General features: G+C 37.6%; 53 protein-coding genes, 1 tRNA gene and 3 pseudogenes (2 of these 57 cut by a window edge). 28 read left to right on the plus strand and 29 right to left on the minus strand.

Annotated features, from left to right (window positions below; genetic code table 11):
- On the minus strand, nt 1–733 hold the start of the coding sequence (locus QEN48_RS07600) for an ATP-dependent DNA helicase (RefSeq protein WP_280108301.1). Its footprint begins 1,430 nt before the window's first position; the window shows 733 of its 2,163 coding nt (coding positions 1–733); the start codon lies at nt 731–733; its stop codon lies off the left edge, out of view.
- A 192-nt stretch (nt 734–925) separates the two neighbouring features.
- On the opposite strand from QEN48_RS07600, the gene QEN48_RS07605 reads away from it, so the two are divergent.
- The 5 genes from QEN48_RS07605 to QEN48_RS07625 all read left to right on the plus strand — a co-directional run bounded on the left by QEN48_RS07605 (nt 926) and on the right by QEN48_RS07625 (nt 5,072).
- A tRNA-Leu gene (locus QEN48_RS07605) sits at nt 926–1,010 on the plus strand.
- A 414-nt stretch (nt 1,011–1,424) separates the two neighbouring features.
- Entirely contained in the window at nt 1,425–2,207 is a 783-nt protein-coding gene (locus tag QEN48_RS07610) for an ABC transporter permease subunit (protein ID WP_280108302.1), read from the plus strand.
- Between the two features lie 758 nt (nt 2,208–2,965).
- Nucleotides 2,966–3,865, plus strand: coding sequence for an ABC transporter ATP-binding protein (locus QEN48_RS07615; protein WP_280108303.1), 900 nt, complete (start codon nt 2,966–2,968; stop codon nt 3,863–3,865).
- 14 nt (nt 3,866–3,879) lie between these two features.
- Nucleotides 3,880–4,662: an ABC transporter permease subunit gene (locus QEN48_RS07620; RefSeq protein ID WP_280108304.1), complete on the plus strand. Its 783-nt coding sequence runs from the start codon at nt 3,880–3,882 to the stop codon at nt 4,660–4,662.
- Nucleotides 4,663–4,709: 47 nt separating this feature from the next.
- The gene (locus QEN48_RS07625; RefSeq protein ID WP_280108305.1) at nt 4,710–5,072 is read left to right on the plus strand and encodes a dihydroneopterin aldolase family protein; all 363 of its coding nucleotides are present in this window, start codon (nt 4,710–4,712) and stop codon (nt 5,070–5,072) included.
- A 75-nt stretch (nt 5,073–5,147) separates the two neighbouring features.
- On the opposite strand, the gene QEN48_RS07630 is transcribed toward QEN48_RS07625, so the two are convergent.
- Together QEN48_RS07630 and QEN48_RS07635 are read right to left on the minus strand one after the other, a co-directional pair.
- Nucleotides 5,148–5,318 (minus strand): preprotein translocase subunit Sec61beta, encoded by a 171-nt coding sequence (locus QEN48_RS07630; protein WP_280108306.1) that lies wholly within the window; start codon nt 5,316–5,318, stop codon nt 5,148–5,150.
- 173 nt (nt 5,319–5,491) lie between these two features.
- Nucleotides 5,492–5,968, minus strand: coding sequence for a transcriptional repressor (locus QEN48_RS07635; RefSeq protein ID WP_280108307.1), 477 nt, complete (start codon nt 5,966–5,968; stop codon nt 5,492–5,494).
- A 574-nt stretch (nt 5,969–6,542) separates the two neighbouring features.
- Here QEN48_RS07635 and QEN48_RS07640 point away from each other — a divergent pair.
- The gene (locus QEN48_RS07640; protein ID WP_280108308.1) at nt 6,543–7,094 is read left to right on the plus strand and encodes a hypothetical protein; all 552 of its coding nucleotides are present in this window, start codon (nt 6,543–6,545) and stop codon (nt 7,092–7,094) included.
- Between the two features lie 104 nt (nt 7,095–7,198).
- On the opposite strand, the gene QEN48_RS07645 is transcribed toward QEN48_RS07640, so the two are convergent.
- The 6 genes from QEN48_RS07645 to QEN48_RS07670 form a co-directional block, all read right to left on the minus strand.
- On the minus strand, nt 7,199–7,591 hold the full coding sequence (locus QEN48_RS07645) for a translation initiation factor IF-5A (RefSeq protein WP_280108309.1): 393 nt from the start codon (nt 7,589–7,591) through the stop codon (nt 7,199–7,201).
- A 214-nt stretch (nt 7,592–7,805) separates the two neighbouring features.
- Nucleotides 7,806–8,558 (minus strand): nickel pincer cofactor biosynthesis protein LarB, encoded by a 753-nt coding sequence (larB, locus tag QEN48_RS07650; protein WP_280108310.1) that lies wholly within the window; start codon nt 8,556–8,558, stop codon nt 7,806–7,808.
- Nucleotides 8,559–8,624: 66 nt separating this feature from the next.
- Nucleotides 8,625–9,395: an inositol monophosphatase family protein gene (locus QEN48_RS07655; RefSeq protein ID WP_280108311.1), complete on the minus strand. Its 771-nt coding sequence runs from the start codon at nt 9,393–9,395 to the stop codon at nt 8,625–8,627.
- A gap of 46 nt (nt 9,396–9,441) precedes the next feature.
- The gene (locus QEN48_RS07660) at nt 9,442–9,927 is read right to left on the minus strand and encodes an arginine decarboxylase, pyruvoyl-dependent (RefSeq protein WP_280108312.1); all 486 of its coding nucleotides are present in this window, start codon (nt 9,925–9,927) and stop codon (nt 9,442–9,444) included.
- Nucleotides 9,928–9,945: 18 nt separating this feature from the next.
- Complete coding sequence (locus tag QEN48_RS07665) at nt 9,946–10,857, minus strand: manganese-dependent inorganic pyrophosphatase (RefSeq protein ID WP_280108313.1); 912 nt, start codon at nt 10,855–10,857, stop codon at nt 9,946–9,948.
- A 93-nt stretch (nt 10,858–10,950) separates the two neighbouring features.
- On the minus strand, nt 10,951–11,787 hold the full coding sequence (locus QEN48_RS07670) for an NAD(+)/NADH kinase (protein ID WP_280108314.1): 837 nt from the start codon (nt 11,785–11,787) through the stop codon (nt 10,951–10,953).
- A 314-nt stretch (nt 11,788–12,101) separates the two neighbouring features.
- Between QEN48_RS07670 and QEN48_RS07675 the strand changes: the two genes are divergently transcribed.
- The 3 genes from QEN48_RS07675 (at nt 12,102) to QEN48_RS07685 (ending at nt 14,930) form a co-directional block, all read left to right on the plus strand.
- Nucleotides 12,102–12,827, plus strand: coding sequence for an RNA ligase partner protein (locus tag QEN48_RS07675; protein ID WP_280108315.1), 726 nt, complete (start codon nt 12,102–12,104; stop codon nt 12,825–12,827).
- Nucleotides 12,828–12,898: 71 nt separating this feature from the next.
- Entirely contained in the window at nt 12,899–14,191 is a 1,293-nt protein-coding gene (gene hisS, locus QEN48_RS07680; RefSeq protein ID WP_280109106.1) for a histidine--tRNA ligase, read from the plus strand.
- Between the two features lie 364 nt (nt 14,192–14,555).
- Nucleotides 14,556–14,930, plus strand: coding sequence for a hypothetical protein (locus QEN48_RS07685; protein WP_280108316.1), 375 nt, complete (start codon nt 14,556–14,558; stop codon nt 14,928–14,930).
- A gap of 64 nt (nt 14,931–14,994) precedes the next feature.
- Here the strand turns inward: QEN48_RS07685 and QEN48_RS07980 are convergent.
- A pseudogene (locus QEN48_RS07980) lies at nt 14,995–15,186 on the minus strand (RNA-guided endonuclease TnpB family protein); the annotation flags it as partial.
- 496 nt (nt 15,187–15,682) lie between these two features.
- Between QEN48_RS07980 and QEN48_RS07690 the strand changes: the two are divergent.
- From QEN48_RS07690 to QEN48_RS07730, 9 genes are all read left to right on the plus strand, one after another.
- Entirely contained in the window at nt 15,683–16,723 is a 1,041-nt protein-coding gene (locus QEN48_RS07690; protein WP_347985109.1) for an ABC transporter substrate-binding protein, read from the plus strand.
- A 105-nt stretch (nt 16,724–16,828) separates the two neighbouring features.
- Nucleotides 16,829–17,884, plus strand: a complete 1,056-nt coding sequence (locus QEN48_RS07695) for an iron ABC transporter permease (RefSeq protein WP_280108318.1) — start codon at nt 16,829–16,831, stop codon at nt 17,882–17,884.
- Nucleotides 17,881–18,645: an ABC transporter ATP-binding protein gene (locus QEN48_RS07700; protein ID WP_280108319.1), complete on the plus strand. Its 765-nt coding sequence runs from the start codon at nt 17,881–17,883 to the stop codon at nt 18,643–18,645. The genes QEN48_RS07695 and QEN48_RS07700 overlap by 4 nt, the downstream gene beginning before the upstream one ends.
- Nucleotides 18,646–18,681: 36 nt before the next feature.
- Nucleotides 18,682–19,668 carry an FmdE family protein gene (locus QEN48_RS07705; RefSeq protein ID WP_280108320.1) on the plus strand — a complete coding sequence of 329 codons (987 nt, stop codon included), beginning with the start codon at nt 18,682–18,684 and terminating at the stop codon, nt 19,666–19,668.
- Nucleotides 19,669–19,862: 194 nt separating this feature from the next.
- The gene (locus QEN48_RS07710; RefSeq protein WP_347985110.1) at nt 19,863–20,231 is read left to right on the plus strand and encodes a Mov34/MPN/PAD-1 family protein; all 369 of its coding nucleotides are present in this window, start codon (nt 19,863–19,865) and stop codon (nt 20,229–20,231) included.
- A 42-nt stretch (nt 20,232–20,273) separates the two neighbouring features.
- Nucleotides 20,274–20,684, plus strand: a complete 411-nt coding sequence (locus QEN48_RS07715) for an FAD synthase (protein WP_280108321.1) — start codon at nt 20,274–20,276, stop codon at nt 20,682–20,684.
- A gap of 29 nt (nt 20,685–20,713) precedes the next feature.
- Nucleotides 20,714–22,816 (plus strand): cation:proton antiporter, encoded by a 2,103-nt coding sequence (locus tag QEN48_RS07720; RefSeq protein ID WP_280108322.1) that lies wholly within the window; start codon nt 20,714–20,716, stop codon nt 22,814–22,816.
- A gap of 106 nt (nt 22,817–22,922) precedes the next feature.
- Nucleotides 22,923–24,569 carry an MBL fold metallo-hydrolase gene (locus QEN48_RS07725; protein WP_280108323.1) on the plus strand — a complete coding sequence of 549 codons (1,647 nt, stop codon included), beginning with the start codon at nt 22,923–22,925 and terminating at the stop codon, nt 24,567–24,569.
- 316 nt (nt 24,570–24,885) lie between these two features.
- Nucleotides 24,886–25,197 (plus strand): DUF131 domain-containing protein, encoded by a 312-nt coding sequence (locus tag QEN48_RS07730; RefSeq protein ID WP_280108324.1) that lies wholly within the window; start codon nt 24,886–24,888, stop codon nt 25,195–25,197.
- 25 nt (nt 25,198–25,222) lie between these two features.
- Here the strand turns inward: QEN48_RS07730 and QEN48_RS07735 are convergent, their stop codons facing one another.
- A complete protein-coding gene (locus tag QEN48_RS07735; RefSeq protein WP_280108325.1) occupies nt 25,223–26,386 on the minus strand; it encodes a coenzyme F420-0:L-glutamate ligase in 1,164 nt (387 codons plus the stop codon).
- Nucleotides 26,387–26,609: 223 nt separating this feature from the next.
- On the opposite strand from QEN48_RS07735, the gene tgtA reads away from it, so the two are divergent.
- A complete protein-coding gene (gene tgtA / locus QEN48_RS07740; protein WP_280108326.1) occupies nt 26,610–28,094 on the plus strand; it encodes a tRNA guanosine(15) transglycosylase TgtA in 1,485 nt (494 codons plus the stop codon).
- Nucleotides 28,095–28,183: 89 nt separating this feature from the next.
- Here tgtA and ahbD read toward each other — a convergent pair whose 3' ends face one another.
- The 9 genes and pseudogenes from ahbD to QEN48_RS07985 form a co-directional block, all read right to left on the minus strand.
- Nucleotides 28,184–29,209 carry a heme b synthase gene (gene ahbD / locus QEN48_RS07745; protein WP_280108327.1) on the minus strand — a complete coding sequence of 342 codons (1,026 nt, stop codon included), beginning with the start codon at nt 29,207–29,209 and terminating at the stop codon, nt 28,184–28,186.
- A 21-nt stretch (nt 29,210–29,230) separates the two neighbouring features.
- Entirely contained in the window at nt 29,231–30,265 is a 1,035-nt protein-coding gene (locus QEN48_RS07750) for an archaeosine biosynthesis radical SAM protein RaSEA (protein ID WP_280108328.1), read from the minus strand.
- Nucleotides 30,266–32,092 (minus strand): archaeosine synthase subunit alpha, encoded by a 1,827-nt coding sequence (gene arcS, locus QEN48_RS07755; RefSeq protein ID WP_280108329.1) that lies wholly within the window; start codon nt 32,090–32,092, stop codon nt 30,266–30,268.
- Nucleotides 32,093–32,362: 270 nt separating this feature from the next.
- Nucleotides 32,363–33,574 (minus strand): TIGR00300 family protein, encoded by a 1,212-nt coding sequence (locus QEN48_RS07760; RefSeq protein ID WP_280108330.1) that lies wholly within the window; start codon nt 33,572–33,574, stop codon nt 32,363–32,365.
- Between the two features lie 92 nt (nt 33,575–33,666).
- A complete protein-coding gene (gene argB, locus QEN48_RS07765; RefSeq protein WP_280108331.1) occupies nt 33,667–34,545 on the minus strand; it encodes an acetylglutamate kinase in 879 nt (292 codons plus the stop codon).
- A 738-nt stretch (nt 34,546–35,283) separates the two neighbouring features.
- Nucleotides 35,284–35,757 carry a ferritin family protein gene (locus tag QEN48_RS07770; protein ID WP_280108332.1) on the minus strand — a complete coding sequence of 158 codons (474 nt, stop codon included), beginning with the start codon at nt 35,755–35,757 and terminating at the stop codon, nt 35,284–35,286.
- Between the two features lie 96 nt (nt 35,758–35,853).
- The gene (locus QEN48_RS07775; protein WP_280108333.1) at nt 35,854–37,248 is read right to left on the minus strand and encodes a deoxyribodipyrimidine photo-lyase; all 1,395 of its coding nucleotides are present in this window, start codon (nt 37,246–37,248) and stop codon (nt 35,854–35,856) included.
- A gap of 231 nt (nt 37,249–37,479) precedes the next feature.
- Complete coding sequence (locus QEN48_RS07780) at nt 37,480–38,427, minus strand: hypothetical protein (RefSeq protein ID WP_280108334.1); 948 nt, start codon at nt 38,425–38,427, stop codon at nt 37,480–37,482.
- A gap of 96 nt (nt 38,428–38,523) precedes the next feature.
- Nucleotides 38,524–38,715: pseudogene (locus tag QEN48_RS07985) on the minus strand (RNA-guided endonuclease TnpB family protein); the annotation flags it as partial.
- A gap of 326 nt (nt 38,716–39,041) precedes the next feature.
- On the opposite strand from QEN48_RS07985, the gene QEN48_RS07785 reads away from it, so the two are divergent.
- Both QEN48_RS07785 and QEN48_RS07790 read left to right on the plus strand, forming a co-directional pair.
- Nucleotides 39,042–39,629, plus strand: a complete 588-nt coding sequence (locus QEN48_RS07785; RefSeq protein WP_280108335.1) for a 50S ribosomal protein L15e — start codon at nt 39,042–39,044, stop codon at nt 39,627–39,629.
- Nucleotides 39,626–40,075, plus strand: coding sequence for an RNA-binding protein (locus QEN48_RS07790; protein WP_280108336.1), 450 nt, complete (start codon nt 39,626–39,628; stop codon nt 40,073–40,075). The genes QEN48_RS07785 and QEN48_RS07790 overlap by 4 nt, the downstream gene beginning before the upstream one ends.
- A 334-nt stretch (nt 40,076–40,409) precedes the next feature.
- On the opposite strand, the pseudogene mtbB reads toward QEN48_RS07790, so the two are convergent.
- From mtbB to QEN48_RS07825, 7 genes and pseudogenes are all read right to left on the minus strand, one after another.
- Nucleotides 40,410–41,819 (minus strand): annotated as a pseudogene (gene mtbB / locus QEN48_RS07795) ([dimethylamine--corrinoid protein] Co-methyltransferase).
- Between the two features lie 48 nt (nt 41,820–41,867).
- Nucleotides 41,868–42,512 carry a corrinoid protein gene (locus tag QEN48_RS07800; RefSeq protein ID WP_280108337.1) on the minus strand — a complete coding sequence of 215 codons (645 nt, stop codon included), beginning with the start codon at nt 42,510–42,512 and terminating at the stop codon, nt 41,868–41,870.
- A gap of 205 nt (nt 42,513–42,717) precedes the next feature.
- Complete coding sequence (locus tag QEN48_RS07805) at nt 42,718–43,344, minus strand: MBL fold metallo-hydrolase (RefSeq protein WP_280108338.1); 627 nt, start codon at nt 43,342–43,344, stop codon at nt 42,718–42,720.
- Between the two features lie 25 nt (nt 43,345–43,369).
- The gene (locus tag QEN48_RS07810; protein ID WP_347985136.1) at nt 43,370–44,296 is read right to left on the minus strand and encodes a transcription initiation factor IIB; all 927 of its coding nucleotides are present in this window, start codon (nt 44,294–44,296) and stop codon (nt 43,370–43,372) included.
- Between the two features lie 262 nt (nt 44,297–44,558).
- Nucleotides 44,559–44,915, minus strand: a complete 357-nt coding sequence (locus QEN48_RS07815; protein WP_280108340.1) for an NUDIX domain-containing protein — start codon at nt 44,913–44,915, stop codon at nt 44,559–44,561.
- A 21-nt stretch (nt 44,916–44,936) separates the two neighbouring features.
- On the minus strand, nt 44,937–45,155 hold the full coding sequence (locus tag QEN48_RS07820) for a DUF1922 domain-containing protein (protein ID WP_280108341.1): 219 nt from the start codon (nt 45,153–45,155) through the stop codon (nt 44,937–44,939).
- A 1-nt stretch (nt 45,156) separates the two neighbouring features.
- Complete coding sequence (locus tag QEN48_RS07825; RefSeq protein ID WP_280109108.1) at nt 45,157–47,595, minus strand: DNA-directed DNA polymerase; 2,439 nt, start codon at nt 47,593–47,595, stop codon at nt 45,157–45,159.
- Between the two features lie 101 nt (nt 47,596–47,696).
- On the opposite strand from QEN48_RS07825, the gene QEN48_RS07830 reads away from it, so the two are divergent.
- Nucleotides 47,697–49,784 (plus strand): ATP-dependent DNA helicase, encoded by a 2,088-nt coding sequence (locus QEN48_RS07830; protein ID WP_280108342.1) that lies wholly within the window; start codon nt 47,697–47,699, stop codon nt 49,782–49,784.
- Nucleotides 49,785–49,964: 180 nt separating this feature from the next.
- Here the strand turns inward: QEN48_RS07830 and QEN48_RS07835 are convergent, their stop codons facing one another.
- On the minus strand, nt 49,965–50,306 hold the full coding sequence (locus QEN48_RS07835; RefSeq protein ID WP_280108343.1) for a twin-arginine translocase TatA/TatE family subunit: 342 nt from the start codon (nt 50,304–50,306) through the stop codon (nt 49,965–49,967).
- A 125-nt stretch (nt 50,307–50,431) separates the two neighbouring features.
- On the opposite strand from QEN48_RS07835, the gene pyrH reads away from it, so the two are divergent.
- Nucleotides 50,432–51,133, plus strand: coding sequence for a UMP kinase (gene pyrH / locus QEN48_RS07840; protein WP_280108344.1), 702 nt, complete (start codon nt 50,432–50,434; stop codon nt 51,131–51,133).
- Between the two features lie 11 nt (nt 51,134–51,144).
- Here the strand turns inward: pyrH and QEN48_RS07845 are convergent, their stop codons facing one another.
- Nucleotides 51,145–51,894, minus strand: coding sequence for a creatininase family protein (locus QEN48_RS07845; RefSeq protein ID WP_280108345.1), 750 nt, complete (start codon nt 51,892–51,894; stop codon nt 51,145–51,147).
- Nucleotides 51,895–52,159: 265 nt separating this feature from the next.
- On the opposite strand from QEN48_RS07845, the gene QEN48_RS07850 reads away from it, so the two are divergent.
- The 5 genes from QEN48_RS07850 to QEN48_RS07870 form a co-directional block, all read left to right on the plus strand.
- Complete coding sequence (locus QEN48_RS07850) at nt 52,160–52,927, plus strand: universal stress protein (protein ID WP_280108346.1); 768 nt, start codon at nt 52,160–52,162, stop codon at nt 52,925–52,927.
- A 3-nt stretch (nt 52,928–52,930) separates the two neighbouring features.
- A complete protein-coding gene (locus QEN48_RS07855) occupies nt 52,931–54,535 on the plus strand; it encodes a cation acetate symporter (RefSeq protein ID WP_280108347.1) in 1,605 nt (534 codons plus the stop codon).
- A gap of 107 nt (nt 54,536–54,642) precedes the next feature.
- Nucleotides 54,643–56,673 carry an acetate--CoA ligase gene (acs, locus tag QEN48_RS07860; RefSeq protein ID WP_280108348.1) on the plus strand — a complete coding sequence of 677 codons (2,031 nt, stop codon included), beginning with the start codon at nt 54,643–54,645 and terminating at the stop codon, nt 56,671–56,673.
- Nucleotides 56,674–56,773: 100 nt separating this feature from the next.
- Nucleotides 56,774–57,250 (plus strand): gamma carbonic anhydrase family protein, encoded by a 477-nt coding sequence (locus tag QEN48_RS07865; protein WP_280108349.1) that lies wholly within the window; start codon nt 56,774–56,776, stop codon nt 57,248–57,250.
- A gap of 52 nt (nt 57,251–57,302) precedes the next feature.
- Nucleotides 57,303–57,671 carry the 5' end (the start) of a cobyrinate a,c-diamide synthase gene (locus QEN48_RS07870; RefSeq protein ID WP_280108350.1) on the plus strand. Its footprint extends 999 nt past the window's final position, so only the first 369 of its 1,368 coding nucleotides appear in the window; the start codon lies at nt 57,303–57,305; the stop codon falls past the right edge of the window.

Here is a 57,671-nt window from a genome sequence, read left to right on the forward strand (position 1 = left end):
GAACAGCATCCCTCACAACAGAAGTTGCAACATCATCTTCATCTGACCCAACCTCCTTCTCACCATCAAAAGGAAAATCAATTACATCATCAAAAACAACCCCTTCCTTAAGTTCAATCGGCCTCCAATCACTCTTAACCAACCCCGCATCAAGCCAACTAGCAATCTCCCCAGCATTACTGATAGTTGCACTTAATGCAATAACCTGAGCCCCAGGATTCATCATCATTAGTTTAGCAAGAGTAACCTCAAGAGTAGGCCCCCTCCGATCGGAATCAACAAGATGAATCTCATCAGAAACAATAACATCAATCTCACTAATCCAATCTGTACCCAACCTTAACATCGAGTCAGCCTTCTCACTTGTAGTAACAACAACATCGCGATCCCTTAAATAATCAGCACTACGGTCATAATCACCAGTAGCAACCCCAACACTAAACCCAAACCTCTCATACTCCTTAAACAACTCATATTTCTCATAAGCAAGAGCTTTAAGAGGAACAATATAAAGAGCCCGCCCCCCAGAAAAAATCGAGTTTAAAATAGCCAACTCAGAAATCAAAGTCTTACCACTCGCAGTAGGAACAGCCAAAACCAAATTACAGCCATCCAAAACACCAGACCTAACACCATCAACCTGCGGAGGATACAACTCCTCAATACCTCTCTCCCTAATTATCTCCAAACCTTCCTCAGGTAAACCAAAATCCAATAAATCATCAACATTCATAACAACAAAACCCAACCACAAACTAAAAAACCAAAATTATAAACGAAGAAATACACCGCTAAAAACATATTATCAAATAGACTATTCAATCTTACCCAACAAAATGCCTCAACAAACAACAAACACAATAAATATTAAGTTAAACACAAACCATAACTAAAGAAGTCCTCTACCAAAAAATATCTAAAAAACGCGGGGGTTGCCGAGCATGGCCAAAGGCGCAGGACTTAGGATCCTGTCCCGTAGGGGTTCGCGAGTTCGAATCTCGCCCCCCGCACTAACTCATATTCAATCTAACAAACTTCTATTAACAATAGTTGTTCTAAACCTAAGTTTAAGTATAACCTTTTTTTAAGTGAATTTGAACAACGTTAAGTCGTTTTCCCTAACTCAATACTTTTTATACAACTCAAATAATGTATAATATCTACCTATTCAAAAAAAGAAAAAATTAATTACCAATCATGAAACGTTTTATATTTTTTGGATTATATTTAGGTTTTTTCAGTTAGGAAGGATTATATACTTATAGTTTCAAAACTCTCATTTAGGAGGATTGGTGTATCCCTTTGTTTCGATTTAGATGCACGTTACTTGCTTGACTTTAGTTTAAGGAGTCCATCTATATGGTTATGTGTTTGGTGTCTGGTATTTATGTTATGTTTAGTTTATTTATAGGGGCTATAAGTAGATGACTTCAATATTTATAAATCAGTCAAAGAAGCTTTTTCGAGGGTCGCTTGTTTTAGTTGCTGTCTTTGGTTTTCTTTCCGTATATTTATTTGCAGTTTTTCCAAGCCTTAAAGAGGCGACTGAAGCTCTTGAAGGCGCTTTACCAGAAGCTATGATGGCTTTATTTGGTATGGAAAACCTGCATACCATTGAGGGATTTACTGCGTCTTATGTCTATGCTTTTTTTTGGGTATTGTTTATTGGTATTTATTTTGCGTATATAGGTGGTGGATTGGTTGCTGGGGATATTAAGAGTAGGAAAATGGATTTGACTTTGGCTAACCCGGTTTCCAGGGAGTCTGTTGTTTTACAGAAATTTGGTGCTTTATGGGTTCCTTTGTTAGTGCTGAATGTTGGGTTTTTCGCAATAGTTTTGTTAGGCAGTTTCTTAATAGGAGAGAGTCTGGAGCTAATCCCACTTTTAATGACCCATCTACTATCGGTTCCTTATTTTTTGGTTTGTGCTGGAATTGGTTTAGTATTCTCTGTAATTATGAGAGATAATAGTTCAGCTCAGGCTGGGGCGGTAGGGTTGGTTTTTGTTTTGTGGTTGATTGACGGAGCAGCCGATATGGCTTCTGGTTTTGATTGGCTTGCTTATCTGAACCCAGGTTATTTCTATGATGTTAATGAAATATTGATTTATGAAAACTACAGTTTCTTAGATGCTGGATTGCTTGTTATCGTGTTTTTGGTTTTGTTGGCCGTGTCTATCGTTTGGTTCATACAGAGAGATATATAATGTGACTTCCTTACCTACTTAACTGAAGGTTCGGAAGGTATTTCCATCCCTTTATCCGTACCATCTGAGATTTCGGATTACCGATGGAAACTTACAGGAACGTCCAGCAAAGGGTGGAACATCCACCTGTTTCGTGGTCACCACATATCTTAACCAATTCGATGTACAGAGGCCGGGGTCAACGATAATGGCTTCAGGACGCGGCCACCATACCCACAATGCAAGAAGAGGATTTCTTCTTTCAGGAGATCATCCATCTCCCTGTCCTAAAGCCTCTATAACAGCCTTGAAAGATTCAGAGCCCTCCAACCTCCCGTTATGTGACCGTTATTTTAAACATATATAAACATAATCCAATTTAACACCCACCTAAACCAAAGATCCATGAAAGGTATACTTCTTAGGTAAAGAGTTAGAAATGTTTTTGTGTAGTCTCGATTCAGGTTTAATACTTTCTTCTCTTTAGCAAGAATGATTTAGTCTTAGATAGATATAAAAATCAATAGATATAATGTGTTTATTGTAATATACATCTGGATAGTTGAAACGTGTCTGAAAACAAAATATAATTTTGGACAAAAAATAGGTAAAACCGGTATGTTTGGGGGCTATAGGAGTGGGGAAGGTATTGGCGTTTTGTTAATGCCACTTGAAAATTATAGGGGTAGGTTGCCACCAAAAATTTCCTTAGAACCTCTTTTTTCTCTTTGTGGAGATGGAGGTTTTAAATTCTGTTAGTTGTATAATGTTGTTTTGATATGATTGAAATGGAGTCTAATGCTACTATCAGGCTTGATAACTTGACTAAGGAGTATGGGGAGGTTAAAGCTAATGATAATCTCTCTTTTAGTGTTTTTGAAGGGGAGATTTTTGGGTATCTCGGTCCGAATGGTGCAGGTAAAACAACTACTATCCGTCAGTTATTAGGTTTAATTAAGCCTAGTTCTGGTACAGCTTTCGTTTTAGATGCGGATATCCGGGATCGAAAAGCTTTGACCAAAGTTAAACGAGATATTGGGTATCTGCCTGATACTCTTGGTTTTGAAGAAAGGATGACTGGTCGTCAGGTACTTGATTATTTTGCTATGATGCGGGGGGATAGTCGTAGAGATGAGTTGCTTGATTTATTTAATCCTCCTTTAGACCAGAAGGTTGGGACTTATTCTTCTGGAAACAAACGTATGTTAGGCATCATACAGGCTTTTATGCATGACCCTGAACTTGTTATTATGGATGAACCAACTTCTGGGTTAGATCCTCTGAAACAGGATTTATTGCATAATTTTATTGAGAGTGAACGTGATTCTGGGAAGACTATATTTTTTTCTTCCCACTTTCTCAGTGAAGTTCAGCGTGTTTGCGATAGAGTCGGTATTATTCGTAGGGGCAAGCTAGTTGACCTTGAAAACATCGATAAATTGTTAACGAGAAGCGGGAAAAAAGTGTGGGTTCATTTTAAAGATAACTTCGATAAAGATAGGTTCATAACTGAAGATATGGTTGAATTAGAGGTTGTTGATAGTTCTATTCATTTTACTTACACTGGAGAGGCAATTGATTTGTTAAAACATCTCTCTAGTTTTGAAATTGAAGATATTAATATTAGTGAACCTCAATTGGATGAGATTTTCAAGCATTATTATGGGGATAGGGTTTAAATAAAAGGTGGATTATGACAGCGATTCTTAGAATTGAATCTCGTAAATTGGTTCGAAGTTCAGCAGTATTAATCGGTGTTTTTGCAGTTCTTTCAACAATGTACCTATCGATATATCCCGAATTTAAAGAAGAAGCTGAAGAATTAATGGAGGCTTTTCCTGACTTTATATTCGACATGTTTGGACTTGAAGCAATACATACAATTGAAGGGTTTTTAGCTGCAGAAGTTTATGCATTTTTTTGGATACTTTTAGTAGGACTTTATTTCGCTTATATTAGTGCTGGATTTGTTTCAAAAGATATTGAAGAAAGAAAGATGGATCTTACTCTCTCAAACCCAGTAACAAGAGAATCTGTAATATTACAAAAGGTGGGGGCTTTATGGGTTCCCCTATTATTATTAAACGGTGGAGTAATTCTATTTTTATACATAGGAACATACTTAATTGATGAAACTTTAGATATAACTTCATTGGTTATGGTTCACTTACTTTCAATTCCCTATTTATTGGTCTGTGCAGTAATTGGCTTAGTCACATCAATAGTGATTAAAAAAGTACGAACCTCTCAGGTTTGGGCTATAGGCATTGTTTTTATTTTATGGCTTATTGAATCAATCTCTAATATAACAGTAGATTATGATTGGATTGGTTATGTTTCTCCAAGTAACTATTACGATCCAACCCAAATACTTGTAAACCAAGAATACGCTTTCTTAGATGCCGGCATTCTATTAATTGTATTCGTTATTTTGTTGATACTATCAATAATACTATTCAAAGACCGTGACATCTAACCTTGATTTAAGAAAAAAATTAAACGGTTTAACAATAAATATGTTATATGAGTTTTCAAGACAAGACTTCGGTTTTTTTTGATGATGAAGTTAGTGATAGAGAACGAAGTTGTTTTGAGTTAGGAATTTCTTTAGGAGCAGTTTTCCATCAATTTGTAGGAACTCCTGTCGGATCAAACTCAGTCGAAGAAGTGAAACAAGCTATCCAGAGTTCCATTGAAGAACAACCATCTGTCAAAAAGGTTGAGGTAGAAATCAAACGAGAAAGTGAAGAAGGATATTCGGCTCTACGTCCAGAAGATTTAGAGATAAAGATAATCGCTAGTTATGGTGACTCAACTGTAACTGGAAAACTTGCATATCTAGAAAAAATAGACTATCCATTAATGTGGATAGTTAACATAGACTAGAGAAATAACTCTATTCCCAACTAATTTAAGTAGGTTTGATGTGTTTTAAAGGGTTTATTGGTTCTAAAAAAATTTTTATGGCCATAAACCGTAGTAGAGGTTTAGAGATAATATAAGCACTCCGAGTACTGCACTGAAAACCATTATCTGCTTTGGACCTATTATTGGTGTTTCTGTTGATTCTTCATCGAAATATCTCATTAGGCCTGCAGATGAAGTCAATCCATCTCCTTGTTGTTTAACCATTATTTTGCCTCAAATTCCTTTTGTTCTTCTAGATATTAAGTTTTTAGTTTTAGTTTTTAATCAATTTGTTTCATCAGGCTTAGATCAACGTCTGTTTTAGGTGTTTTGATTTTGTCAACCAGGAGGTTGCCTTCTTAATTAGCAAGTTAAAGTATGCTTGGTTGAATTTAACTTTACAGCCCCATGGCTTCTTTCATTTCTCTTATTCTCTGTATTTCTTTTTTGTTTTCTTTTGATAGTCTGTATTCTCTTTCAACTCGGTTTCCTCTTCTTTTTAGATAGCCTTCTTTTGCCATTCTTGATAGGTATGTTGATACTGTTGATAAACCGATTTCTTGGTATTCTTGGTCGTATTGTCTCTTGACTTCTCTTGAGGTGAACCATCTTTCTTGGAATCTAACTAATAGGAATAGCTTTAATCTTTTTTTGATTGTTAATTCATCAAAATTAGAGGTATCGATTTCCCTGGGTTTGTTCGGTGAGGAGTTGAGTGCGCTGGATGAAGATTTAGTTGAAGGGTTCGATGAAAGGTTTAGGGCCTCTATGAATTTGGATATTCTCTCGAGTATTACCTCTTTTTCAAGGTCTCCTTCGAACTCCATAGAGGTTTTAACACCATCCTCATCGACGGCCTCCAACTTCATCTTCATCCTGAGTCACCTTTTGGTATCCCATCCCCCCAGATGCGAATACACTTCAAACATACACTGTGAATAACCACTTTGTGAATATGTGTATGTATCCTTTGTGAACATATAGATATTACATAGATAACCTTATATAAAGCTTTAGGTTAACTGGCTTGTATTTAATTGTGTTAAACTTATTAAACAAAAAATTTGTGTTTTTTGGGTTATTTAGAGGTTTTTAGTTGGTTTGTTTCATATTTATTTAATTACTTGTTCAACGATATTGTGAATAATAAATATGCTATTAGTTGTTCTAAAGTACTTTATAGGGCAAATAATCTTTATAATTTGTATTGATCTATTAAAAAAGTTAGTTTGTTTTTAATTTTATTTTTAAAGTTATTTTTTGTTTTTTCAGAGAAGTTAGTTTGTTTTTTTGTGTTTACATTCACTTTTTTTTGTGTTCATATGAAAAGCTAGTTATAAGGCTGGTTGGTTTCTATTAATGTTATGGATTTGGTTGAAATTTTTATTAGGTTTTTGAGTTAATTTTTAATGGGATAGTTATTTAGTGGATTAGTTCATTGGATGTTTTATGATGGATGTTAAAAAACTGCCATTAGCTTCATTTGGATTATCGGTTATTTCGGGTTTGTTTTTGTTTTATGGACAGCTGGTTGTGGGTTTATTTTTTATAGCACTCTGGGCTTTGCTTGATGTTTTTTATTTAGTTAATTTGAGGAAAAGAAATTTTGTAACTCGTTTTGAGGATTTTTTGAGTACTACTGTTAATACTGGTTCAAGTTTAGTTTTATTGTTGGGTTTGATATTTGGGGGTTTTGTTACCGGTGAGTTGGGGTTATTAGCTGTTGTTGGTGTTTTCTTAGTTCATTATACTGAGATACAGTGTGCGGCGATTGGATTGAATCGCAGTGGAATTGAAAGGCCTTTTAAAATTGGTTTTTTAGTTTTTGTGTTGGTTATGGGTGTTTTAGAGGTTTCTGTTGGTTTAACCTTTTTTGGTTTTGGATTTGTTTGGTGGGGTGTTTTAGTTATTTCTATTGTTTCGATCTTGATTTCAGTGTTTCTTGCTTTCACTATGTATTTTAAACTTTCCGGAAGAAAAATCGAGGATAACTCTCTTTAACCCTAAAAACACCTAAATTAAGATTTATAGAAATCAGGTTAGGTTTTTGTGGGGTTTTAGTGGTTTTTGAGGCCCCACAATGTTTTTGTGGGGTTTTGGGTTTTTTATTTTTGGTTTAATATTTTGTTTTTACCCATTGCGGACATGTATTTTGTTTCTCCGCCTTCTTCTAAGTTGTTTAGAATGTCTTGGTCTTCTACGAGTATTTCAAATGTTTCGTATGTTTCCATATCCATTAGTTGAACTGTGTTTTCTGTTTTTGATATTACTTGTGCGTCTTTTCTTTCTACTATTGGAACGTCTACTTTTGTGTCTACTGGGTTTAGCATGTTCCTTTTTTTATCATCGAATATTCCTTTTGCGGATATGTTTGCTTTTGCGGACCCGTGTTTTCCTGGACTTGATACCTGTAGGTCGGTTATTTTGCTTGGTTCTCCGTCAAGTAATATGTAATCTCCTTCGTCTAGATTTCTTATTTCGGTTCTTCTTTTTGACATGACTTTTTTCCTCGGTTAATAGTTATACCTTTTTATTATCCTACGGTTTAATCAAAGTTTCACATTTCTTGTTTTTAATCGTCTTTTGAGTTACAGAAATTCTATTTGTTTTTAGGGGGGTATTAATGATAGTCAGGGTTGTTTTTTATTTTTTTATTTAAAATATTTGAAGGGAACTCAATCTATATTTTTTTGGTTAGGTGGGGTGGTTGGTTTAGGTTTTTGTTATTTTTGCTGCCATTGCGCCTGCTGTGAATCCTGCGTCGATGTTTACGACGGTTAGTATTGAGCATGATTGTAGCATTGAGAGTAATGCGGCTTCTCCGTTTCCTCCTGCTCCATATCCTGTTGATACGGGTAGGCCGATTACTGGTATGTCTGTTATTCCGGCTACTACTGGGGGGAGGGATCCGTCTCTTCCTGCGGCTACGATTAGTGCTTGTATGTTTTTTTCACTGTATTTTTTTAATACTGGAAGCAATCTATGTATTCCTGCTACTCCAACGTCATATGCTTTATGTGCTTCGCATCCAAGTAATTCAGCGGTTACTCTTGCTTCTTCTGCGACCTGGATGTCGGCTGTTCCTGCGCATATTACTCCAATTTTACCTTCTTTTGGTTTTTGGTGTTTTCTGGTTTTTAGTACTGCTATTCTTGCTTTTTCATACCATTCTAGTTCGTATTTTCCTTTTTTTTGTTTTAGTAGTTGTTTTTGTTTTTTGGTGACTCTTGTGCCGATGCTTCTGCCTTTTTTATCTGCCATTTTTTTCATAATTTCGATGAATACTTCAGGTTCTTTTCCATCTCCTAGTATTGCTTCAGGTAGACCGATGCGGTCTTCTCTCATTGTGTCTATTCTTGCTTGACCTTCAAGCTCTTCTAGCTGGAGCAGGGCTATTCTTTCTTTTACTTGTTTTTTGGAGATCTCTTTGTTTTTATATTGGTCTAATAATTTATCGATATCCATATGGATCACAAAATAATTATTTATTTTTTTCTAGAAACTGGGGGTTTTATGGTGGGGTGGTGTTTTTTATTGGTTTATGGTTTTTTGGATTTCTTGATTTATTTTTCCGTTGGTTGCTATTGTTTTTATTTGTTTTTTAACGTTTTTTGTTGGGAATTTTTTGGATATTGGGTGGAAGGAGCCTCCTGCTCCTTTGATTATTATTGAACCTGCTGCTATGTCTGTTGAGCCTGCTCCTCTTATGTCTATGAATGCATCTAGTTTTCCAGCTGCTACGTAGCACATTTCTAGGGAGATACAGCCTAATGTTCTTACTCTATGTACTTGTTCGTTGAGTCTTTCTTTTTCTAGTCTATGGGTTTTTTGGTATCCGTAGTAGCTTATGGATGAATTTTTTAGTTTTTCGGTATCGGATGTTGTTATTTTTTGGTTATTGTATTTTGTTGTATGGCCGTTTGAGGTGTATGTGTTTCCGTTTTCAAGGTTTTTTACGTATCCGTATTTTATTTTTTTGATTTTTTTGTCTGCTATTGCTATTGAGGTTGAGTAGAATGGGATTTTGTTTGTGGCGTTGTATGTTCCGTCTATTGGGTCTAGTATGACGGTGTATTCTGGTTTTCCGAAGTTGTGTACACCGGTTTCTTCTGTTATTAGTTGTATGTTTTTGTTTGATAGGTAGTTTATTGCTGTTTTTTCTGCTACTAAATCTATTTTTTTAGTTGGTTTTCCATCTGCACCGATTGAGACTGTTTTTGATGCTTTTTTTGTGCCTATTAGGTGTTTGACGTTTTTTTCAATTTCCTCTGCGACTTCTTTGCATATTTTTTGGTGTTTCATTTCAAGAATCCATTTTTTTTGTTTACGTCGGGTTTTGTTTTGGTTTTTATGGCCAGAATACTGCTGCTGCTATTGCTGCGCCACAGTTTTGGGGTATTGTTTGTTCGGATTTTATGTGGATTTTTTTGATTTTTTTGTTTCTGTCTTTTGCCATTTCTTTAACCATTTTTATTGTTTTGTTTACTGTGGCTTTCTCTATTGTTGGACTACTGTGTTCACATATTAATCCGATTCCTTCTTCACATTCGGCTACGGCTATTGCTGCGCTTATTACTTCAGTTTTTATTGATGTTTCTTTCGCTATTACGCTCGGTACAAATGCTCCTTGAGGTATTTCTGGTTTTTCTACAATTTCACAGTTTTCTGGTAGTATTGAACTTACAGTAATTAGGTTTAAGTCGCCTATACCGGCTTTTTGTAGAGCTCGGTCGTAGGCGTTTAACTGGCTGTCGCTTTCTCCTGTTCCTGAAACTATTGATATTTTGTTTGGTTTGAAATTCATTTCGATGCAGTTTATTAAAGAAATGTTCAAATGATTTTTATTCTTGTTTTAGGCCATTGTGTCTTCAAGAGGAGGTATTACTTGTTTTTTTCTTGATAATACTCCCTTTAGGGTTGCTGAATTATTTTTTATCTCCTTTTGGAAGGCTTTTTCGAAGTTCTGTGTTTCCCCTGTTATTAAGGCTTCTGTATCTTTTTCTAAAAGGTCTGTTACCAACAATATCAGTGTGTTGTAGTTCTCTTGGGTAGTGATTTTCTTCATTTCCTGCAATAATTGGTTTTTTTGTTCTAGTACTTCGTTAGGTACAACTGTTTCAACTTGACCTACACCTACAAGTTTTTCGCCAAATTCGTATTCTTTAAAGTCTCCTAATATGATATCTCTTGGTTCTTTTTCTCCTAGTTTGCTTTTCTCTTTAAGCATTTCTTTTCCATATTCTTCGATATCTACTCCACATATTTCTGATAGTTTTTTAGCTATCTCTGTGTCTTTTTCAGTATTTGTTGGAGATCTATGGACAACTGTATCGCTTAATATCGCGCTTAAAAGTATTCCAGCGGTTTTTTGTGGTATTTCTTTATTTTTGTTTAGGTAGATGTCGGCAACTATGGTTGCGGTTGATCCAACAGGTTCACAATGGAAGAATATAGGGTTGCTTGTAACTAAACCTCCAATTCGATGGTGATCTACAACTTCTTTTAATTCCGCTTTTTTTAACCCACCGGCAGCTTGGCTGTATTCGTTGTGGTCTACTAAAATAACCTTTTTATTAGATAGGTCTTCTATTTCCTGAGGTATATCTACGTTGAATTTATCCAACACAAACTCTGTTTCAGGATTTATTGGTCCACACCTAACTGGCTTTGCATTATCTCCCTCTATGTTTTTAAGTTCTGCATAAGCTATTGCAGAACATATTGAGTCGGTATCTGGTTTTTTATGTCCGATTACGTATTTCATGTTATCACTTCATTTTTTAATTTTCAGATAAAAGATATCGTGTTTTTGTGGTTTTAGGTCACAGGGTTTTCTGTGGGTTTTTTAGTGTATTGTTCACATTAATTTTTCTTTTATTTTTGAGTAGAAGTCCTGTCCTTCAACTTTAACAAATAGAGCTGGGTTTTTTGCCTCTCTGAACTTGATTATATCTCCTTCTTTAACTTTCTTTGTTTTCTGTCCGTCAACAATGATTTTTGCGTGTTTTCCCTTTCTTATCAACTCTATTTTAATGTTAGATTTCGAGGGAACTACTATTGATCTAGCTGAAAGTTTGTATGGGGCTATAGGGACAAGTAGGAAACCTTCCACTCGGGGGTCAACGATCGGGCCTCCAGCACTCATTGAGTAAGCAGTTGACCCAGTTGGGGTTGCTATTATTATTCCATCGGCTCCAAATCTCTCAACCTCTTGACCATCGACAAGAACTCTTAGCTTAAGCATCTTAGCAGGCTCTGAAGTTAAGAGTACAACTTCGTTTGTTGCTGGCGGGAGCGGGTCTTCATCATCAATATCTACTTCTAATCTTGTTCTCTTATCAACCTCAAACCCTTTAATGATTTTTTCTAGTTCGTTTTGATAGTTATCAACCTCTAAATCTGTTAAAAAACCTACTTCTCCTTTGTTTATTCCTACAATTGGGGTTTGATGGGGTAGTTCGTGGAATGTTCTAAGTATTGTTCCATCTCCTCCAATAGTTATCACTAGATCACAATCGGTCATCTCTTGTATACGGGTTCCTTCAATCCCTAGTTTCAAAGCAACCTTTTGATTTATAACAACATCTAAACCTAATTTTTTTAAAAAATCAAATAATCGATCCGCTTCTTCTATTATATCCTTAGAGTCATATCTCGCGATTATTCCAACTTTATTAACATCTTTTTTAAACAATCAAACACCCCAAACCCAGTAAAAACCCTTTATCAAATTATCTTCAATTAATTTTCATATCCTTACAACAAAATAGTTATGCAGCCACCTGAATTATGAATTCATGACACCCTCTTTTTAATGATTAGAGGTCTTAAGGCCTGAGTTAAGATAAAAGTGTATTAAATAGATTATTGTTTTTTAGTTTGGTTGGTGATCGGAAATAATAAAAAAATGATGTGGTTTGGTGTTGATTATTGCGTTTTTGGTTGTTTTTGGGGAGAATAATAATTATGGTTAAGTATCTTAATTAGAATTAGGTTGTTGGTGTTAATTTGAATAATCTTGAAAGACAGTATTTTGTTTTTGATACAACGGCTTTGACCGATGTGCAGATGAGGAAGAAGGAGGGGTACGGTTCTTTGTGCGAGGGTATGGATGGTGTGCTTGAACTTGTTTCTAAGGCTAGGTTGGAGTTGAATATTAGTTGTTATGTGCCTTATCCTACTGTGTATAGGGAGATGAGTGATTTTATTAAGCGGCATGATTGTGGTGATGGGGTTAAGGTTAAGCTTGATACTTGGCTTGTTAAAAAGACTCCTAATCGTTATGAGGTTGAGGTGCCTGCAAGTATTTTTTATGAGTATGTGGATTTTATGCGGAGCCGTATTAACAAGGGTATGAATGTTGCTGAAGATACTATTTGGGATATTTCTGTTAATTGTTTGAATACTGATATCGGTGATATGGATGCTGAGGAGGTTGAGAAGGATATTAAGCGGGAGATGATTGGCCAGACAATAAGTGATTTTAGGGATAAGTATAGGAGTGCTTTGCGGTATGGAATACTTGATAGTGCTCCAGATATAGATGTTTTGTTGCTTGCTAAGGAGTTGGATGCTGCGGTTGTTGGTGCTGATGAGGGTATTGAGAAGTGGGCTGAGAGGCTTGGGCTTCGTTTTGTTAAGGCAAGTTCTTTTCCACGTATGATTCAGGAGTATTTGCGTAGAAAAGATGAGATTCGTGCTCGAGAGGCTAAGGAGTTTGGTGATGAGATTTAGTATTGTGTTTTTGGTGTTTGTTGAGTTTTGTTGTTATTGGGTTTAGTTGAAAAGGAGGCGTTATTATTAATATTCAGAAGCCGAAAGGAACTCGTGATTTAGGTCCAGAGTCTATGGAGGTTAGGAAAAAGGTTGAAGAAGTTATGAGAGATAGATGTGAGGGTTGGGGGTTTAGGGAGGTTGATACTCCTACGTTTGAGCATCTTGAGCTTTTTACTTTGAAGTCTGGTGAGGAGATTATTGATGAGATATATGCTTTTCGGGATAAATCGGAGCGTGAACTGGCTTTAAGGCCTGAGGTTACTGCTTCTGTTATGCGTTTTTATTCTGATGAGTTAAGGGCTAGGCCAAAGCCTTTGAAGCTTTATTATTTCAGTAATTGTTTTAGGTATGAGCAGCCTCAAAAGGGTAGGTATCGTGAGTTTTGGCAGTTTGGAACTGAGACTATTGGTGGTGACTGTAGTAAGACTAGTGCGGAAACTATTGCGCTTGCTTGTGAAATCTTAGATTCTTTTGGACTTGAGTATGATCTTCATATTGGTTATTTAGGTGTGGCTAGGGGTGTTTTAGAGTCCGAAGGAGTTGTTGGTGAGGATCAAGATAGGTTAATGTCTTTGATTGATAAGGGTGATGTTGATGCCATTATTGATTTTTTAGATGGTTTATCTGTTTCGAGTGATTGTAGGGGTGTTTTAGTGGAGTTGATTGATTTGGTTGGTGAGGGACGAGATACTGTTTCTCAAGCTCTTGATGTTTTGGAGAGTTATGGTTTTGGTGAAGAGGGGGGTTTTGGTCTTGATAACCTTAGTGAAACCCTTAGCTACTTAGAGAGTTATGGAGATGTTGATTATACTTTAGATCTTGGTATCGCTCGTGGTTTGGAGTATTATACTGGAACTGTTTTTGAGATCTATGTTCCTGGTCTTGGAGCTCAGAACCAGGTTTGTGGTGGTGGGGAGTATAGCATTCCTCAATTGATGGGTGAGAACCAGTTTTCTACTGGATTTGCTTTTGGGTTTGATAGGGTTGTTGAGGCTATTAAGCACCAAGAGATTGATCTCGATATAGGTCCTAGGTTGATGGCTTATATTATTCCTGTTTCAGATGAGTTTAGGGATGAAGCGGTTCAGATTTTGGGTAGGATGCGTGGAAGTTTTCCTGCGGATATTGATTTAACTGGTAGAGGTATTGGTGATCAAATTTCTCATGCAGATTCGATTGGTGTTCGTTTTGCCGTCATTATTGGTGAACGAGAGGTTGAAAATGGTACTTTGAGTCTTAAAGATATGGAGTCGGGGGATCAGGTTGAATTAGGTATTGATGAGGCTGTTAATAAGATTATGGAGGAATATGAAAGTCTTTAATTTTTTCTAAAATCCGAAGGCAATAACCCCTCTTTCTTCAAGAAGCAATCTTGTCAGGGTGAGCGAGTAGGGTGGGTAGTTCACAGGTATATTTAGGTTTTTTATGTGTGGTGTGGCTGCGCTGGGGTTTGTTGTTGGGTTGGTTCATAAGGTTAATATATACTGATGGTTATAATATGTTCTTGAGATAAGAATTTGTATGTATCTGTTCCCGATTACTGGATTTCTGTATGGTGTTTGTTTGGTTCTGGTGGTTGGGTTGGGTTTTGTCTTTGGGTTTTATGTTGAAGCCGTATAATTTATGTAGGTATCTCGATGCTCTATTGTTTTTGTAAGGAACTAAATATTGATAAGGAGTTGTATTATGTCGAAACGTGAGAATGTTAATAAGTTGCTTAGTAAGATTCGGTATATGTATTATCAGACTGAGCTTGATGGTTCAGAGGTTAATTTTGTTGATTTTATTGAGGGTTTGAAGAGTGGTGGGAGTTTTAGAGGTATAGTTCATACTGAAAGAGAGTTGGATGTTAGTCGTGGGAAGGTTATGAAGGAGGACGGTTATCTTCTTATTGATGATGGTGAGATTAAGTTGGCTATTTTGATTAACAGTAATGTTTATCGAGGTGAGAAGGCTCTGAAGCGTATTCAGGATCCGGATAGAATTCGGTATACTCGTATTTCTGATAAAAAAGCTAGTGAAATTCTTGAAAAAGGAGCAGCTGCTGGGGTTACAATTTAAAAAAAACAAAAAAAATAAATTATTTTTATTTTAGTTCATAATTGGTTCTGACATCCTCCTACGGCTAAAGCTGTGGGGTTCCCCCACTGGGGGTTGAACTCACGGATACGGAGAGGTTCGCAGGTTCGTCGTCACGTTGGACGATGACTTGCGTTTTGGGCTGTGCCAGTACAGCCCCCGCCTTGGACAGCGGTTTCGAGAACTTGCCCAAGGCTCGTTTGCCAATATTCAGCGCACCGTTCTTGTCGGCGTTGTCAGTATATAGAGACTGCTCACCTAAAGATGTTACGCAAGCATCCAACCCCAACCGTGGCTATGAATGTGGAGAGATTCCCAGTTGTCGGCTTCATCCCACCCCTGAAGGGGTGGGCTTTCGCCTCGCTACCGCTGGTAATATTTTTATTTTGTTTTTTCTTGTTATTTTTTTGTTTTTTGGTTTTATTTTTTGATTCATGTAGGTTGTTGGGTTTATGACCTCCTTAATTCGTTAATTGGTTTTGTTGGTTGATTGCTACTTGAGTGAGGGGTCGTGCCTTTGGATTTTATGTGAAAAGTTTTTTTTGTTTTTATTTTTTGGTAAAAAGATTTAAGTATTATTTTTATTAATTTCTGTAGTAAATAGTATTACTAATATTGTATTAGTAATACGTTTTGGTTTTTGTATAAAAAATAGGGTAGAACTTACCTGAAATTAAATTTGTGATATCATGACTAGAATCTCGCGCAGAAAATTCCTTAAGCTCGCTGGTGGGGTGGCGGCTGTTGTTACAGTTGGTGGTTGTTTGAATCCAGGTTTTGGTAATAGAGATACAGTAACGATTACCGATCAGATTGGTAGAGAAGTTGAGGTTCCTGAAGATGTTGAAAAGGTTGTTGCTGTAGGTTCCGGTGCTCTAAGACTCATCTCTTATATGCTGGCAACTGATTTGGTTGTTGGGGTTGAAGAATTTGAGATATTGGATGATAAAAAACCGTATATCATGGCTAATCAAGAGCTACAAGACCTCCCCAACATCGGTCCACAACACGGAGGTGATGCAGAGAAAATAATTGGTGTTAATCCTGATTTGGTTTTTGCATCTGAGGAATATGATGGTGATACTGATACTCTTGCTAGTAAAACTGGAATTCCTGTTATTGAACTTAAATATGGTGAAATAGTTGAAAGGGATCGAGATACTTTCTATGAAGCTCTTGAGATTATAGGTACTGTTTTGGGTAAAGAAAAAAGAGCCTCTGAGTTTAAGAACTGCCTTGAAAGATATCTCTCTGACTTAAAAAACAGGGTTGGAGATATTGAGGAAGTTCCTCGACTCTATGTGGGTGGTATCGGTCAACGTGGTATACAGGGATTGACTTCAACTATAACTGGTTATCCTTCACTTGAGTTAATTGGCTTTGAAAATATGGGTGGTAAGTTAAAGGACTCCGTTACTGGTGAACATGTTTATATTGATAGGGAAGACCTGGTGGAGTATCAACCTGAACTTATCTACATTGATGCAGCTGGTTTGGAAGTAGCTAAAGAGGATTTGAGTAAAAAAGAGTTTAAGAATTTGCCTGCCGTTAAGAATGGTGAAGTTTACAGTTTGTTGCCTTATAATTATTATAACACTCAATTTGAAAACGTTTTAATTAATTCATATCTCCTTGGAAAGCACTTAGTACCTGATTCTTTCAAAGATATCGACCTCGAAGAAATTGCTGATGATATATACGTTGATTTCTTAGGTGAAGCTATTTTCAGAAATATGCAGGATGAGTTTAGGGGGTTTGAGAAAATTGAGATATAAAATAATTTTAATTGATATAAATAAGAGTTAGGTTCTCTAATTTAATTCTATTAGTATCGATATGTGTGTTTTCGAGAATGCAATATAAAAAAACGGAGCCAATAGATGGCGTTGGAAACAAAAAACCAGATAAAAGGATACAAAAAAGAGATAAAAAAGAAGATAACATTCGGCATAATAATCACAATTCTTTTAATACTCTCATTCATCGCAAGCGTAAGCCATGGATCAGTTCAAATACCAATAATAGAATTAATCCAAACACTAACAGGGTCCGGTACAAACGAAATGTACCACAATATAATATGGAACATAAGACTCCCACAAGCATCCACAGCATTTATAGCAGGTGCTGGACTCGGAATAGCTGGCGCTGTCATGCAAAACATACTCAAAAACCCCTTAGGAGCACCATACACACTTGGGATATCACAGGCAGCAGCATTCGGAGCAGCCCTAGCTATAATGATATTCGGAGTTGGGGGCCTCGATATACCGATCAACAGCAGATACTCAATGGCGCTCTCAGCCTTTATTATGTCAATATTAACAGCAGGAATAATCGTCGCAATAGCCAAATACAAGGGAGCAACCCCAGAGACAATGGTGCTCACAGGAATAGCGTTAGGCTCCCTCTTCTCAGCCGGAATATCGGTATTCCAATACATAGCAGATGACGAACAACTAGCATCAATAGTATACTGGACATTTGGAGACGTAGGCAGAACAGGTTGGAACGAAGTAACCATAATGTTAGTAGGAACGGCCTTACCAACAATATACTTTATATCAAAAGCGTGGGACTACAATATACTGTCAGCTGGTGACGAAACAGCAAAAAGCCTTGGAGTAAACGCAGGACGACTAAGAATGGAGGGCATGTTCCTAGCATCCCTAGTAACAGCAGTAGCAGTTGCATTCGTCGGGATAATCGGTTTTGTAGGGCTAGTAGTACCACACATAATAAGAAGAGTGATAGGAGGAGATGAAAGATTCCTACTGCCATATACAATAATAGGTGGGGGACTACTCGTATTAGTGGCAGACATAGTAGCAAGAAACGCTTTTGAAATAGTTACATTACCAGTAGGAATACTAACCGCCTTCATAGGCGCTCCATTATTCATATACCTAGTTTTAGTAGGGAGGGAACATTGGTGAAATTAAAAGTAAAAGGTATCGAATTTAGTTACAGCAGTAGAAGGATACTGAACAACGTAGACCTTAAACTCAAAGAAGGAGAGATACTAAGCCTTATAGGTCCAAATGGATCTGGAAAAACAACACTACTCAAATGTATAAACAGAATATTAAAACCCCAATACGGAGTAATGATGTTGAACGGCGAAGACATACAGAAAATGACAAGGAAAAACATAGCTAAAAACATTGGGTATGTACCACAAACGGAAAAAAATACATTCCCAACAACAGTATTCGACACAATACTCATGGGAAGAAAACCACACACAAACAATTGGGGGCCAAAAGAAAAAGACCTCGAAATCGTATCCGAAATCATCGAAACATTGAACATCGAAGACCTAAGCATGAAAAAAACCAACGAATTAAGTGGAGGGCAAAGACAAAAAGTAATGATCGGTCGTGCATTAGCACAAGAAGCAGAAGTACTGATACTAGACGAACCAACATCAAACCTCGACCTCAAACACCAACTAGAAGTGCTTCAACTAATAAATAAACAAAAAGAAAAAGGAACATCAGCAATAATGGCAATACACGACCTTAATCAAGCTAAAAGATTCAGTGATAAATTAATAATGCTAAAAAACGGTGAAATACATTCAGCAGGCGATCCAACAATCTTAAACCGCAGAAACATAAGAGAAGTCTACGGAGTGAAAGTAAACATAAATAAAAATAACGGACATGAATGGATATATCCAGTTGAATCAATATAAACCCAAAAAATAAATAGATTTCTAGAAGTTGAAAACATGAAGCAAAAAGAAATTGGAAAAATAGAGTACCAAAACACAACTAACCACAAAATCACTCTCAAAGAAGACTTTGAATTAAACCCCGAAATTGGAAACGAAATACTATTAAGCTATCAAGAAACAGAGAAAAAAACAAATGAATTAACAAAAGCTATGATAATAGACATAAAAGACAACGAGATAACAATAAAACTAGATGAAAAAATACCTAAAGCAGAAATACTAGACCTCAAAATCCCAGAAAACTCAGCCTCAATACATCATCCAAGACAAAAAATCAATAAATCAATCGAAGAAAAAAACCTACATAAACTGGTTCTCGAAGCCGCTAAAATACATGGACACATCTGCCCAATGATAGTCCTTGGAATAAAAGTAGGAGCAGACGGGATAAAGAAACTTAACCTACGCCACGAAGGTATGGAAGACACATTAGTTTTAACAGAAACAAATAGTTGTTTCAGTGATGGAATACAAACATCAACCGGATGTACATTCGGAAACAACGCATTAATATACAGAGATTATGGAAAAACAGCCGTCACAATAATAAAAAGAAATGAAAAAGCAATAAGATATCACTACAATCAATACAACTACATAGAAAAAAACTATCCCGACACCTACAACCTATTTGAAAAAGTAGTTAAGAACAGAGAAGGCACACCAGAAGAACAAAAACAACTACAGAAAAAATGGACAGAAATAGCTTTAGACCTCCTCGATACACCACTTAAAGAAATGTTCAAAATAAAAACAACCAATTCAACCAAACACCTAAACCTACCCAAAAAAGCCCCAATCTTCAAAGACAGATACTGCAGTGATTGTGGAGAAAAAATAATGGCACCAAAAGCAATCAAGGAAAACAAAGAACACAAATGCATACCCTGTTCAAACAAAAACTACCTACAACTAGATGGATCAGGACTTAAAGAAATCAACCAAAAAAACAATAATACAACCAAAAACAAACCACCATAACTACTACATCAGTGACATCCTCCTCTCCCTAAAGAGAAGAGGTCTTAGCCCTGAATCAAGATAAATGTCAACGAAGAAAGAGATTACCTAAATCCTTAAGTCTGTATAACAAAATACAATATAAATAGATGACCAGAGTATTCGCCATTGCCGAAAGCACCCTAAAAATGATTTTAGGTGTAGGGAAGTCCGCTATGCCCAACGAGATGATAGGGCTATTAAGAGCTGAAGATGGCGTTATAAATGACGTTGTCTTTGCACCAGGGACAGTCACATCTGAAGTCAGTGCGATGGTTAGGATAGATCAACTTCCAGTGGGACTTAAAACGGTGGGGTCAGTACACAGCCATCCTTCAGGTAACCCAACACCATCTGGGGCAGACCGAGAAATGTTTTCTAAAAAAGGAAAATGCCACATCATAACCACAAATCCCTTCGAAATGGATGATTGGGTTGCATACAACAAAAAATCCGAGCCAATAGAACTAGACGTCGTAGAACTAAGCTCTAAAAAAGACAAGTTATGGGAAGAAGAACTTGAAAGAATAAAGAGAGAACTCTAGTTTTTTCTCTAATTCGAATTAAGCATTTATTGAGGATAACCAATGAGAGTAATGGCTTCAGGCACATTTGACATAATACATCCGGGACACCTATTCTATCTAGAGGAATCAAAAAAACTAGGTGAAGAGTTAGTTGTAGTTGTAGCGAGAGAAACAAACTTAAGTAAAAAACCCGTAGTTCCTGGAAGCCAGAGACGTAGAGTTCTAGAAGGATTGAAACCAGTTGACCAAGCTGTTTTAGGCGATGAACTCGATATCTATAAAACCGTTGAAAAAATAAACCCAGATATACTATCTATAGGGCCAGACCAACATTGGGAAATACCTGAACTTGAGAAAGAATTAAAGAACCATGGATTCAACATTGACGTTGTAAAAATCGATAGTTACATGGAATGTGATTTATGCAGCAGTCGAGATATAATAAAGAAAATACAGACAAGAAATAAATAAACCCAGATATATTAGTTCTCTGTTTTTTATTGGAGGGACTCAAAATATACCAATCAACTATTGATGTCGGTTCGTTCTTCACTATGGTAACTCGGCCTTCACTCACCACTCCATTTGAAAATGCTGTTATTATATTCGGCATAGCTATGATCGTTTTTTTGGTCGCTCCGTTATTTGTAAAGAGATATAAACTACCAGGCATAATAGGCATAATTCTTGTTGGTGCGGCAATAGGTCCAAACGGCTTTGGATTATTAGAACGAGATTCTACGATAAAGTTGCTTGGAGAAGTTGGTTTAATCTATTTAATGTTCTTAGCAGGTCTTGAGATTAATCTAAACCAATTTATCGATAATAAGGATAGAAGCATATTTTTTGGACTAATTTCTTTCTTAATACCACAGACAATCGGTACTGTTTTTGGTGTATACATACTTGACTTATCTTTCCCTGCTGCCTTACTGTTTGGAGCAATCTTCTCTTCACATACATTACTAGCTTATCCAGTTGTACAGAGACTTGGTATTGCAAAAAATGAAGCTATGACCACTACTATTGGAGGAACAATACTTACAGATACACTAGCTTTATTAGTTTTAGCAGTTGTAATCGCATCGGTTGGAGAAGGGTTGACAACCGGTTTCTTTTTAGAGCTATCTATAGGGCTATCAATCTTTTTCGTTGGAACATGGCTAGTTGTACCTAAACTTGGTAGATGGTTCTTCCGTACACACGATGATGAAAGTTATTATGAGTTTCTATTCGTGATGGCGGTACTTTTCATATCAGCTTTTTTAGCTGAAATGGCTGGAGTTGAACACATAATTGGTGCATTTATAGCAGGTCTTGCTTTAAATAGGTTAATACTTGATACAGGCCCTTTAATGAATAGAATAGAGTTTGTTGGAAACGCTTTATTCATTCCATTCTTCCTGTTATCTGTAGGCATGCTTGTAGATGTCTGGGTTATAACTGAAGGTATAAATACATTGATTATTGCTGGTTCTCTAATTGGTTTGGTAATATTAACTAAACTTGTTTCTTCATGGATTACTGGCAAGGTCTATAGCTACAACAAAACCGAAGTACTTGGTATGTTTGGTTTATCCGTTGGCCAAGCAGCAGCGGCCCTCGCTATCGTTTTGATTGGTTTCGATGCAGGTGTCCCTGGATTTAACCAAGAAATGATAAATGCTGTCGTTTTGATGATACTTGTTGTCAGTGTATTGAGTCCCTCAATTGTAGAGCGAGCTGGACTTGATTTAGTTAAAAAGGCTGAAAAAAGAGATTATGATCCAAAAAAAGTCCCTCAAAGAATTCTAATCCCAATAGCCAAAGACTCCAAACATAAAGAATCACTACTCGACCTAGCATTCGCAATATCCAGCGATTCAGATGAACCTATAAACACCGTTTCAGTGATACGTCCCAATGGGGAAACCCAGACTATGTCGGAAGTCGCTAGAACGGAAGAGATACAGAAAGAGATGGAGAAATATGCCGCCAGTGCAGAAGAAAAAATAAAGAGCCATACACGGGTAAACCACAACATAGCTTCAGGAGTTGTTAGGTCAACAATCGAAAACCAAATATCAACAATCATAGTTGGGTGGGATGGAGCTGAAAACCGAAGTCAAATGATGTATGGTAAAATCATCGATCAAGTGTTAAATAGAGCCCCACAACTAACTCTCGTAACCCGTTTAAGCAAACCAATCGAAACATACAAAAGAATATTATTAACCTTACCACCAAATATCGAGTACAATGAAGGTTTCCCTGAAGCTGTAGAGACCGTTAAAAAAATTTCAGAAAAAACCGGTTGTCCAATAAAAATCTATGTTGTAAACGGTGACACCGAGAAAATAGAGAAGAGTTTTAGTGAAATAGAGCCAGAAACTCCAATTGAAACAATGGAAATCAAAGGTTGGAGAAAACTAATACCAACAATTAAAAAAGATTACGATAAAAACGATTTAGTTATAAACATGAGTTCTAGACGAGACAAACCAGGTTGGAACAACGAATTAAAGAAACTACCAAAAAAGACATTCACATTAACACAAGGAAACTCGATAACTATCTATCCAGGCGGAGAAAAAAGAGAAAAAAGACTAAAACTAGTAGATTAACTAACTATCCCTAAAAAAAATAAAGCTACATACATTTCTCCAAGATTTTTTTGCTGAGATAAAAATATTAAAAATATTTAATCTGTTTAATTTGAAAAAGATTTAATTGGAGCTGTATCAATTTTCTACCTGGATGTCAAATAATTATTATGAATATATCGGGCCTGACAAAATTAAGATAAATGGTGAAGAGGTTGAGAAAAAACTAAATCGGGCGACTAAGAAAAATGCGGTTAATTACTTAAATGAGATTGGTAGTTACAGTAATGTTTATTGGGATGAGAGTTATGGAAAGGTTTTTATCGAAACGGATAGAACTGGGACTTTCAATCGTGAAAAAAACCGTTTTTTTGAAGAGACAGGTTGGGAACTAAATATATTAAAAACATCTTATTCCGATATGGTTACCAAGGTTCGACGCCTTATATATGAATTTGAAGGTCGTTATGAATTTCTAAAAAAGGTTAGTAGAAATGTTAGGCGAACCGGAGATCCAGGTTGGAGTAGAATCTCTTTTTTAGGTGGTGGCAGAGAGGTTGGACGTAACTCGATTTTAATCCAAACTCCAGAATCTAAGGTTTTATTAGATTGTGGTATAGAAATGGATTCTGGTGAAGGTCCTTTACTTGGCCCTGAACTTTCAATAGATGAACTTGACGCAGTAGTTGTTTCACACGCACACCTTGACCACTCCGGCTCTGTTGCAGAACTCTATGCTAAAGGATATAGAGGACCTGTTTATGCTACAGAGTTAACTATAGTTTTGATGCGTCTTCTTAAAAGGGATCTATATCGATTACAGGAAAACCCTGGTTTCAATAAAGGCGATATAGATACTATGATAAACCATTCCATACCAATTAAGTATAGAGAAGTTAAAAAGATAGCTCCAGATATAGAGATAGCTCTACGTGATGCAGGACATCTTCCAGGAAGTGCTGGAGTGTTCCTAACGGTTAATGGTAAAAACGTTTTTTATACAGGAGATTTTGACAACCGAAACACAAAGTTATTACCACCTGCTGATTATGACCTTCCAGAACTTGATGTAGTTATAACTGAATCTACTTACTCACATGAATCTATTCCTGGTCAACAGAAGGTTGAAACTGAGTTGTTAAATACAGTTGAAGAGACTTTAAGTCGTGGAGGAACCCCAATTATCTCTACATTTGCTGTTGGGCGGTCGCAAGAAATTCTATCATTACTTAACGATAGGGGTTATGACGATATTTATATCGATGGAATGATTAGTGAAGCAACTAAGATAGTTGGTTCTTATCCAAGTTATATAAAGACAAACCTAGATGGGGGATATAACTATGTTTATAGTGACAGTCAAAGAGAAAATGCATTAGAAAATGGTGGTATCATTGTAACTACTTCAGGTATGTTAACTGGAGGCCCCATATCCTACTACCTCAACCGTATTGGTAATGATGTTAATAATACTCTCATTCTACCTGGATATATGGTTGAAGGGACTCCTGGAGATAAACTTAAAGAAGGAGAGAGAAAGGTAGAAATTAATGGCAAAGAGATTATGGTTGAGATGGATGTTAAGCAAATAAGATTTTCTGGCCATGCAGATAGGTCAGGAATATGGAATTTTCTTCATAAAGTAAAAGGAGAACCAATGGCCTTTGTTTTACATGGCCAGGAAGATGGATGTATTAGCTTGAGCGAAGAGATCGAAGAGAAATTTGGTTGGTTCGTTACTGCACCTAAAAACCTTGATGCCTTCCGAATCTAATATCACAATGATCTTGAATATCATTACTCGATTTAATGTGTTATGAAAAAAATTTTTATAGGTCTCCAAGGAGAGTTGTTAGTTTGAATAGACATAGGTTTTTTTGGAAACTTGGTTTTTTGTTTTTGTTATTTGGGTTGGTTTTAGTGGTTTTTTCATTTCCTTTCAATGAAATCAGTTTTGAGGGCGGGTTTTTATTGATGTTAGGTCCAATACCTATTGTTGGTGGTACCTCCCCAATGACGGTATTTTTGTTGATTTTACTTACCTTTGTTCTTATTTCTGTTTGGTTTTTAATTAGAAGTGGTGATTTACGATGAACTTAGTTTTTAGTTTAGGTCTCCTTTTGATATTCATCGGATTTTCTTTGTTAATCTTTAGCGTTATATTAAAATCAATATCGATTAAAAAAAGAGAAAAAGAATCTCTTGATAGTACCTATAAAGAAGAGGTTGGTGAAGAAGAGGTTGGTGAAGAAGAGGTTGGTTTTGGTGGTGGGGTGGTTATGGTTGGGCCTTTTCCTTTGGTTTTTGGTACTGACAAATCTGCGATTAAGGTTGCTTTGATTGGTGCTTTGTTTTTGATGGCTTTGTGGTTGGTTATATATTTTGTTTTGTTTTGGAACTAATATCCTGTCTGTTTTTTATTTTTTGTTAGAGGAAGTTTTTGATTAATACGAGTGGTGTTCCGGCGTCTGCTGACCCTGATATTAGGTCGGCGAGGCTTGCGGTTAGGTCTTTTGTTTTTCTTGGGGTGGTTCCTTCGTCTTCTTCTTCTACGTTTTGTGTTCTTATCATTTGGTCTATTTCGTCGTTGGAATGTCCTTTTTCGCTGTATTTGTCAACTAGGTATTTGTATTTGTTTCCTTCTCTGAATTTTCCTTTTATTCCTTCTGTATATCCAAATGAGGTTACTGGGTCTGCAAGTTCGTATATTCCGCTTTCAGGGTCTTTGTATGCTCCATCTCCATATATTATTACCTCTATGTTTTTTCCAGTTTCTTTTTTAATCATTTCCTGGATTTTTTTGGTGAATTCAAATGGGTTTTTTGGTGCTAGTTTTAGTTTTTCGTCTGTGGATAGGTTGCTGCCGAGTAAACCCCATCTGCAACTTCTTTTGCCTTCATTAGCGATTTCGGTTAGGTCGATTATTTCCAGGTTGCTGCTTTTTTCTAGAAGTTTTTTTCTATCTTTTTCTCTTCTATGTATCGAGGAGATTATTACTGAATCGATTTCGTTGTTTATTTGGGATGTTGGGTCGTTTGAAAGTATGATGTTGGCTTCACTGTCCTCATCATTAATTATTTCGGTGTAATACTCTAGGTAGTTTATATCTGTTATTGGGTGTTTGAAATTGATTTCAGCTCCATCTTGTTTCATTTCTTTGAGTTCTGAATAACTATAGGTCTCTTTGTAATCTAGATCTGCTTGAACGACTTGGTTTCCAACTTCATCATCTGGATGGGTTAGTTGTACAATTACTTTACCGCCAGTTACTGCTCTAGCTATGCTTCTTAGTATTGCTGAAAAACGGTTTCTACTGGTTATTGGATATAAAACGAGTGTTGTTGATCCTTTGTTTATATCGTGTTTGTTTCTTATTTCTTCTGCTACTTGGTCTATAGTTATGTAGTTGTTCTGTGATTTCGCTACTATAGACTCTGTTATACATAGGATGTCTCTATCACTAATCAAGCCATCACTATCACATTTTTTTATAACTTCTCGTATTTCACTGGGTAAATTTGTTTCTGGGGTTATGGCTCCCATTTTAAGGCCGTAGGCTGATACGCCAAGATAATTATGTTCTGGGTTCATGGATTGATTTCTCCATATATTTTTTGGTAAGCAAAATCTCTTTTTTGCTTGAGTGTCCGGCAGATTTATGATTTTATTAGTTGAAATATATTTCTGCCAAATTGATTTCTTTTCTTTAACCTAAATCTATTGGGTGTTTAGGTCTATATATAGATGTTTTTGGTTGTGTTATGGTTGTGTTGATTGGTTTGGCTGTATTGTTGTGTTTTGGAGGTATTGTTTGATGGATTTTGAAATTAAGCGGAAGGATGGTGCTGGAAGGATTGGTAGAATCGATTTGGGTGGTTGGAGGGTTGAGACTCCTACTATAATGCCTGTTATTAATCCTGGTATTCTTACTATTCCACCTAATGAGATGCGGGAGTTTGGTGCTGAGATTTTGATTACTAATTCGTATATTATTTATCGTAATGAAAGGCTTCATGAAAAAGCTGTAGAGAATGGTGTTCATTCATTGCTTGATTTTGATGGACCTGTTATGACTGATTCTGGGGCTTATCAACTATCTGTTTATGGTGATGTTGAGGTTGGTTCTGAAGAGATTCTTGAGTTTCAGGATTCTATTGGCTCTGATATTCATGTTCCTTTAGACTTGCCTACTCCACCGGGTGTTGAAAGGGAGAGGGCTGAAAATGATTTAGAGGTGACTTTGCAGAGGGCTAGGGAGGGTGTTAAGGTTGCTAGAGCTAATGATGCTGTTATCGCTGGACCGATTCAGGGCTCTACATACCTTGATTTAAGACGTAAATCTGCCTTGGAGATGTCGGAGATCGGTTTCGATTTGTATTGCATTGGTGGTGTTGTACCGATGATGGAGGAGTATGATTTCGAGAACCTTGTTAAAGCTATAGTTGCCTCTAAATCAGGTATTCCTTTTAATGCCCCTGTACATCTTTTTGGAGCTGGACATCCAATGGTTTTCGCTGTTGCAGTAGCTTTAGGGTGTGATCTATTTGATTCAGCGGCATATGCTTTGTTTGCTAAGAGAAATCGATATCTGACCAACCGAGGCACCTGGAATGTTAAGGAGATGGAGTATTTGCCTTGTTCCTGTCCAGCTTGTCATGGGAACAGTGTGGATGATTTAATGGAGCCGGAACTACTTGCTAGACACAACCTGTATGTAACTTTTAGGGAGCTTCGTGTTGTTAAGGAGGCTATAAGGAGGGGAGAGTTGTTGGAGCTAGCTAGTGAGAGAGCGCGTTCTCATCCAAGATTGCATTCTGCATTAAAATGGGGTTTGGAGAATGGTGATTGGATAGAGGAAGTTACTCCTTTCTCTAAGAAAAGCGCGTTCTTTTATACCGGGGAAGAATCAATGTTCAGGCCTGAAGTTATGAGGAATAAGGAAGCTGTGGGGAGGTACAGGCTTGGGGGAGAGGTTTTATTGTTTATACCCCACGACCTCGATATCGATACATTGGATCAAATTGAAGATAGGGGGGTTCAAGTGATGGAGATGAAACCTCCATTTGTTTATCCTAAGGAACTTTCAAGGACGTATCCATTTGGACAGTCACTTGTACCAACATATGTTGACAGCGGGAGACATAAACAGGCTGTTAAAACTATAGAGGAAGTACTGAAAGTATATGGGGATAACTTTGAAGAGATATATATAGTGGGTTCAGTCTATAAAGACTATCTTTGGGAGTTGGATGGTGTTAGTTATCTGGAGCCAAGCCAACTGGATTCAGTTATAGATTAAAAAAAGGGTTTTATATAGGTTTTCTTAGGTTATAGGTTATTTTAGATATGGGGATAAGATCCATCGTTTTTTTTTGTTTGGGGAGGGTTTTAGGGTTGGTATATGCAGTAGGGTTCTTCTGATAGGTAGTTTTCGGTTTCTGCGTAGGCTCTTGCTCGACAGCCTCCGCAGAGTTTTTTGTATTCACATTCTCCACATTTTCCAGTTAGTTTGTTGGGGTTGCGGAGGTCTTGGAATAGTTTGGATTTACTCCATATTTTAGTGAATTTTTCTTCAAGTACGTTTCCAGCGGTTACTGGTAGGTATCCACATGGATATACTTCACCGGTTCTTGATATGAAGCAGAACATTTTACCGCCTAGGCATCCGCCGGTTCTCATATCGAGGCCTTTTTTCTGGAACTTACCTCCTTTCTGGCTTATTATTCTGTAGTAGTGGGGGGCGCATGTTGCTTTTAGCTCCATATCTACTTCAGATTCCTTTTTGTAGAACCATTCAAGTATTTCTTCGTATCTTTGTGGAGTTATTTCGTTTCCTTTTAGGTCTTCGCCTCTGCCTGTTGGGACTAACATGAATATGTGGTGGGCTTTTGCTCCTAATTCGTTTGACATCTCTATTAGTTTGGGTAGTTCATCAACGTTTTTCTGTGTTATCGTTGTGTTTATTTGGAAGGGCATGTTCATTTCTTTTAGTATTTGTATTCCATTAATTGCTTTTTTGTATGCGCCTTCTATGCCTCTGAAATTGTCGTGTGATTTAGGTTTTGAGCCGTCTATGCTTATGCTTATTCTCTGTATTCCTGCATCGATTAATCTCTGGGTTTTGTTTTTATCTAATGTGGTGCCGTTTGTTGCTAATACTACTCTTAAACCTTTTTTGTCAGCGTAATCACTGATTTTGTATACGTCGTCACGTATTAAGGGTTCTCCACCTGTTAATATGAGTATATGTCCGATTTTAGCTATTTCGTCAACTACTTTTTTGGCTTGTTTTGTTGTTAATTCATCAGGTTCTGGACTGTATATTGAGGATGCTCTGCAGTGGCTGCATTTAAGATTGCATGACCTTGTTAGTTCCCATGCTACTAACATTGGTTTGTATCTATTGTCTTTCATGGCTCTCAAATCCTTTTTTGTTCAGCGACAGCCTGTATATATTTTATGTGATTTACCTTCGTACTCGATTGTTTTTTGCCAGTTGTTTTTACAGTCACATTTTGGTTTATGGAGGTATTTTTCTTCTTGGTGAAGTGAGTAATGATTTATTGTGTTGAGTATATGTGTGTCGCATTCTCCACAGTTATGTATTCCTCTCTCTTTACCGCCACCTACTGGATCGCTTATTATTTCGGTTGGTTGTTCACTTGTTTTTTTAAGCACCTCTAACAGGCTCCAAAGCCAAGGTGGGCGGTATTGGTTTTTGTTGTATAGTTGTTCTACGAATGTTCCTCTCTGGACATTGCAGGGGTTTATTGAGATTTTATTAACATCATTTTTGGCAAGTTTTTCTATCGAGTTGGTTGTGTCGATTATGGCTTCTCTTTCGGTTAGTAGGGGTGGTTTTAGCAGGAGGTATGCCTTGACTTTGCCTCCTGATTTTTGAATTGTTTTTATTGCTGATTTATATTCTTGGTATGTAGCGTTTTTGTTTATAATTTCGTTGAGTATTTGGTTGTTTGTTGATTCTATTCCAAGGCCAACCTCGAATTCCTGGATATATTCCTTTGTTTCTTTTATTTTTTCTTTTTTTATGAATTCGGGTCTACTTTCAACTCCAAGTATTTCCGGTTCTTTTTCCGATACTTTTTGAAGTATGTATTTTCTGGCTTGTATTGGAACCTCTTCTTCATCTAGAAATGACCCTGATGTGAATATTTTTATGTAGATGGGTGGTTCGAGTTCATGTTTCTTTAAGGCGGTGTCTATCTGTGTTTTTAGATCTTTTACAGTTGTTTTTTCCGCCGAGTCATAGATATAGCCACACATTGAGCAACCTGATTCCCTCCCCCATGAACATCCGGTTGTTCTTAAAATTATGTTCAAGCAGTTTATGGGCCGACCGTTGTTCCTTGCTTTATCTTTCCATACTGCTACAGGTTTTTCTGGATCGTTTTTTGTGGGCAGGTTGCTGTTCCGTATACTACTCATCATTCTTTCAAGTGGTTTCGTCATCTATAGTTCCTCCACATGTCTTATTTTCACTGCGATTCCTCTTTCTGAATTTATCATTTCTTGTCCTGACATCTCTGCCCGGCCAACCCCTATAGCTTTAGAGCCTTTGAACCATACTTCATCGTTTGGCCTAATCAGGTTTCCAGCGTTTATTACTCCAGGAGCTAATAGAGATCCTTTAGGATAGAAATCTCCAATTTCAATGAAGTAGTCTGTTGGTTCAACTTTTTTGACACCCTCTATCGTTAATGCAATCATTCCGTATTGGGGGACGAGTGTTGCATATTGTGTTCCATCGCTACCTATAACCCGTAGTTTTGGAAAACTTCCCTTAACCTCAGCACCCTCTAATAAACGGTTTCCAAGTCCTAACCTAAATTGGTAGTCAGTAATAGACTTAACCATGTCTCTAAATCTATTGGTTCTTTTTGGATATCCATTAAGAGCTTTATCTAGATTTTTAATCGATTCACTGGATCTTGGGTCTCGGTTAGGTGTTGTTAATTCAGTTTTGCATAAAGGATCTAATACCTCTTTACATAGCTCTGCCATCTCACCCTCCAGATGTACAACTATTTTTTCGTATTGATGTAAGGAGAAATAATGTTTAAAGCAATTTCTTATCAATTTTTTCTCATCTTCACTCCAAACACCCGTAACAGGTAGGTCGTAGTGTTGGGCGGGATATACAACCTCCAGTTCACGGGGTACTAAACCGAGTGGGGATGTTAAAATAACTTCATCTCCTCTTCCTTTGGTTCCACGGCGATATATTGCATGTGACTTGGATTTTGAGTATGGTTTTTTTGCAGAACACGGTAATATTACAGCAACATCTGAACCTGGTGGACTATATCTATTTTTAACTCTTTTGATGAATCTTTTTATCTCTGGCCTTTCCAGTGATTCATAATTATTTGCATAAAGTCTGTATCTTCTATAACTGGCTGTCTGTTTCATTAAAAAATCAGGGTAATCAAAATCTAGTTTACGTAACAGGGCAGTTAAATTAGGTTTGGATTTGACTCTTTGTTCAACATACTCTCTCAATAAACCTCTCTGTATGGCGTTTCTAGTACTCTTTAACTCTCCTTTCAACATAGCTATGTTGTGTTGGTAAATATTGTTTTGACGGATATCTCCAGACATCTCATTTATCGAATCTATGTCGTGTTCCAAGCAAACATTACATTGGCATGGTGTTTCACTAAGTTGTTCTAGCCTCTGACTACCGGAGGTTGTGAAAAAAACATCATCCATTGAACATTCAAGCGCTCGATAACTATCAAATAGATCTACACCCATATACACCATTATTGGAATTAACGGTGGTGTTGCAATGGCTGGAGCGTAAACAGCTGTATCAAACCCAACCCCTTTTTTTACCGATAAAACTACATCTAAAAGTTCATGAGGTATATACAAATCACCAACCATGTCTAACAAAACTGAGTGGTACTCTGAAAACTGATATCCAAACCTCTCTCTATGGTTTTTATATCTCCCACCCCCAACAACAGGCATCACCAATGAATCGAAAGATTCTTCATCGAATTCATCTACCAAACGATAATTTTCTTCACCAAGATATTCTGCAAAATCCATGTCAACACTTGGTGGACAACGCTTAGATAGAGGCACCACTATATCCGGGTTTTCAATACTATCTTGGTTATTTAAAAAACCATTAGAAACCCAAGAACTCCCTAAATCAAGTACATCCGCTTCTATATCAAGCAGGCATGGAGTTTCCAACTTAAAACTACCCGACTTTAAAACACCAATCCTTCCTGGACCATCTCTAGTAACACTTTCAAAATAACTCATATTATCCTATCTCAAAAAAACAAACTAAAATCAATTACCTAAGCCAACCATGTCTAACCTAACACACATAATATAAAAGTCCCCAAGCCCTAAACAACTTTCCAGTGACACAACTACTCACCCCCAAGAGAGTTAAGTTTTTTTATTCAGCTAAAATAGGTGACATCTCCGAGCTTAAACACAGAGTCTTACCACCCAAAGACGAAAAACAACGATAAAGAAAAATAAAAGGGTTTAGAGCGATTGATTCTGACTCTTTCCCAAAAAAAGTCATTTATTCAGTATATTGTTGGTTAAACGGGGTATGAATGTCCCTACGTCTGTAACTATCCCCATTGCTTGTGCTGTACCTCTATCCATCAACTTTGTTACAGTTGCCGGGTTTATATCGATACATATTGTTTTAACGTGTGATGGAAGTATGTTACCTGTTGCTATGGAGTGGAGCATAGTAGCCATCATTATCACTAAATCAAGGTCTTTTATGTTCTCCCTCATAGCTTCCTGTGCTTTTATTGTATCCGTTATAACTTCAGGAAGTGGTCCATCATCTCTAATCGATCCTGCTAGTATGTATGGAACATCATTCATTTCACATTCATACATTATCCCGCTCTGTATTTTACCATCCTCGATTGCCTGACGAATTGACCCAGATTTTACAACCTCACTTATAGCGTAGAGATGGTTTTTATGTCCATCAGGCCTTGGTTGTCCCTCACATAAATCAACACCTAAAGAGGTCCCATACATTGCTCTCTCAACATCGTGTACCCCTATCGCGTTTCCACCGAAAATCACATCAACATATCCTTCACGAATTAAAGTCGATATCTCTTCAGAACAACCTGTATGAAGCACTGCAGGACCTAAAACAAAACCAATTTTACCACCATCTTTTTTGGTATCTCTAATCTCCTTTGAAACCTGTTCAATCAATGTGTCCGATGGTTTTTCTGAGGACACATGACTTCCCATGAACTCAAAAACAGATTTTTCTCTAGGTCTTTCAGGTGGTGTAACCCTAATACCTTTCTCTCCAACAACAACCCTATCCCCCTCTCTGACATGGGAAATTGGTTTACAAAATGCTTCATCTCCCTTCAAAACTACAACACAATCCATCTCAATGTCCTTTACCTCAACCCACCGACCACCATGCCGCACATATGTCTGGTGATTGGTTGTGGAGTAGAAATTGTCTGGAAGAGACACATCAGAAGGTGCTTCTTCCCACTCTACATCCATAATCTCCGGTAAAGTGGCACCATGCCTATGGATCTCACTCATTATACTATCAAGATGGTCCTCATCTCTACCCTCAATCTGAATCCGAGTAAAACTCTTATCTGTTTTATGTTTACCTATATCAAACTCAAGAACCTCGAAATCCCCACCCATATCTATTATGGAGTCAAAAACCTTGGGCAACGTCATTGAATCAATTATATGGCCTTCAAGCTCAATCTCTCTTATAGACATTACCAAAAAATAGATAGGTCGTTTAGATAAAACCAACGGAAAAAAACAGGATAAATAAAAAGTTTTCCATAATTTATTAAAAAAAAAGGGTGTCAGCCTTTATGTATCATTGTTCCAACACCCTCATCCGTGAACAATTCAAGTAAAAGTGAATGTGGTTTTTCACCGTTGATTATATGGGTTTTTTCAACACCACCCTCTACGGCTCTAACACAAGAATCTACCTTCGGAATCATCCCACCCTCGATAACTCCTTCTTTTTTTAAGTCTTCAGCATACTCAGGTGTCATTTTTGAGAAAATAGTTTCTTTGTCTTCAGGATCTCTCATCACTCCATCAACATTAGTCATCATCATCAGTTTCTTAGCACCAATACTGATAGCTATCTCACCAGCAACAGTATCAGCATTAACATTTAACGAACGCCCTTCCTCATCAACAGCAATTGGAGATATAACAGGGATATATCCTTTTGAAGAAACAACATCTATCATCTCAGGATCAACACTTTCAATCTCACCAACATAACCCAAATCGATTTCTTTTTCAACATCCTCAACTACAACTTTCTTCTTACCCTTCTTCTTAGCTGTAAAAAGCCGTCCATCCTTTCCAGATAGACCTATACCTTTACCCCCATAACTACCAATCTTAGAAACAAGCTCTGTACCCACATTCCCAATGAGAACCATCCTAACAACCTCCATAGTTCTCTCATCGGTCACTCTAAGACCATCAACAATCTGAGGCTTTATCCCAAGTTCATTCATTACCCTACTTATCTCCGGACCCCCACCATGCACCAAAATAGTCTCAACACCAATATACCTCAACAAAACAATATCCTTAATTATATTCTCCATACTCTCTTCATTAACTATTGCATGGCCACCACACTTAACCACAATCTTAGATCCATGAAGATTACGAATATAAGGTAAAGCCTCAACAAGAATGTTTTCACGTTTCATACAAAAACCTCAACAACACATGCCATATAAATATACATGAAGTGACCCCTCCCTAAAGAGGAGAGGCTTCCATGCGACCTTATCCCAGAGGGAGTTTGCTATAACATCATGCTTCTCTCACAAACCTAATCAACATGGAACTATACTCTGAGAGAAATTTGGATTAAGGTAGAAACCTATATATCATACTCGTGATAGGTTTCCCTTATTCATCTCAGGTAGCCTTCACACTACCACTACCACCAGACCCTTCCATAGAACACAAATGTTCTAGATCGGGAGTTACCTAATACATCTTTTCGATATCGGTCTCAAGCTATAGACAATATCCCTTGAAACACTATCGAGTTGCTTTTTGTTTAAAAGGCAGACCACTCAACCAACTGCCAAATAGATATGTATGTTCAGACCACTTAACTTTTTACTATCGAGCTGCAGTCCCCTCCGTAAACGAAGAGGGCCTTAAAGCCTGCTTTAAGATAATTGACCCCTCCCGGCCCTAAAAAATAAAGATTAGGGGTATTGAGGTCATCACCCAGGTCATCACCCCAAGCAATATATCTAAAGATATTTATTTTCAGAAAAAACAAATGGAGTTTTCTGATTTACCTTAACCCATACCTCCTTTTCCCTTGATTTATAATAACCGTTATTTAGAAAAGACAGTTCTTTAGGTTATTTCCACTAAACTTCACCTATTTTATTGCTTGATAGGGACTGGTGTTTATGTTTTTTAATTTAGATTTTCCTATCTGAGAGGTCTAGATGGGTTTGTTCGATTTCTGCTAGAGCTGTGAAAAACTCTTCGATCTCTGGTTCTTCAGCTTCTTTTGCGAACTGTCTGTATTCTTTTATTGCGTTTGTTTCTCTTTTATGTGCCATTTTGTAGTTTTCTTTTGCTTCTGAATAACAATCCTCGTATGTGGGGATTTCTTCTTCCTCTATATCGATTAGTTCAGCCAGTGCTTCTGCGTGTTCTGCTTCAACTTTTCCAAGCCTTTTGAATACTGAAGCTTCGTTTTCATCTTCTGTTTTACGTGCAGCACAGGCATAGAACTTAGCGTTATCTATTTCAAGTTGAATAGCTTCCTTTATGTTCTTTCTAGAAACATCACTCACTTCATCAGCCATCAACCTATCGTAGTTATCTAGTTCTTTAACGTATTTTTCTGGAGCTCCGCAAAAAGGACAGTGACCTGGTTTACCATCCATCAATGAGGTTTCTCCACAAATGTTACACCTATATTCCATAAACATACTAGTTAACTATATATTTAAGGTTAATAACTCTATCCACAAACCGAATAATTAGTCGACAGATTCATATTTTTTTATTGCTTTTTCCCGCCTCTCACTGTGATCTAGTATTGGTGGAGGATAATCTCTATTGATTATACATCCAACTTTTTTCTGTATGTCTTTCGGCATCTCACTAGGATCGTGTATATATTCAGTTGGAACATCCTGTAGTTCCGGTATAAAAGACTTTATGTATTTACCTTTTGGGTCATATTTCTCCGATTGGGTTTTTGGATTGAAAACCCTAAAATAAGGTTGTGAGTCGGAGCTTATTGAGTAACACCAATGTATCCCACCTGTCATTGAAGACCTTTCAAAATCGATAAAATGTTTCTTAAAAAAACTATCTAAACTACGCCAATCTACATGAAGGTCTTTAGATGCAAAAGCAGCAACAACCATTCTAGGCTGGTTGTGCATCCACCCAGTTTTTAGTAGTTGACGTATTCCTGCATCTACTAACGGAAAACCTGTTTCACCTTTTTTAAAATCAATCCATTCATCCGGACGTTTTTCCCAATCGATATCCATATACTTGTTTTTAAGTGGAACTTCAGGCATATCTGGCCAGTTCCAAAGTTGTTGAAAATAAAAATCACGCCAACATAACTGCCGTCTCCATTCATCAAGTCCCTCAGAATCTAGAGTATCTATCCAGTATGCTTCTCGTATCGATATTGTTCCAAACTTTAGGTGTGGTGACAACATCGAGGTATATTTTTTAGATGGATAATCTCGATATTCACTATAGTCATCAACTTTTTCTTTAAACCTATCTAGCCAAGAAAGTGCTTCCGACCGACCTCCCTGAAATGGCTGTTTATCCAAAAATTTATTTAAACTGTTTTTGCTGTAACCGAGTTCACTCAAGGATGGAGGACTCTCTGAATCAATTTTTGGAATTGAAAAACAATTCCTCGTCTGAGGTATTTCCTTTTCTAAATCTCTCCATTTTCTATAATAATAACTAAATACTTTATATGGCGTTTCTGAATTTGTTAAAATCTCTCTTTTCTCATGAAAAACTAGGTCTTTAAAACTCTTAATATCTACATTAAGCTCTTTATCTATCTCTTGATCTCTTTTTCTTGCGTAAGGAGTGTAATCTCTATTCAAATAAATAGCTTCTACATCAAAATCCCTAACCAACTTTCTTAAAACATTTTTAGGCTTACCCTCCCGGATAACTAAGCCACCTAATTCCTTAAAATCACTAAATAACTCATCAAGAGAGTTTTGCCAGAAAAAAGCTCTTTTAATTCCAGGCCTTATCTCATTATTTCTAAAAATATCTTTATCCACAATATAAAGCGGTATTACCTCATCAAAATCACTAGATACTTTAATTAAAGCTTTATTATCTTTTAAACGTAGTTCACGCCTCAACCAAACAATACAAACCATCAAAACCAACCAACTTCTACCAAAGTGACAACCCCCTCTCCCAGAAGAGGAGAGGTCTTAGACCTTAGTTAAAATAAAATAACTAAAAACCCTACCTAACTATCTAAAAGAAAACTGTTTAAACAATGTTTTTTCTTTTCAATATTTCTTAAACCTTATATTTTTATGAGGTTTTTTGGAAAAATATCTGGCCATCCATGCGATGTAGTCAGAAGTGAGCGTAGTTGAGTTTTAGGCATATACAGTAAATGTGTTTTCTGGTAGTCCTTCGTTCACTTTTATGTCAAATATCTTGACTTCAGTTTCAGTTGATGGGCATTTGAATGATATCTCTTCTATATCGTAGGGGTCTTCAGCATTGAATAATTCATAACTGAACTCTTCAACAAATTTATTTAATGTTTCTTCTATTGATTGGTTTAAATCTGTTTGATTTAGCTCTGTTTCATTTATCAAGTCATTTGTTTCGTTCATATCTATGTTAGAGATATTGTCAAATTCATCAAACTGAGTTTCAAATCCACCAAAAAAACCAAATAAAGTTTGAAAGTCCTCAAAAACCTCAATTAAATCTTCTATATCTTCCACTTCATCTAAATCAACCTGTGATTCGAGGCTTAAGGCTCCAGAACTTATTTCAACGACGTTGTCTTCGAGGTTTAGAATTCCGGTTATGTCTTGGTCTTCAATGTTTATTTTGATTTTTAGTTCTTCAGTTGCAGGGTCTTCGATCATTACGTGTGTCTTGTTGGAATCATTTATAGTTGTCTTGAATTCAAGTGTTTTTATGTCATCGAGTGTTTCTATTTCACCTTCCACAATTCTTATCTCTGTTGATTGGTTTCCTATGGTGAGGTTGTATAGACCAGTCTCAGTTATTTTATGTTCAAATGTAATTGACTTGGTTTCACCCGGTGATAATGAAATTGTTGAGGTTTTTATTACCTCATCTTCTTTCTCTAGAATCACTGTGTAGTCTCCAGTTCTGTTTTCTGTATTTGTAACACTGGCTTCAATAGTAAATTCTTCATTCGATAGAGCCATTGCTTGTTCAATAAATATTTCATTGACTTCAAGAGCTTCATCCATTGTCTCTTCTTCTAAACAACCTGTTGCAGATATTGCTAAAACCAATGCAACAAATAAAACTAATATATTTCTCCACTTTGAGTTAGACATCCCATTAGTAATATGTTTTTAAAACTATATCAACCCAATCTTTATTCTTCTCAAATTAATTGGAATGTTTTTTATTGTGCTGACATCCTCCTACGGCTAAAGCCGTGGGGTTCCCCCACTGGGGGTTGAACCCACGGATACGGAGAGGTTCGCAGGTTCGTCGTCACGTTGGACGATGACCTGCGTTTTGGGCTGTGCCAGTACAGCCCCCGCCTCGGACAGCGGTTTCGAGAACTTGCCCAAGGCTCGTTTGCCAATATTCAGCGCACCGTTCTTGTCGGCGTTGTCAGTATATAGAGACTGCTCACCTAAAGATGTTACGCAAGCATCCAACCCCAACCGTGGCTATGAATGTGGAGAGATTCCCAGTTGTAATGATTTTTTTTGACTAGAAGGTTATTTTGGTTTATTATTTGGTATTGGTTTTTTTAAAAAAGAGATTTTTACATTGGTTTTATGTTGATGTAAGTTTATTAATCCGGATGTCCTTTTATCTCTAAAGTATGTTATGGGGAGTTTTTGTGTTAACATATTTAGTTGCAGGGTAGATGATAAATTTTAATAACATAAAGGGGCTTTAATTTAATATTCATTTTTGATATGGAGAGCTTAAGATGAAATCAATGTACTCATTTATTAGGGATGCATGGAAGGAACCAAGGGAAGGATACACGAGAGAGTTGATGTGGGAGAGATTGCAGAAGTGGCGTAGGGAATCCACCATTAAGAGAGTTGAGAGGCCAACTAGGCTTGATAAAGCGAGGAAACTTGGGTATAAAGCTAAAGAAGGTTTTGTTATTGCTAGGTCTAAGGTTAGAAGAGGGACTAGGAGAAAATCAAGGTTTAAAAAAGGCCGTAAACCAAGTAAAATGGGTTCGGAGAAAATCACGCCTGGTAAAAGCCTTCAAAGGATAGCTGAAGAAAGAACTAGTAGGAAATTCCCAAACCTACGGGTCCTTGCTAGTTATTGGGTTGGTGAAGATGGTCGTCAAAAATGGTATGAAGTTATAATGGTTGATCCACACCACCCAGCAATAAAAAACGATTCAGACATAAACTGGATATGCAGTGACAAGCATAAAAACAGAGCCTACAGAGGATTAACAACTGCAGGTAAGGATGGAAGAGGTCTCTCTAAAAGAGGTAAGGGCACTGAAAAAACAAGACCAAGTATAAGGAGCAACGAGGGCAAAGGTAATTGAGTGAGATACCTGTTCATTACGTAATGCTAAGAGCCTTCTCATATACAACTGAATCGGATGAGAAGGTCAAAAAAGCATTAAATCTATTTTTACCACCTGAAACAGATATTGAGTCTCAAGAACTTGAGGGAAACTTCGGTAACAAAATAAATCTATTTAGAAGCAAAATCGAGAAAAGCAGAGAAATCAGAGATTTAATTCATCAAATAAAAACTTCTTTAACTGAAGCTCAAATAAAAGAACTAGAGAAACAGATAGAAAGACGTACAGATGAAGACTGCAACCTATATCTAAGATTCAACAAACAAGATGCATACAAAGAAAAATTTTCATTAACAAACACCGGAAACTCGATCAACATTAGATTCAAAATAGCCGCATACCCAGCAAAAAAACAGAAAGCAATAGATATAGGCAAAACACTATTCCAAGAAGACTGGAGTTAAATCCTTTCTCTTCTTTTATCAATCCATCTTAAAGAGAATATAAGATAAATCTTTGATGGATAACATACCCCACATACCTATTAAACAGGTTGTATTGAGTTGGATTATTTTTTTTACATTCTTTATTAAAATAGAGTAGATGTGAAATCATCCTCTACCTGAAGAGGAGAGGTCTTAGCCCTGAGTTAAGATAAAAATATTGTATGCGTTATTTGAAGAGTTTTTAATAATTTATATTAAATAGCTTTTAGTATAAAATAATTTAAAAATAGTTAAAAAAAGGGAATTGGGGAATCTGGAGGTTAATTCCAGATTCTTTTTTTTGTTTTTTGTTTTAGATTTCGAGTTTGTCTTCGAGTCTTTTGACGGATGGTATTTCTAGGTCGAGGACTTTGGCGATTCTTGCTTTGGCTTCTATTCCTTTTGCGCATCCTGGTACGGATGTGATTACGCCTATGTCCATGTCTTCTCGTAGTTCTCTCATCACGAAGACGTCGGATAGGTCTGCGACGGAGACATCGAGTTTGTCTGCGACGTATTGTTTGGATTCATCGATGTCTGTGTTTTTGTTCATCATTACTCTTGAGACTAGATCTCCAGAGGTTCTTAATCCACCTAGGCCTGATGCGGCGTAGTGGGCGAGGGACATTCCTACTGGGTCTCCGACTCCTACCTATATACCGTCTACTCCAGCAACCTCAACCATAGCTTTAGAAGCCCGTGTGACTGCTTCTACTGGCGGAGTCTCAAACATCGGTATACCACCAACACCCATACCCATATTAACATGAATTGGGATGTTTGCTTCGTCCATTGTTAGTTTTACGAATGTTACAGCTCTGGCAAGGTTCCATGGTAGTGTTTCGCTTGCGTTTGTGTTTACAACTGGTCCGAATATGTCTCCACCGGCTTCTTCAACTAGGCCGCAGAGTTGGTGTGGCCACATTCCGGCGAGTGTTTCGCCGTTGTATTTTAGGCCGCCGTGCATTCCGAGGACGTTTTCGGCTGCCATTCCTATTTCTACTGTTATGTGTTCTGTTGCTGGGTTTGATTTTAGTTTTTCTGTTATTTCGAGTGATGCTTTTAGGTCTGGGTCTCCTGCTGCTCCTGATGTGTCTAGGTTTAGGCCGTCTAGTCCTAGTTTTCCTAGTTTTTTGGCTATGTATCCTATGTCTTCTATGGCTTGGTCTACTGCGTTTTCTTGGGATTCTAGTGCTTCCATCATGTTTCCTTCGGCCATGAGGTTGTTTGGGTTTTCGAATGGTCCGTCTGGTGTGTAGTATGTGCCTAGGTTTGGCATTGCGCCGTAGAATATTGGTACTATTGTTGAGAGTAGTATGTTTTCTAGTGTTTGTTGTTCTTGTGCTATGATTGGTTTTGTTGGTTTGTAGCTGTAGTCTATGTGTCCGAGTTCCATTGTGTCTGCGGCAAATGCTCTTTCGTGTACTTTTACTCCTTGTTCTCTTGAGAGTGGGATTCCGACTCCGCTGTTTCCTTGGTCTCCCATTAGTCTGAGTGTTCCTATGTCGTGTGTGAATACTACTTCGTTTCCTTTTTCTACTCCGACAACTTTACCTGGTTCTGTTAGTATTGATAGTAAGTGATCTAATTCATCATCTGATAGTTGTGGAATGTCTGCTTGTTCTGCAGCGGCTGCTGTACCTTTATCGAGTTCGTCTCTCATCTCTTCTTTTGTCATTTCGATGGAGGCACCGTCACCCATATTGGTTTGATATTTAGTCATAAATTTAAACCTCTTATCTTGTCTAGGGATTTGAATCTATCTTATTTATTATTTGCCAACGAGTTTTTCAGCGGTTTCAACGGCTTCTTTTGCGTCTTCTGCGTAGGCGTCGGCTCCTATTTTCTCTGAGTATTTTTTGGTGACTGGTGCTCCTCCTACCATTGTGAATACGTTGTCTCTTAGGCCTGCGTCTTTTAGCATGCTTTCTATTTCTTCCATGTTTGGTCGGGTTGTGGTCATTAGTGCGCTGCTGCCTACTATTTTTGGTGAGTTTTCTTCTGTTGCTTCTATGAATTCTTCGAGTGGTACGTCTCTTCCTAGGTCTACTACTTCGAAGCCTTGTACTTTGAGGAGTAGTGCGACGATGTTTTTACCTATGTCGTGTACGTCTCCTTCTACTGTTCCAATGACTACTACGTCTTTTTCTTCATCGCCGGCTCCTTCGACGTTTTCCATTAAAATTTCTACGGCGTCTTGTACACCGTCACCGATGGTCATTAGTTGTGGTAGGAATACCTGTCCTTTATCAAACTGGTTTCCTAGTTCTTCCATTGCTGGAGTTATACCATTTCCAATAGCTTCTACACCATCATGGCCATCATCTACGTATTCTCTTGCGGCTCCTGTTAATGCGTCTGGATCGATATCTAGTATTGCTCTTTTTATTTCTTCGATTTGTTCTTCTTTGCTCATTTAAAAAAACCTCATCTACCTGATTAATATTGATGATAGGATTGAAAACATATAAATTTACGGTAGAGGAACCCTATTGTTCAGGGTATGGGGGGAAAGTAAGTTTTATAAGGCTTGTATTTTTGATTTAATCTGATTTGATTGGTTTGTGTTTTTTTATGAAAATATAGATAAAAAAAGGGGTTGGTTTTTGTTGGTGTTGTTTTTAGTATTGTATTATTTTGATTTCTGTTTTGTTTGGTAGGGTTTTTGGTAGTTTATATGGGTTTTTGACTTCTTGGTAGTTGTTTATTTCTTCTTTGAATTTGTCTATTCCGTCTATTGGTATTGTTATTCCTGGTATTTTGTAGTGCATTGGTATTGCGATTTTTGGTTTTATTAGGTTGATTATTTGTTTTGCTTCTTCTGCGTTGATTGTGAAGTTGCCGCCTACTGGTATGAATAGTATGTCTATGTTTCCTATTTTTTTGATTGTTTTTTGGTTTGGGATGTGGCCTAGGTCTCCTAGGTGGCATATTGTTTTGTTGTCTAACTTGAATTTATATATTAGGTTTTTGCCTCTCTGTCCGCCTTGTGATTTGTCGTGGTATGTTTGGATTCCGTTTATTTTTATTCCTCGGGCTGTTGAGTTTCCTATGCTTGATATGGTTACTGGCTCTCCTTTTACGGTGGACACTGCGTTATGGTCGTAGTGGTCGTGGGATACTAGTATTAGGTCTGCTTTGGGTGATGGCGGTTTTAGTCCGATTGATTTGCCATCGTGTGGGTCTGTTACTACGGTGGATTGGTTTTTTATTTCAAAACAGGCGTGTCCCCACCATTTTATCTCCATTTTTCTATCTCCTTTTTTTGTGGTTTTAGACGTTTATTTCGATTCCTAGTTCTTTTTTGATTTCTTGGTATCGGTTTCGTACTGTTACTTCTGTTGTGTTGGTTTGATCTGCGATTTCTTTTTGTGGTCTTTTTTCTCCACAAAGTACACTTGAGATGTATATTGCTGCTGCAGCGATTCCTGTTGGACTTCTTCCGCTTGTTAACCCTCGTTCTGAAGCTTTTTGTATTATTTCTCTTGCTTTGATCTGTGTTTCTTGTGATAGGTCTAGTTTGCTGCAAAATCTAGGTAGGTATTCTTGTGGTAGTGATAGTGGTAGTTTTACTTCTAGTTCTTGGGATATGAATCGGTATGTTCTGCCTAACTCTTTCCGTGTTATCCTTGCCGCTTCTGCTATTTCGTCTAGTGTTCTTGCTACACCGTTTTTTCTACAGGCTATGTATAGTGATGCAGCTACAACGCCTTCGATGCTTCTTCCTTTTATTAAGTCTGCTTCTGCTGCCTCTCTATATATCTTTGATGAATCTTCTTGGATGTTTCTAGGTATACTTAAGCAAGAAGACATTCTGTTAAGCTCTCCTAACGCTAAGGCTAGGTTTCGCTCTTTCGCGTCGGATATCCGTGCTTGTCTATGCCATTTTCTCAAGCGGTAGAACTGTGCTTTTTTGTTTGAAGAAATTGGGTTTCCTTGACCGTCTCGATTTTTAATACTGATTTGAGTTGAAAGGCCTTTGTCGTGTGTCATGTTTGTCATTGGACTTCCGACTCGGCTTCTGTTTTCTTTTTGGTCGCTGTCGAATGACCTCCATTCTGGGCCTGTGTCTATAAATTCCTCATCTATAACAATTCCACAGTTTTCGCAAATTAATTCAGCCCTTTCATAATCATGTGTTAGTTTTTCTGCATCACACTCGATACATTTTCCGCTTTCTTCGTATTCCCCTATTGAAATTCTCTCCCCATCACTATCCCCATCACCATCATCATTATTAGAATTTGTAGACAAATTCTCCCCCCACTAAAAACAATTTGTGGGTTGCAGTATTTGAAATTAGGTTTTTTACTGCCACAATGTTAATTTCTGTTAAAATAAAATAAAGTTTTGGGAGAAGTATTTATGTTGTCTAAATGACTGTTTATACTATTGAAATAGAGTAATAACGTCTATGTAGGTTTTTATGACTTTAATGTTTGTTTTAATGTTTGTTTTCGTTTTATTTTAAGTGTTTTTTTGTTTTTTTGTGGTTTCTTAGTATTTCTTTGTATTCTTTTTTTGAGAAAGACAGGTTTTTTGGGGGTTTTTTAAAATAACCTACTGTGTATTCGCTTTTTTTGTTTTTTCTTGGTCCTGTTTCGGCAGAAAATACAATTCCGTTTTTTTGTTTTGTGGTTTTTTTGAGGTTTTTTGGTTGGTATGCTGTTTCTTCGATAAATTCTCTTTCAGCGGCTTGTTTTGGTGTTTCGTTTTTTTGGATTTTTCCGCCGGGGAATTCCCATCCTCTTTCTGGGTTGTATATCATTAGGTGTTTTTTGTTTTTATATGCGACAATTATTGTGTATTTGGCTGACATTTTTGTTCTTATTTTTTTATTTTATTTGTATTTGAAGAATCCTTGTGTGTCTGATTTTTCTTTTTGTAGTTTTCTAATTGCTTGGCGTGCTTCTTTCGGTTTTTTGGTTTCTCCGATTTTTTTGGCTTTCTTGATTTTTACTTGTTTTCCGCAGGGGCATTGTCTTGTTTTGTGTTGTTTATCTGTGTATAGGTATCTTCCACAATTGGTGCATTGGAATATTATGTATTTCTTTGTCATTTTAGAATTCTCCTAGTTTTTTTTGGCTTGGTTCTCCTTTGAGGTCGTTTTCTGTGTATCCGAAGTAGTTTAGTACTCTGGATGTTGCTGGTATTACTTGGTTTTCTATGTAGTAATCGATGTCTATGGGTATTTTTCTACCGTTTTCCATTGTTAGTGTTCCGTTTTTGTATGATTTGAACATTTCTATTGGGAATGATCTTTCGCCTATTGATTTTCCGCCTTTGGTTGTTACTACGAAAGATATTTTTTTGCCTGGGCCGACTTCTATGCCTTCTTTTTCTGCTTTTTCTGCGGCGTGTACGTGGGCTTGTCTGGATTCGTATTTTGATATGCTTTTTGATAATGTTTTTCTTATTACTAGTTTGTCTATAGGGATTTCTCCGTTTTTGAGGTTTTTTATTGTTTTTTTTACTACTTTTACTGCTTTTTCTGGGTTTTTGTCTTTTAGTATGATTTCGATTACTTTTTGTTGCATCTCTCTTGCTAGGTCGCACCAATCTCCTCTTCTTACTTCAAGACCTCTTATGTATATTTCGTTGTTTTGGTCGAGTCCTGCATATCTTTTTTTCTTTTCTGTGAAGAATATGGTTTGGTAGTGTTTTTCGATTTCTATTTCGAGTGGTAGGGTTTGGTTTAGTTGTTTTGCGAGTTTTTGTGCGATTTTGTTTATGTTTTTTGAGTTTTGTTTGGTTGTTTTTATGAAGATTGAGTCTGTGTCTCCATAGATGACTTTTAGGTTTTTTTTCTGGGCAGTTTGGATTGCCTGGTTTATCATTTCACGTCCCCATGCTGTTGTTGCTTCGGCGCATTCTTTTTTGTACCATCTTGCTGCTCCCCACCCGGTGTATCCATAGAAAGAGTTTGTGAGTGTCTTAATTGCTTTTTCTCGGACTTTTAGGGATTTGGTTTCTTCTTTGGTTTTTGCGTTTTTTATTTCTTTTTTGATTTTTGCTCTGTGGTTTAGTAGTTCTTCAAGTATTTCGGTGAAGAAGCCTTCTCTGTCTTTTCTGAATCTATGTTCTACTTCTGGTGCTTTGTGGTAATCTTGATGTTTTTCTGTTTGGTCTGGAGGTATGTATGTGTCTGGTGAGATGTTGTATGATATCATTAGTGATGGATACATTGAGCTGAAGTCGAGGGAGATTACGTTTTCATGTAGTCCTTTCTCTGGTTCGAGTACAAATCCCCCGAGGTATGTGTTGGATCCTGATCGGTATCCGGTTCTGTTTGGTACAAGTTCTTTTTGTTCGTGTGCTTTGGAGATTAAGTACCATTCTACTTGTCTGCCTCTCCCCATTTTTGAGATGTCGTCGGCGAATTGTTTTGTTAGTTTGGAGAACTCTAGTTGGTTTGGTAGGAGTTCTTCTCCTACTCCAGCTGTGCTTACGGCGTCTTCTCTGGCGTATTTTAGGAGTTTTTTTCTTTTTTCTTTGTCATCCCAGTATTCTCCTACTCGATGGCCGGGTATGTCTGTTCGGTTGGTTGAATTCATTACGTTTAGGTAGTCGGCTACTTCTTCTAGTGATTTTACTTTAACTTCACCTAGGTCTCGACTTGCGATTCTATATAAATCGATGTTTAATCGGCCTTTTATTGATACGGTTTTTCGGGCTCCTCCTCGAAAGTCTGGAGTGGATTTGTCTCGACCGATTTCTAGTTTTATATTATGTTTTTCGGCTCTATCTTTGAGGTATGGCCAGTCGAAGTCATCGCCGTTGTATGTTAGTATTACGTCTGGGTCCCATTTTTTTATTTCTTTTAAGAATTTTTGGATTAATTCTTTGTCTCCACCGTTGTCACTTGTTAATAGTTTTGAGTTTCCATCAGGGGTTACTAATGAGATTATGATTATTGGGTCTTTTTCAGGGTCTGGTGATCTTTCTTTGTTGTGCATCTCACAATCGAATGTTAGTTTTTTGAGTTCTGGGGTCTCTTCTTCGAAGACTCCTTTTAGTGAGTTTATTTCTATTGCTTTTTCTGTGTATTCAGATTCGGTTTTTTTTCCTTTTAAAATTATTTTTGAGGATGGGATTAAGCCTTTATCTATAACAAATCTATTTATGAAAGGTATGTCTGCTTCTCTATACTCTGATACTTCTTTTAGGTTTGATATTTCTTCTCTTAATGTGGGTACGTGTTGTGGGTGGTTTGTTGTTATTTTTAGTACCTTGGTTTTTTCTCCTTTGTCGAACCGTTTTTCGGTTTCCACTTTTTTGGGTTTTATAACTTCGTCGTATCGTTCTCCTTCTATTTCAAGTATTTGTTTTTTTAGTTTTTGTATGTCGGCTTCATCTTTGGGTATGGCATAGAAGTATGGTTCAAAGTCTCGGTAGTAACCTACAGTTATTTTATTTTTTTGCTTTATCCAGAGTCGTATAACTGGTTCTCCGTATTCTGTTATGTATTCTGCGTTTAGTAGGTGTCCTTCTATTTCCATCAAAAGATTATTGGGGATAACCGGAAAAGTAGTTTTGGTTGGTATGACAGGTTATTGTGTTTGGCGTGCTTAATTTACTCTGCTGTTGTGGAGATTGAATTATGACAGATTATCTAGATTTTTTTCCTAAGGAGAAGCCTTATAGTAGTCAGTTAGATGCTATGGAGAAGATATCGCGTGGGGTTAGTCGTGGGAGAGTTATTCTTTTTGAGGGTGCTTGCGGGACTGGTAAGACTTTGGCTGCATTGGCTCCTTCTCTTGAATACGCTAAATCGAGGGGTAAAAAGGTTGTTATAGCTACTAATGTTCATCAACAGATGAAGCAGTTTATTGATGAGGCGAGTGAGATTTATGAGACCTCTGATATTAAGACTGTTGTTTTTCAAGGTAAGACTAAACTTTGTATTGAGGATATGGGGTATGGTGAGTGTCAGGCCTTAAAGGAAGAGACTTATGAGTTATATAGGTTGAGGAAGGAGCGTAATGAACTTAAGTATGAAGTTAAGGGTTCTAGTAGTGGTTCTAGAGATAAGAAAATAGAGTTGTTGAAAGAGATTGATAGGGAGATTAGTGAAAAGGAGTCTAATAGTTGTGTTCCGTTGTTGAATACTCTTAAGGGGGATGGTGATTTTGAGTCCTGGGTTTTTAGTGATGTTCGAGGTCCTGGGGATGTTGTTGATTGGTGTTCTGTTAGAGAGCGCTGTCCTTATGAGGAGTTGAAGAAGGGTCTTGAAGAGGCTGAGCTTATTATATGTAATTATCGTCATATTATGGATCCTGTAACGCTTTCCAGGTTTTCTGAATGGCTTGGGGAGGAGGGGGATCCTTTTAGTGAGGCTATATTGATTCTTGATGAAGCACATAATCTTAGTCAGGTTGCTAGAGATATTTATTCACGTCGTATTGCTCTTAAAACTATTAAAAAGGCTTTAAGTGAGGTTAGGGATGAAAAAACCCGTAACTTGGTTGATGGAGATTTTGGTGAGGTTGAAACTCTATTTAAATTGCTTTTTAATTCTATAAAAAAGATGGAGCCAAACAAAATATGGGAAGGATATAATGAAGTTAAAGTTCAGGACCCTGAGTCGCCTCGGAGTAAGGATAGAATAACTAAGTCGTTAAAGGAAGATGGTGGTCGGGTTGAAAAGAAATTGAATAAGGCTTTGATGATTGGTAATGAACTTGAATCGATATATGAAGAGGAGTTTAAAGCTAAAAAAAGGTCTCGTAAAAAGGTTTGTTATATTCAGGTTGTTGCTGAGTTTTTGCTAAATTATCTTCAGAATGCAAGTAGTTCTGATTACTATCCTTATCTGGAGTTTGAGAAAAATGGGGGGGAGGTTGGAGCTAGGTTAGGCCTGTTTAACTGTGCTCCGGAAGACATGGTTGGCTCACTTTTGAACTCCACTCATTCAACTATAATGATGTCAGCTACATTACGTCCTTTCAGCCATATCCGGAAGTCATATGGATTTACCGATACTCTAGATCTGGCGTATCCAATGAATTTTCCTATTGAAAATAGGCAGACCCTAGCGGTTGATACTCATGCTCTTTTTTCTAAAAACCGTAAGGACGAGATGGTTGTTACTGAGGTTTCAAAGATTTTAAGAGACATTATTTCAGATACACCTGGGAATGTCTTGGTTTTTTTCCCAAACTGGGGTGAAGCAAAAAAATACTATGACTCCGTTGACACAGATGTTGAGAAATTCCTTGATATGCGGGGAGAGTCGTCTGTCGAGGTTAGGGACCGTTTCTTTGAGATTGGTGAAGGTGGTGGAAAATCTGCGCTTTTCTCTTATATCTGGGGTACTTTGTCTGAAGGACTGGATTATAGCGATAATCGCGTTAGAACTGTTGTTATTGTAGGTGTTCCATATCCCTTACTTGATGACAAAATGAAGGCTATACAGAATTCTTATCAAAAAAGGTATGGTGATGGATGGAAATATGGTGTTGAGGTTCCTACAGTTAGAAAGGTTAGACAAGCAATTGGTAGGGCTGTTAGGTCTCCAACAGACAAAGCGTCTAGAGTTCTTTTGGATAAACGATATACACCAAGTTCAAGTAGGAATATGGGTAAATACTCTTTCTACACTAGTCTTCCAAAAGAGCTTAGGGAAGAAATAAAAGAAGTTAGGCCTGAAGAAGTTGGATCCACGATAAATAGTTTCTTTAGTGACTAACTTGATTTACTGTGGATTGTTTTGTGGTTTGGTTTAAATTAACTGTATTTTGGTTGTTTTAATGGCTGTTTGGGCTTTAAAACAGATAAAATAAGTTTGTTGAGACTGGTTTTAACAGTCTCCATTTTTTATTTTTTGGGTTTTTGGTTGTGTTGTTGGGGGAAGTTTTTTTATTTTTCTTTAGCTTCCTTTTTCTTTCATTGCTTCTTGTATTTTCTTTTTGATTTCTTCTTCTGTTTTTCCTTCTATGTCGATTCCGAGGTCCTTGGCTATATTTTCTATGTTGAGGTCGCCTTCTTCGTTTCCTTCTGGTTCGCTTTCAAGTGTTTCGTATTCTGCTTTTTTGACCTCTTGTTCCATTTCGCTCCTTGCTTTTTTGAATTCTCCCATTGCTGTACCCATTGATCGGGCTAGTTTTGGGAGTTTACTTGCTCCGAAGAGCAATAGTATTACAAGGAATATGATAACCCATTCGGTGAGTCCTATTCCAAGGGGACCTCCGGCGAGTATTGATAACTCCATAATAATTACACCTTAGAGTTTGGTGTTCTTAATTTAATATAAATATTTCTTTTAAAACTTTTTTTTGGGTAGGTTTGTGTTTGGGCTGAAAAAGTTTAAAAACTTATATCTTCTATTGATGGTTGATGTCTATTGTTATTAGTTTAGGTGGTTCGATACTGGCTCCAGACCTTGATAGTTCTAGGTTTAGTGAATATTCTAGGGTGTTGAAGGATATATCTTTTGAAGATGATCTTGTTGTGGTGACTGGTGGTGGTGAGATGGCTAGGGAGTATATTGATATTGCGAGGGGTCTTGGTTCTAATGAGGCTTTTTGTGATTCTATTGGTATTGAGGTTACTCGTTTGAATGCTAGGTTATTGATTAGTGCTTTAGGTGAGGGGGTTTTTCCGGAGCCTCCAGGTTCTTATGATGCTGCTTTAAGGGCTTTTTCTGTTAGTGATGTTGTTGTTATGGGTGGTGTTTCGCCTGGTCAGTCAACTGATGCTGTTTCTGCTTTGATTGCTGAGTATGTTGATGCAGAGTTGTTGGTTTTTGCAACTTCTGTTGATGGTGTTTATAGTTCGGATCCTCGTTTTAATGATGATGCTGAGAAGCTTGATAGGATCTCTCCTGATCGTCTTGTTGAGATTGTTATGGAGACTGAGATTAAGGCTGGTGCAAAGGGTGTTGTTGATCCTCTTGCTTCGAAGATTATTGAGCGTTCTGAGATACCTACTGTTGTTTTAGATGGGAGTGAGCCTGAGAAGGTTAGGTCGGTTGTTTTGGATGGTGTGCATGAGGGTACTCTTGTTGTTTCTGAGAGTTATGAGGGTGTTTTGGGTTAGTTTAGTTGGTTTTATTTTGTTTGTTTTTGTATTTCTTTGGCGAAGTAGTTGACAGTGTCTTTTATTATTTTTTCTCCTATTTTTTTGGTTGCTTTTTCTGGGTTTCCTAGGACTCCTGTTTTTGTGTATGCTTTTAGGCCTTCTGTGAATATTGTGGAGGAGTTTATTTCTCCGGTGTATCCTTTCTTGATGTTTTGTTTTTTGATTAATTCTGGGTGTTCTGATAGTAGTATTGATGTTTCTGCTGCTCCTGCGTGGTTTATGTCTCCTGGTTTGATTCCATGGTTTTTTGTTGAGTCGTTCCAGACTTTTATGTGTTTTTCGAAGCTTGATAGTGGTATTATTTTTGTTCCGTCGAGTTTTTTTGAAATTTCGGGGGCTATTGTTGTGACGGGGGCGCAGTTTCCGCCGTGTGTTGAGATTATTGCTATGTTTTTGAATCCATGGTTTGCTAGTGATGTGCAGTAGTCTTTGATGAGCTCCATTAATGTGTGTGGTTTGATTGTTATTGTTCCTTTGAAGTCCATGTGGTGGTCGCTGCATCCTACTTGGATTGTTGGTGCCATTAGTGCGTTTGTTTTTCTTGCTATTTTTTCTCCTAATATTTCTCCTATTAATGCGTCTGTTGCGGTTGGTAGGTGTGGGCCGTGTTGTTCTGTTGAGCCTACCATTATTATTGCTGTTTCGACTCCGTTTTTTATTGATTTTTCTATTTCTTTTGTGGTCATTTCTTCTATTTTGACTTTTTTTGGTTTTTCCATCTGTTTTTTCTCCCTTTCTGTTTTTCTGTTTGTAGTTATTTTTGTTTTTGTTGTATTTGTTTTCTCAGATATTTTTATAAAACAATAATTATAATTATTGTTTGTTAGCTTTTGATGTCTGTGGTTTTGTTTGTGTTTTTCACTCCCTATAACAACGTTTTTATTCGTTAATTGTCGAAGCAAAGTTTTATATATGTTCAAATTTCATGATTATTCGTGATAAATAGGCCATGGAGGCCCCATAAAACACCATAGAGGAACACAAATGACTGAAAAAAAAATATTACTAGCAACCGATGGATCAAAACCCGCCCTAATGGCCACCAAAAAAGCCATTGAAGAAGCAAAAACCATCGATGCAGAAGTACACGCACTCACAATAGAAGAGAAGGCCCCCATGACCCTCCTAGAAAAAAAACAAGAAAACATAGCCGAAGAAAAATACTTCGAAATCAAATCAAGAGGAAGCGAAGTCGCTAAAAAATATGGAGAACAACAAGGGGTAAAAGTAGTTGAAAAAAAAGTCGAGACCGGTCCCGTAGTTGCCGCTATACTCGAATACGCAAAAGAGATAGATCCCGACTTAATTGTCGTTGGAAACTCAGGAAGAAGCGGATGGGAAAAAGTAAGACTAGGTAGCGTTGCAGAAGGCGTAGTAAAAAAAGCCAGCCACCCAGTCCTGGTAACCAGAGTAAAAAACGACGACTACCTCGAAGACATACTTGATATAGCACGCCAGATGCCATTACCCTCAATAGAAGAACTAGAAGAACTAGTAGACATCGACCTAGATGAACTCGAAATAAAAAAACAATTAGGACTTGCATTCGGAACACTACTCGCATTCCTAATACCATTCTTCGGACTAGCCGCAATAATATCCTGGGCACCAGATATTTCTGGAGCCAAAATAATCGGGTACGAACTGAACATCGCTCTTGTATGGATACTTCTTATGTTCCCACTAGGATGGGTCACAGCATTACTCTTCAACCAGTACGCAAAAAAATACGATAGAGCTAAGGAGAGCTAAATAATGAACATAGTTGCCTTAACCATTGTTCTAGCACTTGTAACCATAACAATCGGAGTGGCTTGGTACAGCCGTCGTTGGACAAGAACAACATCAGAGTTTTACGTAGCAGGACAAAAAATATCTTGGGTTCAAAACGCCTTAGCATTAACCGGAGATTACCTAAGCGCCGCAAGCTTTCTTGGAGTCACCGGAGCCATAGCTATACTAGGAATAGACCGTACATGGGATGCAATAGGATACTTCGGAGGATACATCGTTCTCCTCGCACTACTAGCAGTTCCACTAAGAAAAGTTGGAAAATTCACTGCCTCCGAAATACTTACAACCAGATTCCGAGCAAGCAAAACAGTACGTACAAGCGCAATGATAGGAAGCACGGTAATATCCTCATTTTACATAGTACCCCAACTAGTAGGCGCCGGAGCCCTAATGCAGATACTACTAGGATGGGATTACGTCATTTCAGTACTCATAATCGGAGTAATAGTAATAACATACGTAGTTATGGGTGGAATGCGAGCAACAACCTACAACGCAGTTATACAAGCTATCGTACTCTGGTTCGCAATGCTAATAATCCTATTACTAACAGTAGTACTCTTCTTCGACTACAACCCACTTAACATCATAGATTCAGTAAGTGGTTTAGTACCTCCTGAAGTAGCTGCAGGAATGATATCAGATGGAGCAGCATTAGAAGGAAACTATTACGAAGTAATCGAAGAAGTTACAAACCGACTAACCGGAGGAGAAACAGCACTAGTACCAGGTGCGTTCGCTCCTGACTGGATGAACCTATTCGCACTAGCAATCGGACTTGCATTCGGAACAGCCGGACTACCACACGTCCTAAAAAGATATTACACAGTTGACAAACCAAAAGACGCAAGAACAAGCACAATAGGAGTCTTATTCTCCATAGGGACCTTCTATATAATGGCAATATTCGCTGGACTCGCCGCAATGGTACTACTCTATCCCGACTTAATAGGATACTTCCAAGCCGGAGAAGACTCAATAGCACAAAACATGGCCATACCATTACTAGCTGAATTAGTTGGAGGAGATGTCTTACTAGGTATCGCTATAGGTGGAGCTTTCTGTGCTATACTAAGTACAATTGCAGGCCTCCTAATGACCATTGGAACTACGTTAACCCACGACTACTACATGGAGCTCATAGAGCCAAACGCAAGTGAGAAAAAAGAGGTATTCGTAGCAAAACTATCCATAATCGCAACCGGAATAGTAGCGGTACTCATAGCCCTCTCATTAGGTGACCAAAACGTCAGCTTCCTCGTAACACTAGCCTTCGGTATAGCAGCAAGCGTATTCTTCCCAGTCCTATTCATGTCAGTATGGTGGAAAAAATACACACGACAAGGAGCAATTGCAACAATGGCAACAGGACTTATAATCTCCGTTATATTCGTTGTTGCCCACCTAATAGGTATGACAAGCGTGCTTGGCCTACCAGTCCTCATAAACCCAGCGTTATACAGCCTACCCGGCGCCTTAATAGCCGGAATAGTTGTAAGCCTACTAACTGATGACGTTGGAGACGTTGACCGGTTCATGGCTCTCGCACACAGAAAAGAAGAATAAACATCTTGGTGGGTAATCCGAAATGGATTCCCACCACAATAAAATATAAATGAATAATCATTATAGAAGGGAATGTGTTATCTTTAACATAACCAAGAGGTGTAAAGATGGGAAAAAACGCAGCACAAAACTCTGAAGATTATGGAAAACAATGGGTCAAAGAAGATCCAGAAAAAGAAGGCATATACTGGCCAACAGAGGAACTCAAAGAAAAAGCACACATAAACGACGCCAAAATATACGAAGAAGCCAGAAAAGACCCACATCAATTCTGGGCAGAACAAGCAAAAAAAGAATACGATTGGTTCGAAGATTGGGACGAAGTAATGGAATGGGAACCCCCCTTCTTCAACTGGTTCTTAGGAAGCAAAACAAACCTAGCATACAACTGTCTAGACAGACATCTAGAAGACAAAAGAAACAAAGCCGCAATTATATGGGAACCAGAACCAATCGAAGAAGAGAAACAAATTCTCACATACCAAGAACTCTACAACATGACAAACAAGTTCGCAAACGCCCTTAAAGACCTAGGTATCGAAGAAAACGAACCCGTAACCTTCTGGATGCCAATGGTTCCAGAAACAGCGGTAGCAGCTCTAGCTTGCCAAAGAATAGGAGCCTGGCACTCCATCGTGTTCACAGCATTCAGTCCAAACGCCGTCAAACAAAGAATGGAAGACGCCGGATCTAAAACATTAATAACAATAGATGGATTCTATCGAAGAGGAAAGGTAATAGAACTAAAAAGCCAGATAGGAGAAGTACTAGAAGAAGTTGAAGCTGAAAACTGCATAGTTGTAAACAGAGCAGATACCGAACCACCAATGGAAGAAGGAAGAGACATTTACTTCGACGAATTAATGGAAAAAGGAGACAGCTATTGTAAACCAGTTGAAAAAGATGCAGAAGACACAGGATTCTTACTATACACATCCGGAACAACCGGAAAACCAAAAGGAATAAAACACTCATGCGGAGCCTATGGCGCACAAGCCGCAGTTACAATGAAATGGATCTTCGACATCCACGAAAACGACGTATTCTTCACAAGCGCCGACATAGGCTGGATAACCGGACATAGCTACGCCCTCTACGGACCACTCTCCCTAGGAGCAACCGAAATATGGTACGAAGGATCACCAGACTATCCAGAACCAGACAGACTATGGAAAATAATAGAAGAAAACGGCGTAACACAATTCTACACAGCACCAACCGCAATAAGAGCCCTAAGACAAAAAGGAGACGAATGGGTAGATAAACACGACCTAGGGTCATTAAGACTACTTGGCTCAGTCGGCGAACCAATAGACCACGACACATGGATGTGGTTCTTCAACAAAGTAGGTGGAGGAAGATGCCCAATAGTCGACACATACTGGCAAACCGAAACCGGAGGAATACTACTAACATCCCTACCAGGAATCGGACCGTTCGTACCAGGAGTAGCTGGACCAGCAATGCCAGGAATCGGATACGACATACTCGACGCGACAGGAGAACCAGTAGAACCAGGAGAAAGCGGTGAAATAGTTATAAAAGGACCAAACTTCGGTCCCGGAATGCTAAGAGGCGTATACAAAAACCCAGAAAGATATGAAGACACATACTTCAGCGAATATGGAAACGAAACATACTTCAGTGGAGACGGCGGAGTAAAAAGAGAAATCCAAATCGGAGGACAACAACTACTAGAGATCACAGGCCGAATAGACGACGTCCTCGAAGTAGCTGGACATAGATTAGGTTCAGCCGAAATAGAAGACGCAGTAGACAGTATAGACGAAATAGTAGAAGCCGCAGTAGTAGGAGAACCACACGAAGTCAAAGGAGAAGTCCCAGCCGTATTCGCAATACTACAAGACGGAGTCGAACCCTCACAAGAACTAGAAAAACAGATAGTTAAAGTAGTAAGAGAACAAGTTGGGCCAGTTGCAACACCACACGTTGCATACTTCGTTTCAAACCTACCAAAAACAGAAAGCGGCAAAATAATAAGAAGATTCCTAAAAGGACTTGTAAGAAACACAGAGCTTGGAGACATGACAACAGCAAGCAACCCCGAATGCCTCGTAGAAATCGCAGAGAAAACAGAATACGACGGACCACAAGAAATACCAGGCTACAACGCCTAACCCAAAAAAACCCTCTCCCCCTTTCTTATTTTTTTATCTACCGAATATCCAACTATTTTTAATTAACTTAACTCAATCTTCATAATTATAGTGATCAAAAATGGATGTAGATCAAACAGCATACATATCTAAAACCGCCCACATAACTGGAGACCTGGAGATAGGGCGTTATTCAAGCGTTTGGCACAACGCAACTATAAGGGCCGACAGCACCATCAAAATAGGTAATGGAACAAACATACAAGACAACGCAGTGTTACACTCCATGGGAGATGAAAGCACATTTGTAGGTGACAACGTAACTATAGGACATTCCGCCGTAGTACATGGCTGCACAGTTGAAGATGAATGTCTAATAGGTATGGGTTCAGTAATACTGAATGATGCCGTTATAGGAGAAAACTGCATAATAGGTGCTTCCGCATTAATACTTGAAGGTCAGGAAATACCTCCTAACTCTCTGGTTATCGGTGTTCCTGGGAAAGTAGCACGAAATCTTAATCAAGATGACATTCAAAGAATAAAGGAAAAAGCACGTGAATACAAGGAACTTGCAGAAAAATACAAAAAAGAATAAAAACGAACAAAAAACCTAAATACACTTAAAAAGACCTTATCGAGGTAATAATTTGAATCCAAGAATATTGGTTGCAGGAACTAAAAGTGGTGTTGGAAAAACAACTATAACTATAGGGTTGATGGGGGCTTTAAAGCAAAAAGGAATCGATGTACAGCCTTTTAAAGTTGGGCCTGATTATATAGATCCTGGTTTCCATACCCAGATTACAGGAAACAGGTCCCGCAACTTAGATAGCTATCTACTAAAAGACAAAGTTATAAAAGAAAGTTTCTTAAACGCTTCATCAAACTCAGATATATCTATTATAGAGGGGGTTATGGGTCTCTACGACGGTAAACATGGAGGGGGAGAGCCTGGAGCAGGTAGTTCCGCCGAAATCGCTAAAATACTAGACATACCCATAATCCTAGTTATAGAC

This window comes from Methanonatronarchaeum sp. AMET-Sl, from assembly GCF_029854155.1.
Lineage (GTDB): Archaea > Halobacteriota > Methanonatronarchaeia > Methanonatronarchaeales > Methanonatronarchaeaceae > Methanonatronarchaeum.

Bases quoted from the DNA above. Each gene is read 5' to 3' on its own strand.
- QEN48_RS07610 (WP_280108302.1), top strand. From the start codon at position 1,425: ATGACTTCAATATTTATAAATCAGTCAAAGAAGCTTTTTCGAGGGTCG.
- QEN48_RS07615 (WP_280108303.1), top strand. From the start codon at position 2,966: ATGATTGAAATGGAGTCTAATGCTACTATCAGGCTTGATAACTTGACT.
- QEN48_RS07620 (WP_280108304.1), top strand. From the start codon at position 3,880: ATGACAGCGATTCTTAGAATTGAATCTCGTAAATTGGTTCGAAGTTCA.
- QEN48_RS07625 (WP_280108305.1), top strand. From the start codon at position 4,710: ATGAGTTTTCAAGACAAGACTTCGGTTTTTTTTGATGATGAAGTTAGT.
- QEN48_RS07630 (WP_280108306.1), bottom strand. From the start codon at position 5,318: ATGGTTAAACAACAAGGAGATGGATTGACTTCATCTGCAGGCCTAATG.
- QEN48_RS07635 (WP_280108307.1), bottom strand. From the start codon at position 5,968: ATGAAGATGAAGTTGGAGGCCGTCGATGAGGATGGTGTTAAAACCTCT.
- QEN48_RS07640 (WP_280108308.1), top strand. From the start codon at position 6,543: ATGATGGATGTTAAAAAACTGCCATTAGCTTCATTTGGATTATCGGTT.
- QEN48_RS07645 (WP_280108309.1), bottom strand. From the start codon at position 7,591: ATGTCAAAAAGAAGAACCGAAATAAGAAATCTAGACGAAGGAGATTAC.
- larB (WP_280108310.1), bottom strand. From the start codon at position 8,558: ATGGATATCGATAAATTATTAGACCAATATAAAAACAAAGAGATCTCC.
- QEN48_RS07655 (WP_280108311.1), bottom strand. From the start codon at position 9,395: ATGAAACACCAAAAAATATGCAAAGAAGTCGCAGAGGAAATTGAAAAA.
- QEN48_RS07665 (WP_280108313.1), bottom strand. From the start codon at position 10,857: ATGAAATACGTAATCGGACATAAAAAACCAGATACCGACTCAATATGT.
- QEN48_RS07685 (WP_280108316.1), top strand. From the start codon at position 14,556: ATGTCGAAACGTGAGAATGTTAATAAGTTGCTTAGTAAGATTCGGTAT.
- QEN48_RS07695 (WP_280108318.1), top strand. From the start codon at position 16,829: ATGGCGTTGGAAACAAAAAACCAGATAAAAGGATACAAAAAAGAGATA.
- QEN48_RS07705 (WP_280108320.1), top strand. From the start codon at position 18,682: ATGAAGCAAAAAGAAATTGGAAAAATAGAGTACCAAAACACAACTAAC.
- QEN48_RS07710 (WP_347985110.1), top strand. From the start codon at position 19,863: ATGCCCAACGAGATGATAGGGCTATTAAGAGCTGAAGATGGCGTTATA.
- QEN48_RS07715 (WP_280108321.1), top strand. From the start codon at position 20,274: ATGAGAGTAATGGCTTCAGGCACATTTGACATAATACATCCGGGACAC.
- QEN48_RS07730 (WP_280108324.1), top strand. From the start codon at position 24,886: ATGAACTTAGTTTTTAGTTTAGGTCTCCTTTTGATATTCATCGGATTT.
- QEN48_RS07735 (WP_280108325.1), bottom strand. From the start codon at position 26,386: ATGAACCCAGAACATAATTATCTTGGCGTATCAGCCTACGGCCTTAAA.
- tgtA (WP_280108326.1), top strand. From the start codon at position 26,610: ATGGATTTTGAAATTAAGCGGAAGGATGGTGCTGGAAGGATTGGTAGA.
- ahbD (WP_280108327.1), bottom strand. From the start codon at position 29,209: ATGAAAGACAATAGATACAAACCAATGTTAGTAGCATGGGAACTAACA.
- QEN48_RS07750 (WP_280108328.1), bottom strand. From the start codon at position 30,265: ATGACGAAACCACTTGAAAGAATGATGAGTAGTATACGGAACAGCAAC.
- arcS (WP_280108329.1), bottom strand. From the start codon at position 32,092: ATGAGTTATTTTGAAAGTGTTACTAGAGATGGTCCAGGAAGGATTGGT.
- QEN48_RS07760 (WP_280108330.1), bottom strand. From the start codon at position 33,574: ATGTCTATAAGAGAGATTGAGCTTGAAGGCCATATAATTGATTCAATG.
- argB (WP_280108331.1), bottom strand. From the start codon at position 34,545: ATGAAACGTGAAAACATTCTTGTTGAGGCTTTACCTTATATTCGTAAT.
- QEN48_RS07770 (WP_280108332.1), bottom strand. From the start codon at position 35,757: ATGGATGGTAAACCAGGTCACTGTCCTTTTTGCGGAGCTCCAGAAAAA.
- QEN48_RS07775 (WP_280108333.1), bottom strand. From the start codon at position 37,248: ATGGTTTGTATTGTTTGGTTGAGGCGTGAACTACGTTTAAAAGATAAT.
- QEN48_RS07780 (WP_280108334.1), bottom strand. From the start codon at position 38,427: ATGTCTAACTCAAAGTGGAGAAATATATTAGTTTTATTTGTTGCATTG.
- QEN48_RS07785 (WP_280108335.1), top strand. From the start codon at position 39,042: ATGAAATCAATGTACTCATTTATTAGGGATGCATGGAAGGAACCAAGG.
- QEN48_RS07800 (WP_280108337.1), bottom strand. From the start codon at position 42,512: ATGAGCAAAGAAGAACAAATCGAAGAAATAAAAAGAGCAATACTAGAT.
- QEN48_RS07805 (WP_280108338.1), bottom strand. From the start codon at position 43,344: ATGGAGATAAAATGGTGGGGACACGCCTGTTTTGAAATAAAAAACCAA.
- QEN48_RS07815 (WP_280108340.1), bottom strand. From the start codon at position 44,915: ATGTCAGCCAAATACACAATAATTGTCGCATATAAAAACAAAAAACAC.
- QEN48_RS07820 (WP_280108341.1), bottom strand. From the start codon at position 45,155: ATGACAAAGAAATACATAATATTCCAATGCACCAATTGTGGAAGATAC.
- QEN48_RS07825 (WP_280109108.1), bottom strand. From the start codon at position 47,595: ATGGAAATAGAAGGACACCTACTAAACGCAGAATACATAACAGAATAC.
- QEN48_RS07830 (WP_280108342.1), top strand. From the start codon at position 47,697: ATGACAGATTATCTAGATTTTTTTCCTAAGGAGAAGCCTTATAGTAGT.
- QEN48_RS07835 (WP_280108343.1), bottom strand. From the start codon at position 50,306: ATGGAGTTATCAATACTCGCCGGAGGTCCCCTTGGAATAGGACTCACC.
- pyrH (WP_280108344.1), top strand. From the start codon at position 50,432: ATGTCTATTGTTATTAGTTTAGGTGGTTCGATACTGGCTCCAGACCTT.
- QEN48_RS07845 (WP_280108345.1), bottom strand. From the start codon at position 51,894: ATGGAAAAACCAAAAAAAGTCAAAATAGAAGAAATGACCACAAAAGAA.
- QEN48_RS07850 (WP_280108346.1), top strand. From the start codon at position 52,160: ATGACTGAAAAAAAAATATTACTAGCAACCGATGGATCAAAACCCGCC.
- QEN48_RS07855 (WP_280108347.1), top strand. From the start codon at position 52,931: ATGAACATAGTTGCCTTAACCATTGTTCTAGCACTTGTAACCATAACA.
- acs (WP_280108348.1), top strand. From the start codon at position 54,643: ATGGGAAAAAACGCAGCACAAAACTCTGAAGATTATGGAAAACAATGG.
- QEN48_RS07865 (WP_280108349.1), top strand. From the start codon at position 56,774: ATGGATGTAGATCAAACAGCATACATATCTAAAACCGCCCACATAACT.